This window comes from Streptosporangium sandarakinum, from assembly GCF_050942225.1.
Classification (GTDB): Bacteria; Actinomycetota; Actinomycetes; order Streptosporangiales; family Streptosporangiaceae; genus Streptosporangium; species Streptosporangium nondiastaticum.
Genome location: NZ_CP192034.1, coordinates 3,793,060 through 3,848,807 on the forward strand (window position 1 = coordinate 3,793,060; position 55,748 = coordinate 3,848,807).

Sequence of the window (55,748 nt, forward strand, 5' to 3'; positions counted from 1 at the left end):
CGCCGCCGGCGGCCGGGCCGAGGACCACCGAGATCTGCGGCACCTTCCCCGAGGCGCGCACCATCGCGGCGAAGACCCGGCCGACGGCGTCCAGCGCCGCCACGCCCTCGGCCAGGCGGGCGCCGCCGGAGTGCCAGACGCCGATCACGGGGACCTGGCCGCGCACCGCGGCGTCGATGGCGTCGACGATCTGCCGGCAGCCGTCCTCGCCCATGGCGCCGCCCATGACCCGGGCGTCGGTGGCGTACACGACGACCGGGCGGCCCTCGACGGCGCCGCGGCCCCACAGCGCGCCCGAGCCGGCGTCCGCCGGGACGACGCGCAGCGAGCCGGGGTCGACCACGGCGCCGAGCCGTACGAGGGGGTCACGGCGGTCGGTGGCGGGAACGGCCGAGGCGGCGGGGACGGTCAAGGTGGCGGGGACGGAGGCGGGGGCCGGGATGGGCGGCGTGAGCAGCGCCGTACCGGGATCAGCGGTGATGGTCACGGGGTTCACCTGCTTTTGGCGGGGGCGGAGCCGTCCACCGCAGGCGGCGGGCGGCGTCGGTGGGTCGGACCGGGTACGGCGGGCCGCGCGGCGGGCCGGACGGAGTGAGCGGCGGGACCGGACGGGGTGAGCGGCGGGGCGGGGTGAGCGACGGACCGGATGGGACGGGCGGCCCGCCGTACCCGGTCCGCCGCGCGGGCGGACCCGGCGGGTCAGGCCAGCAAGGTCCTGCGCAGGTTGTGGACGGTGGCGGCGTCGACGCCCAGGCCGCGGGCGAGGTAGCCGGCCAGCGAGCCGAAGGTGGTCCTGGCCTGGTCGATGCCGGCGTCCAGGTACTCCGGCCAGGCGTAGTTCACGCCGAAGGTCAGGTTGCTGAGCAGGAACTCGGTGTCGATCTGCGCGCGGTCGACGCCCAGGAGGCTCATCAGCAGCGCGACGGTCCAGCCGGTGCGGTAGGTGCCGGAGTTGCAGTGGATGTAGACCGGCCTGCCGCCGTTCCCGGCGATCTTGCGGATGGCCGCGCCGAAGGACGCCTGGGACTGCGGGCTGGTGACGTACTCGCGGAACTCCTGCAGCACGTAGGCGTCCGGCCTGGTGGTGTCGATCGTCGGCGGCATGGGGTTGGCGGAGTCGTCGCCGACGGGGGCGCTGAACAGCTGGACGCCCTCGGGCAGCCGGTCGGGCCGGCCGGCGGCCAGCTCACGGTTGCTGAGCATGTTGATGTCCCAGGTGAGGCCGAGGGTGGCCAGCTGGGTCAGGCCCAGGTCGGTCACCCGGCCCAGCCCGGCGCCGCGCCAGACCACGCCGCGCTTGACGCGACGGCCCAGCCGGTTGGAGTACCAGCCGATGTCGCGGATGTTGAAGGAGCCCTCCACGTCGAAGAAGTGGGTGCGCGGGTCCTCGGTGCCGGTGGCGGCGGCGCGGGCGGGGGCGGACGGCAGCAGCAGCGCGCCGGCGAGGCCGGTCCCGGCGACGGTCAGGAACCGGCGGCGGCCGAGCCGTGAGCCGGGCGGGGTGATGAGGTCGGCAGCGGTCATCGGGGGGTGCCTTTCAGGTGGTGCGAGAAGGGGGGTGCGCGGTGTCGCGGGGAAGGGGACGCGCAGCGGGCGGCCGGCCGCGTGGGGCGCGGGGCGACGAGGTGCCGCGTGCCCGCGTCAGATCGGTTTGCGGCCGATCACGAGGGTGTCGGTGCCGCCCAGCGGCCGGACCTCGGTGTCGGTGCACCCGGCGGCGACCAGCCAGCCCAGGCACTCCTGGGCGGTGTACTCCGAGCCGCCCTCGGTGACCAGCAGCATGTTGAGGCTGATCAGGATCCGGGCGAGGTCGGCGGGCTCCTGCGGGAGCATCGCGTCGTAGATCAGCAGGGCGCCGCCGGGGGTCACCGCGCGGTAGGCCTTGTCGATCAGGTAGGCGCGCTGCTCGGGCGACCAGTTGTGCAGCACGTGGCCGAGGATGACGACCTCGCTGGAGGGCAGCTCGTCGGCGAAGAAGTCACCGGCGCGGAACCAGGCCCGGTCGGCCACGCCGAGCCGCTCGGCGTGCTCGGCGTGCGGGCCGGCCAGCGGCGGCAGGTCGAACACCCCGGCCGTCAGGTGCGGGTGGGCCAGCATGAGCCGGGCGCCCAGGTTGCCCCGGCAGCCGCCCACGTCCAGCACCCGGCGGTGGGCCGGCCAGTCGAACCGCTCGATCAGGTACGGCGCGACCAGGCTGTTGGCCGAGTCCATCATCCGCAGGTACTGCTCGCGCTGGGCGGGGTCGGACAGCATGCGCAGGAACGCCCCGTCGTCGGCGGCCCCGGCGGTCTGCGGCCGGCCGGTGGTCAGGGCCTCGGTCAGCCGGCCCCAGGCCGGGTAGAGCATGTGGTTGGCGCGGTAGAGGAAACCGCCGATGTAGTCGGGGCGGCCGGGCACCAGCGTGGCCGAGGCGGTGGCGCTGTTGCGGTAGCGGTCGCCGTCCAGCTCCAGCAGGCCGAGCAGGACCAGGCCGTGCAGGAAGTCGCGGGCGGCCCGCGGGTGCAGCCCGACGCGGGCGCCGAGCTCGTCGCGGGTGGAGGGGCCGTGCTCCTCCAGGTCGGCGAACACCCCGAGCTCGCCGGCGGTCAGCAGCAGTTTGGCATGGCAGAACGCGTTGCTGAGCCGCTTGACGTCGATCGCCGAGGGCCCCAGGACGGCGCCGGAGGACTGACTCATGAGGAGCTCCTTTTCGGTTGGGCCCGGGCACTAGCCGGCCAGGACGACGGCACAGACGTTGGCGAGGCTGGCCAGGACGGCCATGGCGGTGCGCGTCAGGTGCCAGGCGCGCCAGCGCGGCCGCGGGTCCCGCCAGCCGGCGGGCATCGCCGCCGGCGACAGCCGCTTGACCGCCCGGTTGATCGGCACGTTGCCGAACTGCGAGACCGCCGAGACCCCCAGCTGCAGCGCCGCCGCCGTCGCGAACAGCGGCCGGTACGGCGAGGCCGGCGCGGCGGCGAACAGCACCAGGTCGGCGGCGGTGCAGGCGAGCACCAGCGGCGGCATCACCTTGTCGAAGTGACGGCCCACCAGCTGGTGGACGCGAACGTACTCCGCCGGGGCCATCGCCAGGAACGCCGGGACCACGCTGAGGGCCACCGCGAACAGCACACCCGCCAGCAGGCCGCCGCCGACGACGACGAACACACTCAGGACAACGGTCATGGCAGGCACGATCCGGCCCCGGGCTGAAGCGGCGCTCGACGCGGGCTGGCGCGGCCCGGCCCGGCCTTCGACGCGCGCTGGAGCGCGGCTCTAGCGGGCGGCGGGAACATCGGCGCTGTGACCCGCCCCCGCCGACGCGCCCGTCGGCCGCGGCCTGAGAATCGGAGGACCCATGACGTCGAGCCTCGTGGTCGACCAGCAGCCGGCCGGACCCACCTTCGGGTCCGGCGGCCCGCAGCACCACCTGCTGACGGTGCTGGCCGGAAAGATGATCTCCTCGACGGTCTGCGTCCTGGCCCAGGTCGGCGTGGCCGACCACATGGCCGACGGGCCGCGGACGGTCGAGCACCTCGCCGGGGCGACCGGGACCGACCCGGGCATGCTGTACCGGTTCCTGCGCGCCGCCGCCTCGGTCGGCATCTTCGCCGAGCTGCCCGACGGCCGTTTCGAGCTGACCGGGACCGGTGAGTACCTGCGCAGCGACGTGCCCGGCTCGCTGCGCTACCTGGCCTGGCTGTACGGCGAGGAGAGCATCTGGAACTGCTTCGGGTACGCGGTGGAGACGCTGCGCACCGGCGAGTCCACCGGGCCGAAGGTGCGCGGCGGCAAAGGCTGGTTCGAGTACATGGAGGAGCACCCGGAGTACGCCGAGGTGTTCCACAGGGCCATGACCGGCACCAGCAACATGGCCGCCCAGGTCGCCGACTCCTACGACTTCAGCCGGTTCGGCCACATCGCCGACGTCGGCGGCGGCCAGGGCCGTCTGCTGGCGGCAATCCTCAGCAAGAACCCCGACGCCAGGGGCCTGCTGTTCGACCAGGCATCGGCGATCACCGGCGCCGCGGAGGTGCTGGAGCAGTACGGCGTGGCCGACCGCACCGAGTGCGTGGTCGGCGACTTCTTCGAGTCGGTCACCTCCGGCCCGGACGCCTACCTGCTCAAGGCGATCCTGCACGACTGGAACGACGACGACAGCGTCGCCATCCTGCGCAACATCCGCGCCGCGCTGGGCGACAAGAAGGACGGGCGGGTGTTCATCGTCGAGGCCGTCGTCCCCGACGGCAACGACTGGCACTTCAGCAAGGCCATGGACATCGCGATGGCGGTCAGCCTCGGCAGCAAGGAGCGCAACCTGCGCGACTGGCGCGGCCTCCTTTCGGCGTCCGGCTTCGAGCTGGTCGGCACCACCAAGACCATGCCGCCGCACTGGATCATCGAGGCGCGTCCGGTCTGACCGGCCCGCCGCTCCCCCGCTCCCGGCCCCTGCTCTCCGGGCGCCCGTGACCGCGCCCGGCCGCCCCGCGGACGCCTGCCGCCCGACCATCGCCGCCCCCGAGGAAGGCCCCATGACGACGCCGTCGCACTCCTACCCCTTCGGCTGGCCGTCTCCCGTCGACCAGCCCAAGGAGCTGGCGGACCTGCACGCCGAGCCGATCGTGCCGGTCACGCTGCCCAGCGGCGACACCGCGCTGCTGATCACCCGCTACGACGACATCCGCCAGGTGCTCGCCGACCCCCGGGTGAGCAAGAACCGCAACCGGCCCGACGTGGCCCGGATGACCGCCAAGAAGGTCAAGGTCTTCCAGCGGCAGGTCGACATGGACCCGCCCGGCCACACCCGGATGCGCCGCCTGATCGGCAAGGCGTTCACCGCCCACCGCGTCGAACGGCTGCGCCCGCGCATCACCGAGATCGTCGAGGAGCTGCTGGACGAGCTGGAGCGCGCCGGCGGCCCGGTGGACCTCAACCGCGCCTTCTCCTACCCGCTGACGATCCGGATCATCTGCGAGCTGCTCGGCGTCCCCGAGGAGGAGCGCGCGAACTTCGGCGACACCAGCTCCCCGCCGTGGGGGTACATGCGCGACCTGATCGCCCGCAAGCGCGAGAACCCCGACGACGAGCTGATCAGCGCGCTGATCAAGGTCAGCGACGAGGACGACGGCCGGCTCAGCGAGGAGGAGCTGCACTGGTGGTCGACGCTGCTGCTGCTGGCCGGGTACGAGACCACGGCCAGCCAGCTGTCGGGCTGCGTGGTGCTGCTGCTCGCCCACCCCGGCCAGCTCGCACTGGTGCGCGAGGACCCCGACCGCGTCCCGGCCGCGGTGGAGGAGCTGCTGCGCTGCCAGGTCGTCGGCTCCTCGCTGTCGATGCTGCGCTACGTCACCGAGGACATCGAGGTGGCCGGGACCGTCATCCCCAAGGGGACGAGCATCATCCCCGCGCTGGAGTCGGCCAACCACGACCCGGCCGCCTTCGGCTGCCCGGCGCGGTTCGATGTCACCCGGCGGGACCGTACCCAGCTGACCTTCAGCACCGGCCAGCACTACTGCGTCGGCGCGCCGCTGGCGCGGGCGGTGCTGCAGATCGGCCTGGCCGGGCTGCTGCGCCGCTTCCCCGGGCTGCGGCTCGCCGTACCGGCCGCGGAGCTGAACCGGCAGCACGACGTGTTCTTCCAGGGCTTCACGGAGGTGCCCGTTGCCTGGTGAGACGCTCCCCGCGAGCGAGACCCCGCGTTCCTGCCCGTTCTCCGGTGGGCCCGGCGAGCCCCGCCGTTACCCGTTCCCCCGCCCGTCCGCCCTGGAGGTGCCGCGCGAGCTGACCGGCCTGCGTGAGCGCCCCGTCGTGCCGGTCACGCTGCCCAGCGGCGACCACGCGCTGCTGGTGACCCGGCACGCCGACGTGCGCCGGCTGCTCACCGACGAGCGGCTCAGCCGCAACCTGAACCGGCCCGGCGCCGCGCGGATCGCCAGGAACAACCGGATGTTCCAGGACCCGAAGATCGACCCCGACCCGCCGGAGCACACCCGGGTGCGCCGCCTGGTGATGCGCGCCTTCACCCCCACCCGGGTGGAGTCGCTGCGGCCCCACATCCACGAGGTCGTCGACGAGCTGCTGACCGCCATGGAGAAGCGCGGCGGCCCGGCCGACCTGAACGAGACCCTGGCCTTCCCGCTGCCGATCCGGGTGATCTGCCGCCTGCTCGGCGTGCCCGAGGGCGACACCGCGCTGTTCCGCTCCTGGACCGACCACTTCCTGTCGGTCAGCCGGTTCCCGCCCGAGCGGATCAGGGCCGCGATGGCCGACATGAACCGCTACATCGCCGAACTGATCGCCGCCAAACGCCGCTCCCCCGGCGACGACCTGGTCAGCGACATGATCAGGGTCCGCGACCGGGAGGACGGCCGGCTGGCCGAGTACGAGCTGCAGTGGTGGTGCCGGCTGCTGCTTCTGGTCGGCTACGAGACCACCGCCACCCAGCTCGGCGGCGGCGTCGCGCTGCTGCTGGCCCACCCCGGCCAGCTCGCGCTGCTGCGCGAGGACTACGGCCGCATCCCGGACGCGGTCGAGGAGACCCTGCGCTGGAAACTGGCCGGCTCGTCGGTGTCGATGCTGCGCTACGCCGTCGACGACATCGAGATGGACGGCTACACCATCCCCAAGGGGGCCAGCGTGATCCCGGCCGCCGACTCCGCCAACCAGGACGAGACGGTCTTCGACCGGCCGGAGGTCTTCGACATCACCCGCGACGCGGGCCGGCACCTGACCTTCAGCGTCGGCCCGCACTTCTGCGTCGGCGCCGCGCTGGCCCGCGCCGAGCTGCAGATCGCCACCGAGGCCCTGCTGCGCCGCTTCCCCGGGCTGCGGCTGGCCGTACCGCCCGAGCGGCTGCGCCGCCACGAGGGGTCGCTGCTGGAGGCGTTCACCGAGATCCCGGTCACCTGGTGAGGAGGGTACGGCCATGCGCGTGCTGGTGACCTGCTGGGCCTGGTCCTCGCACTACCTTCCGCTGGTCCCGCTGGTGCAGGCGCTGCGCGCCGCGGGCCACGAGGTGTGCGTCGCCAGCCAGGACTCCATGGCCGGCGTCGTCACCGGCTCCGGCGCCGCGTTCGTCGCCGCCGGCCCGGACGTCGACCACGCCGAGCTTCGCGCCCGGCACATGCGCGGCCTGAGCCACGACCGCGTCCCGGCCGCGCCGCCGCCGGGCGCGGAGGCCGCCGGGCACTGGCGGTCCGGCCAGAGGGAGAAGGTCGCGCGGGTGTTCGGCGCGTTCGCCGCCCGCGCCGACCTCATGGTGGACGACACGCTGCGCTTCGCCCGGCACTGGCGTCCCGACCTGGTGGTGTTCGAGCCCACCAGCTACGCGGGTCCCCTGGTCGCCGCGCTGCTGGGCGTTCCCGCCGTCCGCCACATCCACGGCGTGGACATGACCTACCAGGCCCGCGACATCGTGCCGGAGGTGCTGGCCCCCACGGCCGCGCGGCTCGGCCTGGACGGCTGCGCGGTGCTGGGCGACCTGACCGTCGACCCGTGCCCGCCCAGCATGCAGATCCCCGCCGAGGTCGAGCGCGCCACGGTCGGCTACGTCCCCTACAACGGCCGGGCGGTGCTGCCGCGGTGGCTGTGGGAGCCGCCGGACCGGCCGCGGATCGCGCTGACCTGGGGGGCGACCACCACCAGCGTCGGCGGCGCGAAGAGCTTCCTGCCGCCGAGGGTGGTGGCCGCGCTGGCCGGCGCGGACGCCGAGATCGTGGTGGCGGTCGGCCGGGACGACCTGGAGCGGCTCGGCCCGGTGCCGGACGGCGTCCGCGCCGTCACCGGTGTCGCGCTGCACCAGCTGCTGCCCACCTGCTCGGCGCTGATCCACCAGGGCGGGTTCGGCAGCACGCTGACCGGCGTCCACCACGGGGTGCCGCAGCTCGTCCTGCCGCAGCTTCCCGACCAGGTCTTCGGCGCCGCCCGGCTGGCCGCCACCGGGGCGGGGACGGTCCTGGCCCCCGAGGAGGCCGACGCCGGGGCGCTGCGCGCGGCGGTCGCGGACCTGCTGGGCTCCGCTGAACGGCGGCGGGCGGTCGCCCGGCTGCGCGCGGAGATGAACGCCCAGCCCCGCCCCGCCGACCTGGTGCCGGTGCTGAGCCGCCTGGCCGAACGTTCCCCCCAGCCCGCCTGAGGTACGGCGCCGCCCGTCCTCACATGTCCGCAAACTCCCAAGGAGCCGCCATGTCCCCGGTCCCCGCGCCCGCCGTTTCCCGAACCGGCCCGCCCGCCGGGCCGCCGCCCCGCCCGGCCGCCCGGCGCCGGGCCGACATCGAGGAGATGTTCACCGGTGAGCGGCACCTGTGGCTGGCCACCGCCGGGCCCGACGGCCCGCACATGATCCCGCTGGCCTTCGCCTGGGACGGTACCGACCTGGTCATGATGACCAAGCGCGGCAGCCGTACGGTGGCCAACCTGCGGCGGACCGCCCGCGCCCGCGCGGCCCTGGGCACCGCCCGCGACGTGGTGCTCGTCGACGGGCCGGTGAGCCTGCGCGAGCCCGCCGAGCTGCCCGGCCGGGTCCGCGCGCTGTTCGACCGGCTGCCGCTCAACCCCGACCGGGTCCCCGGCGTGATCGCGCTGTGCCTGCGCCCCGAGCGGATCTCCGCCTGGCGCGGCCTGCCGGAGATCCCCGGCAGGACCGTCATGTCCGGCGGCGACTGGCTCGGCTGACGGCGTCGGCCAGGTGCGTGCCGCGCTGAAATCGACCGTCGCGGCGTGCGCTGTCGTCGGCATCAGTGGCCGGTGAAGGGCGGGCGGCCCGGCGACGGCAGAGACTGGTACTCTGGGCGGCGCAGCGACGACCGGTTCCGCTGCGGAGATCGAAGGAGGTGAGTTGATGACCGTCGTGGAGACCGCTGCCGTGCGCAGCGCCCGGATCATCCTCACTTCCCGGGCCTCGTCCTGACCCGCACCTGCCTTCCTCTTCCCTAGCGGGAGTTCTCGGTCGCACGTGCCGTCCGGAGAGGTCCTCTCCCAAAGGAATTCGGTCATGGATCTTCCCCGCATCTTCACCATCCGCGAGAGCAGCCACCGCATCCACAACCCGCTGACCGCCGACAAGCTCGCCGTCCTGGGCCAGGCACTTCACCTGGCCCCCGGGACACGAGTGCTCGACCTGGCCAGCGGCTCGGGCGAGATGCTGTGCACCTGGGCGCGTGACCTGGGCTTCACGGGTACGGGCGTGGACATCAGCACGGTCTTCACCGAGCAGGCCCAGGCACGTGCCATCGAGCTCGGCGTCGCCGACCGGGTCGAGTTCGTCCACGGCGACGCCTCCGGCCATGTCGCGGACGAGCCGGTCGATCTCGCCGCCTGCGTCGGCGCCACCTGGATCGGGAACGGCGTCGCCGGAACGGCCGAACTGCTCGGCCGCAGCCTCCGCCCCGGAGGTCTGATGCTGATCGGCGAGCCCTACTGGCGTCGGACTCCGCCGGACCAGGAGACCGCGGAGGCCTGTCACGCCACCGGCCCGGCCGACTTCCTGCCGCTGCCCGAGCTGATCGAGCAGTTCGGGGACCTCGGGTACGACGTCGTGGAAATGATGCTGGCCGACCAGGACAGCTGGGACCGGTACTGCGCGGCACAGTGGCTCAACCTCCGCCGCTGGCTCGACCGGAACCCGGACGACGAACTGGCGCCCGAGGTACGGGTCGAGCTCAGCACCGAGCCCGCACGCTACGCGCGCTACATGCGTGAGCATCTCGGCTGGGGAGTCTTCGCCCTGATGAAGCGCTGATCGTCAGATCCGCGCGGGGCCGGGCGTGGCTTGTATCCCGATAGTTCGCACCGCGCCCGGACCGGCTCCTCCAGCGGTGTCTTTCCGCCGTGTTCCGGCCTCCCCCCTCAAGACCCTCAGACGTGTGGGATGTCGCGTCCGCCATGATGGGGCGGTGGATTTTGAGCCGTATCGGGCTGAGTTGGTGGCGTACTGCTATCGGATGGTGGGTTCGTTCCACGAGGCTGAGGACCATGTGCAGGAGACGATGCTGCGGGCGTGGAAGGCCCGGGAACGGTACGACGCCACCCGCGCGTCGCTGCGGACCTGGCTGTATCGGATCGCGACCAACGTCTGCCTGACCGCGCTGGAGGGCCGCGCGCGGCGGCCGTTGCCGTCCGGGCTGGGCGCGCCCAGCGATGATCCCGAGGCGCCGCTCGCACCGGCCTTCGACATTCCCTGGCTTCAGCCGTTTCCCGACGCCCGGTTCGAGGTGGAGGTGCGGGCCGACATGCGGCTCGCGCTGGTGGCGGCGATGCAGACGCTGCCGCCGCGGCAGCGGGCCGTGCTCATGCTGCGCGAGGTACTGGAGTTCAGCGCCGCCGAGGTGGCCGTCCAGCTCGGCACCACGGTCCCGGCCGTCAACAGCGCCCTGCAGCGGGCCCGCGCCGCCCTCGCCGAGGCGGGCGAGGCCACGGACGTCAGCGAGGTCAGCGAGCCGGACGACCCGAAGGTACGCGAGGTGATCGAACATTACATGCGGGGGTTCGAGACGGCCGACGTTCCCGCACTCGTGCGGCTCCTCACCGACGACGCCGTCCTGGAGATGCCGCCCGTGCCGCTGTGGTACCGGGGCGGCCACGACTACGGCCTGTTCATGCGTCGAGTGTTCGGCATGCGCGGGACCGGCTGGGCCCTCAGGCGCCTCACCGCCAACGGCCAGCCCGCGCTGGCCGCGTACGCCCCCGAGCCCGGTGGCGGGCATCGCCTGCACACGCTCCAGGTCCTCACGGTGACCGGCGGCCGGATCGCGCGCAATGTCGTGTTCGCCGATCCCGCCGTGTTCGAGGCGTTCGGCCTGTCCCAGGAGATCGTCTTCGACACGTTCGACGGGTTGCGATGAGTCCGGCCGATGCCGCCGGTACGTACGGGTGAGCATCCAACGAAAGGGACACCCATCGTGAGCGTCATCGTCATCGAGTTCATCACCCTGGACGGAATCGTGTCCGACCCGGACGGCTCCGCCGGCACGCCGGCCGGGGGCTGGGCGTTCCGGCACGGGCCCGAAACGGTCGCCGGGGACAAGTTCCGGCTCGGCAGCGTCCTCGATGACGGCGTCATGCTGCTGGGACGCCGCACCTGGCAACTGTTCTCGCGGCTCTGGCCGGGACGCGACGACCCGTTCTCCGCGCGGATGAACGCCGTGCCGAAACTGGTCGCCTCCCGCACGCTGATCGACACCGCGACCTGGTCCAACTCCCAGGTCATCGACGGTGACCTCATCGACGCCGTCAAGCGCGAACAGCGGGATGTGATCATCACCGGAAGCCTGAGCGTCGTCCATGCCCTGATGGCCGAGGACCTGATCGACGAATACCGGCTGCTGACCTTCCCCACCATCCTCGGCACCGGCGATCGGCTTTTCCCCGCCGGTGGGCCACCCGCCTACCTGGAATGCCTGTCGGCCGCACCGGCCGGCGCCGCCGTCCTGACCCGGTACGGACGGGAGGCACGATGACCGCTCGCTTCCCGGCCCTGTACGAGACACCAGCCGGCCCCGTTCGGCCCGGCACTGCCTGAGCGGCTCCTCGCGGACCAGGCCGGGCTGTCGTTCGGCGTCACAGAAGGTCAGGCTGGGGATCTTCGAGGTTCGGCGGCCGGTGGCACGTTGGTCAACGGCACCCCGAGCAGGGCCGGCGGCGGGGTTCGCGGCCTTGGAAGTCAGGCGGGCGGGCGGCCTTCGAGAGGGTTGGCGGCGATCCGCCCCGCGACGTCGCTCCTGACCGACGCGGCGGCGGCGCTGTCCGGCTTGCGCCTCGCCTGGTCCTCGAAGCACGCCAGGAACTCCGCGCCGAATCCCAGCCGGGGATAGCGGGCGAGCACCTCCGCTCTGGCGTCCGGCGGGAACTCCTCCGGCCGCCGTCCGGCCACCTCCCAGCTTGTGGCGACCTGCAGCAGGTGGGCCTCGGGGTCGACGGCCGGGGACACATCGTCGCGCATGTGCAGGACGATGATCTCGGTGGCCCTGGCGGCCCGTTCCGCCGGCCAGCCGGCCGCCACGCCGAAGACCCAGGCCAGCTGCCCTCCCGCCTCCTCGAACGGCAGCCTGTGGCTGTCGAAGGCCTCCGTCAGCCCGATGTCGTGGAGCAGCGCCGAAACGTGGTAGAGCTCGTCGTCGAAGGCGATCCCGTGCGCTGCGCCGTACATCGCTCCCCACAGGTAGGAGCGGACGCAGTGGTTGAACAGCGCGGGTGGGCAGAAACGGGTGACCACCGACAGCGCCGCCGCGGCGGCGGGAGTCTCCGGAAACACGGGGCCAGCTTCTCATCTGCTCGTCGGTTCCCGATGTCCGACCTCGGTCGCATGCCGGGGGCGGTACCCGATGCGGGGGCCACGCTGGTCGGACTCGCGCCGCCGCGCCCGGCCGATGGCCCTACCTTGGCGGATCGTCGACCTTGAGCCTGTCCCCTGTGTCGGAGATGAAGACGACCAGCAGCTTCGCCGGTCGCGTCCGGCTGGTGTTCTCCGTGAGCAGATGGTGGGCGCCCGGCTGCTCGACCCAGTTCTGGCCCGGGCGATACGTGCGCACCGGTTCGCCACCGAGCCGGCTGCGCACGATGCCCTCGAGTACGTAGGCGTAGACGAAAGCCCTGCCGTGGCGATGCGGCGCCGCGCGCGCGGCGGGCGGGAAGTTCACGATCGCCGCGGTGAACGTCTTGCCCTTGACATCGGGAAGCGCCTGTTCCAGGAGAGGCGACAGCGTCTCGGACGGTGGCTGCGAAACCATGGCGGTCACCGGCGCCTGGCCGGTCGCGCGCTCTGCCGTGGGCGCGCACGCCACGGACGCGACCACCATGCCGGCGACCAGAAGGCCACCGGCGAACCGTACTCGGATCATGACCTCTCCCATCCTGCTCAGACCTTTCAGACGCGCCGGGTGGTCGCGAGACGTCCCGGATTCCGTCCCCACGCGGCCGCCGTGCTCGGGTTCCCGGTCAGGAGGAGTGATGATTACGCTGTCCAGGCATCCCGGAGGCTAACCATGAGCGAGTCCAAGCCTTGGTGATGGTCTGCTCAAACGCGGCCGAGCCGATACGACGCCGCCGGCACCTGAGCCGGGCCTGCCGGCTATTCGTCTTCCGTGACCCGGATGATCGTCCTGCCGGGGGTGCGCCGGGCGGGCGCGAACGCGGAGGGCGCCTCGGCGAGCGTCCGTACGGCCCCGACGATCGGGCGGAGCCGTCCGTCCCGGACCCGTCGTGCCAGGTCCGCGAGCCGGACACGATCGGACTCGACGACGAAGAACACCGCCCGCCCGTCCCGGGGCCGGACCGTGGGTGGCGAGGCGATGGTGACGAGCGTGCCGCCGGTGCGCACCAGCGCGGCCGAGCGGTCCAGGATGTCACCGCCGATCACGTCGAACACCACGTCGACCTGACCGGCGTCTTCAAGGGGATCGGACTGCAGGTCCAGGAAGGCGTCCACACCGAGGGCGAGTGCCGTGTCCCTGTCGCCGGCCCTGCCGGTACCGATCACCCGGGCTCCCGCCTCGCGTGCGAACTGCGCCGCGATGGAACCGACACCGCCCGCGACGCCGTGGATCAGGACGGTCTGGCCGGCGGCCAGGCGGCCGTGGTCGAACAGTCCCTGCCACGCGGTCAGTCCTGAGATCGGCAGAGCGGCGGCCACGGTGTGGCCGACATCGGCCGGCAGCGGCGCGAGGTCGCGGGCCTCCACCGCCACGTACTCGGCCAGCGAGCCGTTGCGGGTCCAGTCGGTCAGCCCGAACACCCGCTGGCCGACGGTCAGGCCGGTCGTTCCGTATCCCAGTTCGGCGACGACACCCGACACCTCGTGTCCGGGCACGCTGGGCGTCCGGTCGCGGCCGGCGCGGTCGGACCACGTTCCCGGCCAGTCGAGCTCTCCGGGGGTGAACCCCGCGGCATGCACCCGGACGATGACGTCGTTCTCGGCGGCGTGCGGGTACGGCTCTTCCGTCAGGGAAAGCCCGGCCAGACCGGCGGCGCGCTCTCGAACGGTGATGGCTCGCATGACGGGTCCTCGCTCGTGACGGAGACATCGAACAGGACGAACGTAAAGGCGTTCTCCTCCCGAACGTGTCCCGACACGGTGCAACTTGCCGATCCGTTCCCAAAAGGGCTGACCAGCACCGCCCCTCGCGCTATGGCAGCCGTGAGGAGCCTCCGCGGGAGGCCGGGCCGCGGCTGCTCGGGTTGGGGCGGCCCGCGCTGGCCGTGGACGGGACGCTGCCGTACGGGCCCGTCAGGAGCCGTGGTCACGCGGCCGGAAAAGGACTGGACGGGATGATGTGCCGGCTTGTAGCTTGCGGTTGACCGCGACACCGCCCGAGGAGGTGAGACCCATGAACGCTGTATCGCCGTGGGTGCTCCCCCTTCCCGTCACGGTCGGGCGATCGACGTAGGTGTCGCCGGGAGCGCCTCACCACAAGGCACTCCCGAAAGGCAACACCTATGCATTCTCAGTTCGCCGCCGAGCCGTCGTCGAACGATACGGCCGAGCGCGACCTCACCGTGGACGACGTCCCCGGACTCCGGTCGCCGGCCTCCGGCGCCGATCGCGCGCCCCTCGTGTTCGACGTGATCATTGCCGGGTGCGGGCCGACCGGCGCGATGCTGGCCGCCGAGCTGCGGCTGCACGACGTGCGGGTACTCGTTCTGGAGAAGGAAACCGAGCCCAAGTCGTTCGTCCGCATAGTCGGTCTGCATATTCGCAGTCTCGAGCTGATGGCGATGCGCGGACTGCTGGAGCGCATGCTCGAACACGGAAGACGGCGTCCGGCCGGCGGTTTCTTCGCCGCCATCCCCAAACCCGCGCCCAAGGGCCTGGATTCCGCGCACGCCTATCTGCTGGGCATCCCGCAGCCGGTCATCGAACGTCTGCTGGAAGAACATGCGATCGAACTGGGCGCGCAGGTCCGGCGCGGTTGCGTGGTCGCCGGTTTCGAGCAGGACGACGAGGGTGTGACCGTCGAACTGGCCGACGGGGAACGGCTGCGTTCGCGCTATCTCGTCGGCTGTGACGGCGGGCGCAGTACGGTGCGCAAACTGCTCGGTGTCGGCTTCCCCGGCGAGCCCTCACGGACCGAGACGCTGATGGGCGAGATGGAGGTGGGCGTGCCGCAGGAGGAGGTCGCGGCCAGTATGGCCGAGATCCGCGAGACTCATCAGCGATTCTGGCTCCGGCCCTTCGGCGGAGGGGTCTACAGCGTCGTGGTCCCCGCCGCGGGAGTCAGCGACCGCGCGGAACCGCCCACCCTCGAGGATTTCAAACAACGGCTGCGCGCCATCGCCGGAACCGATTTCGGCGTGCACTCCCCGCGCTGGTTGTCCCGCTTCGGGGACGCCACCCGGCTGGCCGAACGTTATCGGGTCGGGCGGGTGCTGCTGGCCGGCGATGCGGCACACATCCATCCACCAACCGGCGGGCAGGGCCTCAACCTGGGCGTTCAGGACGCGTTCAACCTCGGCTGGAAACTGGCCGCGCAGATCCGCGGCTGGGCGCCGGAAGCACTGCTGGACACCTACCAGGCCGAACGTCATCCGGTCGCCGAGGAGGTGCTGGACAACACCCGCGCCCAGACGGAACTGCTGTCCACCGAACCGGGCCCGAGGGCCGTGCGCAGGCTGCTCACCGAACTGATGGACCTCGACGAGGTGAACCGCCATCTGATCGAGAAGATCACCGCGATCGGCATCCGCTACGACTTCGGCGAAGGCCCCGATCTGCTCGGCCGCCGCCTGCGCGACATCGACGTGGAACAGGGCCACCTCTACGGTCTGCTGCATCGCGGCCGCGGCCTGCTGCTGGACCGCACCGAACGCCTGACCGTCGGCGGCTGGTCAGACCGGGTCGACTACCTCGCGGATCCCGCTGCGGTACTGGATGTTCCGTGCGTCCTGCTACGTCCCGACGGCCACGTCGCCTGGGTCGGCGACGATCAGCAGGACCTGGACGGCCATCTCTCCCGCTGGTTCGGCGAGCCCGCCTGTTGATCCCACCTGATTTCGCCTGAGCGACCGAAAACGAACACGAACGCGTCTGTCTCGGGTCGAGATCACGGCGTGGACCGGTTCGTGCGGTCATCCCGCATGTATCGGGGGTGAGGAGTCGTCGTTCAGTCGAACCCGAGGGTGGCCGCCCTGATTCCGGGGATGGACCCGTGGGTTCTCGTCCGCGACCGGGAGCGCCCCGCCCAGGTGCTCGAAGAGGGAGTCCACCACCGGGTGGGACGGGTACGTCACCGTGACGGAGCGGCGTTCGCGTACGGCGGGCAGGGGGATGGCCCGGACGATCGGGGCGTCGGTGGCCAGCGTCCTGCGCAGGTCGTCGCCGCCGGCGCCGGACATCACGTTGATCACGATCTTGTCGTCGGCCACCGTCAGGCCGGCGAGTGCTTCGTGCCTGTCCTGACGGCGTACGGCGATGATCACGATCTCGGAGTGGTCCACCACCGCCTGGTTGCCGGGACACACCCGCACGCCCTCGTAGCGCTCGGACAGCTCCGCGGCCCTGCGGGCTCCGCGAGGGGAGAGGAACACCTCGGGCGCGTCGTCTCCCCGGCCGCACAGGCCGTCCACGATGGCCCGGCCGATCTCGCCTACCCCGATGACGCCGATGCGCTTCACCGTTTCTTCCTCCATGGTGCGTGGTGGTCGTGATCCGTGTCGGAGACGCCGTTCGCCACGGGGTTCATCGGTCGATCATGCCGATGCCGTGATCGCCGTATCGGGCTCCCCGGGCGCCGGTGGCGGGGCCCGCCCGGGGGCTCCCCCTCGGACGGGAGGCGGTTGACGGTGCGGGTCATGGCTTCTCCCTTCTTAAACCTACGGCGTAGGTTTCGCCGACACAGTAGATTCTACGGTGTAGATTTGGCAAGGAGGAGGGGCAGACGTGACCAGACGCACACGGGGCACCTCGGCGGGGCTCGACCGCGCACGCATCGCGGCCGCCGCCGTCGCACTGGTCGACCGCGACGGCCTGGACCGCTTCGGGGTACGGCGGCTCGCCGACGAGCTCGGAGTCGACCCGATGTCGATCTACCATCACCTCAAGGGCAAGGCGGCGCTGCTGGACGCGATCTCCGAGGCCGTGATCGCCGAGATGGAGGCCGGCGCGGAGGAGGCGCCCCACGGCTGGGAACAGGTCGCCCGTCAGACGGCGCACAACTACCGACAGGTGGCCTACCGGCACCCTCGGGTGTTCCCACTGCTGGCCACCCGCCCGCAGAACTCGCCGGTGGCCCTGGCGGCCCTGGAACATCTGGTCGCCGCGATGCGCCAGGCCGGCCTGCCCGACCGGGTGGTCGCGGACGCGCCGATGGCGCTGTTCGGCTTTCTCAACGGCTATCTGCTGGCGGTCCTCAGCGGTGGCCCCGACGGGCCCGCGATCGACGCCACCGCATACCCGACGATGGCCGCCCTCGCGCCTCTCCAAGCCGACTTCGGGTCCGCAGCGGAGTTCGACCGATTGCTCGATGTCGTGCTGAGCGGGATCCGGGACCAGGCCGCACGGCAGGCGACCCGCTGAGACGCGCCCTGCCGCGAGTCTTCCCGGTGCACGCGACGACGCGCTCATCGGTCACGCGGGCCACCGGGTCATCGGCGCGGGAGCCGGGGACGGCCGCATGTGACCGTCTTTTTCGAACCGGTCACCGTCCCGTGTTCGACCGACGGGACGGGGCGGCCTCGGCGCGGTCGCCTCGGGCGGTCATCGGGCTGAGGTTCGCGTGTCCGGGGCGGGCCGTGCGAGCCGGGCCGCGAGTTCGCCGGCCTGTTCGGGACGTGGGTTGGCGCCGGTCAGCACCGTCGCCGGCCGATCGCCGGGGACCGCGCCCTCGGCGATCGCCGCCAGGCCCGCCGCCCCCGCCGGTTCCAGGACGATTCCGAGCGTGCGCGCCGCCAGTTCCATGGCGGCGGCGATGGCCTCGTCCGTCACCAGGACGATCTCGTCCACCAGCGCGCGGGCCCGTCGCACCGAGGTCTCCAGCGGGGTGCGCACCGCGATGCCGTCGGCGAAGGTGCGAGCGTGTTCGATGGAGACCGCGTGGCCAGCGCGCAGGCTTTCCAGCATCGAGGGGGCGCCTTCGGCGTTGACTCCCACGATCCGGGTGCCGGGTGCGTGCTCCTTCATCCAGCGCGCAACGCCGTTGATCAGCGCGCCGTCGCCGACCGGGAGCACGACGACGTCGAAGCCCGGACCGCCCGCGCCGCCTGGCGCGCCGCGGGTCAGCTCGACCCCGATCGTCCCGGCGCCCTCGGCGATCGCCGCCTGGAGACCGTCCTGCAGGTGGACGCGGTCAGGATGGCGCTCGGCGTGGGCGGCCGCGGCCTTCCGCGCCGACGCGCCGTCCGTCCCGGCCATGATGACCCGGGCGCCGAAGGTCTCCATCCTCTCCCGCTTGGCGGGGTTGACCGTCTCGGGCACGAACACCTCGACCGGCATCCCGCGGGCCCGTCCCGCGTAGGCGACGGCCTGCCCGAAGTTGCCCGAGCTGGCGCACACCACCGGCGTGCCGGGGGCGAGCGTGCTCAGCATCAGATCGGCGCCCCGGCCCTTGAAGCTGCGCACCGGGTTGGCCGTCTCCAGCTTCACCGTCACCGTGCGGCCGCCCAGCGCCCGGCACAGCTGCTCGTCGATGTACTGCGGAGTGTTGAGGAACACCGGATCGATCACCTGCATGGCCTTCTCGATCCGCACCACGTCCAGATCCATGCGCGTCGCCTTTCCTGGGGGCTTTCCGGACCCGGCCGACGCTAATCGAGCACCCGATCGAGGCGATTGAGGGTTTTCGCGCCGGCGCGCAATAATCTTGCGTGCCTGAACCGCCGCCGCCCCGCCTGGACGAGATCGACGTGCAGCTCCTGGACCTCCTCCAGCGCGACGCCGGACGCACCCTGCACGACCTCGGCGAATGGGTCGGGCTCTCACCGAGCGCCGTCCAGCGGCGGATCGCCCGCTACCGCAAGGACGGTCTCATCACCAGGCAGGTCGCCGTCCTCGACCCACACCGCTTCGGCCCCACCGTCCTGGCCACGGTCCTGGTGACCCTCGACCGGGAATCGTTCGAGCACCACCGCGCCTTCGCCGAACGGATGCGCTCCACCCCGCAGGTCCAGCAGTGCTACCAGGTCGCGGGACCGTGGGACTATGTGGTCGTCCTGGCCGCGCGGAGCATGCGCGAATGCAGCCGCCTCGGCAACCGCCTGTTCAAGGCGGACGACAACATCAGGCGCTACGAGACGCTGCTCGTGTTCGACACCGTCAAAACCGGCCTGGCCCTCCCGCTTCCCGCGCCACAGCCTCCTCGATCACAGGACGGGCGGTCATAGGCCGGGAGAGGGCCGGTCGTGCTCCTGCTCGCCCGCTGCGTGCTCGCCGAACGCGTCCACCGCGGCCGGTTCGTCGGCCTGGGCGCCGCGGCCGCCGCCGTCAGCCTCCTCGCCCTGGTCTGAGCGGGACCATGCGCCACGTCGAACCCGGCCCCGAGACGATCGCCGGCCCGCGGCGACAGCCGGGCGATGCCGAGGCGGCGTGACCACGTCCGGCCTTGGCCGGAGGGTGACTTGTCCCACTCGGAAGGGACTTGATCCGAAAGTATTGTAGGTTAGGCTTGCCTAAATGGTTCAAGGCTCAGGTTATGGCCTGTGCGGCACCGCAACCTGACGGTGGTGGTACGCCTGCGCGGTCTCCCAAGTGTGACGACGTACAAGGAACATCCATGCCGTTCAGGTTCACCCGCCGCCGCGCCTTCTCGGCCGTCGCCGCCACCGCCCTGCTGGTCATCACCGGCTGCGGCACGTCCGACCCCAAGCCCGCCGAGCCCGCGACGTCGGCGGACGCCTCCGCGGCGAGCGGCGGCGCGGCCGGCGCGTTCCCGGTGACGATCGACAGCGCCCTCGGCAAGGCGACGATCACCAAGCAGCCGGAGCGGATCGTCACGCTGGGCCAGGGCTCCGCGGAGACCGCGATCGCACTCGGCCACACGCCCGTCGGAATCGAGAGCTACGCGTGGGGCAGCGACAAGACCGGCTACCTGCCGTGGATCCACGAGGCGGTCACCAAGGCCGGCGGCACGCTGCCCAAGCAGTTCACCGGCGGCGAGGACATCGACATCGAGGCCATCGTCGAGCTCGAACCCGACGTGATCCTGGCCCCGTGGTCGGGCATCACCGCCGACCAGTTCAAGATCCTCTCCGACATCGCGCCCACCGTCGCCTATCCGGACCTGGCGTGGAGCACGAACTGGGACCAGCAGATCGAGATCATCTCCAAGGCGCTGGGCAAGCCCGAGCAGGCCGCGACGCTGATCGCCGAGGTCAAGAGGCAGCTCGCCGACGCCGCCGCGACCCGGCCGCAGTACAAGGACGTGACCTTCTCCTACATCTACACCACCGGCCCCGGCACCCTCGGCGTGTTCAAGCCTGAGGAGCAGCGGGTCAAGATGGTCTCCTCGCTCGGCCTGACCGTGGACCCGGTCGTCGACACGTTCAAGGAGACCGAGGGCACCGACTCCGCCGTGATCGGCCTGGAGAACGGGCAGAAACTGGCCAAGAGCGACCTGATCTTCACGTTCTACACCGACGCGAAGACCCGCAAGGAGATCGAGGCCCAGAAGCTGTACGCGAGCATCCCCGCGATCAAGCGCGGCTCGGTGGTGGCGAGCGACGACCAGCCGTTCGTCACCGCGTCCTCGATCATCAACCCGCTGACCGTGCCGTGGGTGATCGAGCGCTATCTGCCGCTCATCGACGAGGCGGTCGCGAAGCTCGACCGCTGACCGTGACCGTCACCGTCGTACGCACCGCGCCGGGAGACGCGGGCGCCCCCCGCGCCCGAGCCTCCCGGCTCGTGTGGTTCCTGATCGTCGCGCTGGCCGTGCTGGCACTGGTGATGCTGGCCAGCATCACCTTCGGCAGCCTGCCGACCTCCGTGGGCGACGCGGTGGACGTGCTGCGCGGCACCGCCGACGAGAGCACCACCGCGGTGGTGCAGAGCCGCTATCCGCGTACCGCGCTCGGCCTGCTGGCCGGGCTGGGCCTGGCCGTCGCGGGCACCATCATGCAGGGCGTCACCCGCAACCCGCTGGCCGACCCCGGCCTGCTCGGCATCACCGCCGGCGCCTCGGCCGGAGTCGTCAGCGCCACGGCCTTCCTGGGCGTGTCCGGCCAGTGGAACACCGTGTGGTGGGCGCTGCCCGGCGCGCTGCTGGCCGGCGTCCTCGTGCACGTCATCGGCTCGGCCGGCTCCGGCGCCGGGCTGGCCAGGCTCGTGCTGGCGGGCGCGGTCGTGACCGCGGTGCTGAGCGCGTACGTGCAGGCCGTGACCCTCGGCATGCCGAAGGTCTTCGACAGCTACCGCTACTGGGTGGTCGGCGCGCTCGGCGGACGGGACTTCGACGTGCTGCTGTCGGTGCTGCCGGCGGCAGGACTCGGCCTGCTCATGGCGCTGCTGCTGGCGCCCGCGCTCAACACGCTCGCGCTCGGCGACGAGACCGCCTCCGCGCTCGGCGCGAGCCCCGGCCTCACGCGGGCGTTCGGGCTGGTCGCGGCCACGCTGCTCAGCGCGGCGGCGACCGCGGCCGTCGGGCCCATCGCCTTCGTCGGCCTGGCCGTGCCGCACATCGTCAAGGCCGTCGTGGGCGCGGACGTCCGGGCCCAGATCGTCTTCTCGGCCATCCTGGGGCCGGCGTTGCTGCTGCTGGCCGACGTGGCGGGCCGGGTGGTGCTGCGCCCGCAGGAGCTGATGGTCGGGATCGTGACGGCGTTCATCGGCGCGCCCGCGCTGCTGGTCGCCGTGCGGAGAATGAGGAGCGGGACGTGAGCAGGCCCAAGGGGTTCCTCGTGCTGGGGCGGGCGATGGCCGTGCCCCTCTCGCGCGTCTCCGCCGTCACCGGTCTCGCCCTCCTCACGCTCGTGCTCGCCGCCTGCGCGGCCACGCTCTCGCTCGGCCGCCTCGGCATCCCGCTCGCCGACCTCCCCGGCGCCCTGACAGGCGGCGCGGGCGGCAAGGCCGCGTTCGTGCTGGAACGCCTGCGCGGCCCCCGCCTGGTCGTCGGCGTCGGCACCGGCGCGGCGCTCGGCCTGTCGGGAGCGCTGTTCCAGACCGTCACCCGCAACCCGCTGGGGAGCCCCGACGTGATCGGCCTGGCCGCCGGGGCGGGCGCGGGCGCGGCGGCCGTCGCGCTGCTGCTGCCCGGCGCGGTGCCGGTCCCGCTCGGCGCGCTGGCCGGCGCGGTGCTGGCCATCGCGCTGGTCTACCTCTCCACGGGCACCGGGTTCCGCAACCCCGGCCGTCTCATCGTGGCGGGCATCGGCGTCTCAGCGATGGCGGTGGCCTTCATCCAGTACGTCGTGTACGCCGTCGAGCGCGACAAGGCCACCGTGCTGACCGCGTACGTCAACGGCAGCCTGTCGGCCCGCTCCTGGGAGCACGCCGCCACCATCTGGATCGTCCTGCTGGTGACGGCCCCGTTCGCGGCGGCGATCGCCGGCCGACTGGGCCTGGCCGAGATGGGCGACGAGACGGCCGCCATGCTCGGCGCCGAGCCCGGCCGCACCAGGACGGCGGCCGTGGCGCTGTCGATCCTCCTGTCGGCGGGAGCCGTCGCGGTCGCCGGGCCGATCTCGTTCATCGCCCTGACCGCGCCGCAGATCGCCCGCCGGCTGACCCGCGGCACCGGCCCGCACCTGATGCTCTCGGCGCTGACGGGGGCGCTGCTGCTGGTGCTGGCCGACCTGGCCGCGCAGCAGCTCCCGCTGCCCGTCAGCCTGCCCGTCGGCATCTACACGCTGGGCCTCGGCGGCCTCTACCTCGGCTACCTGCTGATCCGCGAATGGAAGAAGGGCACGCTATGAGCACGACCGGCCTGGGAGTACGGGACGTGACTGTTTCCTACGGTGGCGACCCGGTCGTGCGCGACGTCAGCCTGGACATCCCGCAGGGCGAGCTGACCATGATCATCGGGCCGAACGGGTGCGGCAAGTCCACACTGATCAAGACGCTGGCCCGGATCATGAAGCCGGAACGGGGGCAGGTGCTGCTGCACGGCCGCGACATCTGGTCCTACCGGGGCAGGCAGGCCGCCCGGCACGTCGCCCTGCTGCCGCAGAACCCGGTCGCGCCGGACGGCATCACCGTGCGCGGCCTGGTACGGCGCGGCCGCTTCCCACACCACACACTGCTGCGCCAGTGGTCGCCGGACGACGACGCCGCGATCGGCTTCGCCCTGGAGCGAACCGGCCTGCACGACCTGGCCGAGGCGCAGGCCGGTGAGCTGTCCGGCGGCCAGCGCCAGCGCGCCTGGATCGCGATGGTTCTCGCCCAGCAGACCGACCTGCTGCTGCTGGACGAGCCCACGACCTTCCTCGACATCGCCCACCAGTACGACCTGCTGGAGCTCTGCCGCGAGCTGCACCGCGAGGGCAAGACGATCGTGGCCGTGCTGCACGACCTCAACCAGGCCGCCCGCTTCGCCTCGCACCTGATCGTGATGAAGGACGGCCGGGTGGTCACCCAGGGGCCGCCGTCGCAGGTGCTGACGCCCGACCTGGTCGCCGAGGCGTTCGGCCTGGCCTGCGACATCGTGGCCGACCCGCGTACGGCCACGCCCATGGTCATCCCGCACGCATCGCTCGCGCACGACGTCCACTGATCGGCGTCTCCCCGGGGCGTCGTCCGCCGGGTCATCCCCGCTGCAGCCGCAGCGCCTCCTCGGCCACCCGCAGGGTCTCCAGGTGGCCGTCCAGGGAGGTGGCCAGTGAGGTCAGCCCGAGCGTGGTCACCCCGGCCGCCGCGTACTCGGCCATCCGCGCCGAGATCCGCTTGGCGTCGCCGACCAGCGAGGTCCGGTCGATCAGCTCGAACGGCACCGCCCGAGCCGCCCCGGCCCGGTCCCCGGCGTGGCAGCGGTCGTGGATCTCCTCGGCCGCCGCGCCGAACCCCATCGAGGTCGCCAGCGCGAAGTAGGCGCTCCGCTCCCTGCTGCCCATGCCGATGAAGTTGGCGAAGTACGGCCGCAGCGGCTCGGCCGCCCTCTCCGGGTCGTCGCCCACGCCGATCGGGATCGACGGCATCACCTCGAAACCCTCAAGTCCCTCGCCGGCCCGCGCCCGCCCGGCGCGCACGTGCCCCAGCGACTCCGCCAGCCGCTCCGGCGGGCAGAACACCCCGATCCAGCCGTCGGCGATCTCCCCGGCCAGCTCCAGGCTGCGCCGTCCCACCCCGGCGAGGTAGATCGGGATGTCGGCGCGGACCGGGGCGGCCCGCAGGTGCGCGGCCTCCCGGGTGCCCGGCGGCGGGAGCCGGAAGTGCTCGCCGCTGTAGCGCACCGGGCCGCCGGTCAGCGCCAGCCGTACCACCTCGACGTACTCGCGGGCGCGGGCCAGCGGCGCGTCGAAGTCGACGCCGTACCAGCCGCGCGAGACGTCCGGGTTGGACACCCCGAGGCCCAGGCAGAACCGGCCGCCGGACAGCCCGTCCAGCGTCGCCGCGGCCAGCGCCGTCATCACCGGGGTGCGGGCCGGGATCTGCATCACCCCCGGCGCGAGGCGGATCCGCTCGGTGGACGCGGCGACCGCGCCCAGCACGCTGACCGCGTCGGACCGGAACCCCTCCGGCGCCAGCGCGTAGGCGAAGCCGAGCCGCTCGGCCTCCCGGGCCACCGGCACCGCGCCGTCGTAGTTGAGGAAAATCCCCAGTTCCATGAACCGCTCCCTTTTCTCGCGGATGTCCTGCGGACGTTCCGCGGACGCTCTCCGGGCGTTCTCGCCGGCCCGGACGTGGCCCGCCGGGGTCCGTCCCGACCTGTCCGCGCGGACACCGTCGCCGGGACGACGGCGGCGTCCGCGCGTTGCTCGCGCCACTGTGCGCCATGCCGCTCGAGGATCGCCCGAGCGATCGAGCGGCGCTTGAGGACGCCGCGAGTCCGGCCGCCCACGATGGCCCGGTCGCCACCCCGGGACGGGCCGCGGCGACCGGTCACCGATCCGCCGTCACACCGATACGGAGGCAGGCGTGCGAGTTCTCGCCGCGACCTGGGACATGCCCGGGCACTTCAATCCGCTGGTTCCGCTGTGCTGGGCGCTGCGCGCCGCCGGCCACGAGGTGGTCGTGGTCAGCAACCCCGGCCTCGTCCCGGCCATCGTCCAGGCGGGGCTGCCCGCCCTGCCGGCCGGCGACCCCGGTTTCGACTCCTACGCCGTGCTGCGCGAGCAGCTCGCCGCCCGGTCCTGGCGGCCGGTCCCGCCCGCCGACACCGCGGCCACCGGCACGGCGAACGCCCCCGCGAACCCCGCGGGTACGGCGGGCGGCCCGGCGGGCGCGGGCGGGACGGACGGCTCCGCGGCGGCGCGGCCGTCCGCCGGCGGAAGCACCGGCGGGGACGCCGGTGGAAGCGCCGACCACACCCGCCGCCGCCTGCACGGGTTCCGCGTCGCCACCCGCTCCGCGCTGGCCCAGGCCGACGACGTCGCCGCGTTCGCCCGCCACTGGCGCCCCGACCTGGTGCTGTTCGAGCCGGTGGCGTTCGTCGGCCCGCTCGTCGGCAAGCTGTGCGGTGTCCCGGCGGTGCGGGTGCTGTGGAGCGTCGACTTCACCGGGCCGATGGCCCGGTTCGAGGCCGACGTGGTCGGCGACCTGCTGGACCGCTTCGGCCTGGAGCGGCTCGACGTCAACGGCGACCTGACCCTCGACCCCTGCCCGCCGGAGCTGCAGTACGACCTGGACCTGCCGCGCAGGCGCTTCCGCTTCGTTCCCTACAACGGCGCCTCGGTACTGCCGTCCGACCTGGAGCCGCCCACCGGCCTGCCGCGGGTCTGCGTCACCTGGGGCACCTCGCAGGAACGGCTCGGCTTCGACCGGATGATGATCGCCCCCCGGGCCGTCGAGGCCCTGGCCGGTCTGAAGGCGGAGGTCGTGGTCGCGGTGACCGACGGGCAGCGGGCGGCTTTCGACCCGCTGCCGGACAACGTCCTGCGGATCGGCCGGATGCCGCTGGACACGCTGCTGCGCGACTGCGACCTGCTCGTCCAGCAGGGCGGCGCGGGCGGCACGATGACCGCGCTGGTCAACGGCGTGCCGCAGCTCGTCGTGCCGCACATGCCGGACGAGATCTTCCACGGCCGTCAGGTCGAGCGCGGCGGGGTGGGCCGCTGCCTGCCCGGCGCCGAGGCCACCGTCGAGGCCCTGCGCGAGCAGATCACCGCCGTGCTGGACGATCCCTCCTACCGCGACACGGCCCGCCGGCTGCGCGAGGACATGCTCGCCCTGCCCACCCCGGCGCAGCTGGTGCCCGAGCTGGAGGAACTGGCCCGCGCCGGCGTCCGGTCCGGCGCCTGACCCCAGGCCCGACGCCCCGGCCCCGGCCCCGGCCCCGAGCGTGGGGCCGGGACCGAGGCTCGGCACGGGGATCGAGCCGGGCTCCACCGCGGCTCGCGCCGGCCTCTAGCGGCCCTTCCTAGCCTCACAGGCGTGAGTGGCATCGACATCTCCGCATACCTCGCCCGGCTCGGCCTCCCCGCGGCACCGCCGTCGGCCGACGCGCTGGCCGCGCTGCACGCCGCGCACGTCGAACGGGTGCCGTTCGAGACGCTGGACCGGCCGCCGGGCATCGACCCGCGGCGGTCGCTGACCCGCATCGTCGGCCAGGGCCGCGGCGGGGTCTGCTACCACCTCAACGGGGCCTTCCACCTGCTGCTGCGCGAGCTGGGCTACCGGGTCGGCATGCACGCCGCCGGCGTGCAGAGCGGCTACAACCCCAACCCGGTCGGCGCCAACGGGACCCACAACGTGCTGACCGTCTCCGGCCTGCCCACGCCCGGCAACCCCGGCGGCCGGTGGATCCTGGACGTCGGCTCCGGCGAGGGCTTCCACCGGCCGCTGCCGCTGGCACCCGGCACCTACACCCAGGGCCCCTTCACCTATCGGGTCCGCCCCTCCGAGGCCACCCCCGGCGGCTGGCGCGTCGACTACGACCGGCTGGAGTCGTGCAGCGGCGTCGACTTCACCCTGGAGGAGGCCACCACCGAGCAGTTCGCCGCCACCTTCGACCGGCTCGCCGACCAGGAGATGTCGATCTTCTTCGTCTACGGCTGGGTCAAGCGGCACCACGCCACCGGGTTCGACGAGCTGATCGGCTGCCAGCTCAGCGCCGTGGGACCCGCGGGCCGTACCACCCGCACGCTCACCACCGCCGAGGACTACCTCGCCGCGCTGTCGCAGATCTTCGGGCTGACCCTGCCGCACCTGACCGACGAGGAGCGCCACGGCATCTGGGAGAGGTTCCACCGCATCTGGACCACCCGGGACTTCAGGAAGGACATGTTCCCGGCCGGGAACCGACGGCATCGACCGCAAGGAGACAGAAACCGTGAACTCTCGCCTCAATGACCTCGAACCGCTGCTGCTCGGTCTCGACGGCGTGCTCGACGGTGTCGTCCTGCGACGGACCTCGCCGGACCGGCCCGCCGAAGACGGCCCCGGCCGTCCTCTCGACGGAGGCGGCTCCGGCCCCACGACCGCCGGGACCGCCCCGGCGCTCACGGTGGCCTACCCGGTCGCCGCGCACGACGCCGATCTCGGGGAGCTGCGCGAAAGGATCGCCGAGGCCCTGGCCGGGCACGCGGCCGGTGCCGTGGCGACCGTACCGGTCCGGCGCGTCCCGCGTACCGGCGACGGCGAGCCGGACCTCGCGGCGCTGACCCGGATCCCGGTGCCGGCCGCCGAGGCGCTGGACGCCTTCGCCGCGCGGTGGGGCGTGCGCGCCGAACCGGTACCGGTCGGCGAGGAGGCGCCGCGGGTCGTCCTGGCCGACGACGACGCCCCCACCCGCTCCACCGGCACGGACGCGGCACCGGACACCCCGGACGGCGCGGACGGCGCGGCCCGGCCCTCCCTGGCCGAGGGGCCGCCGCTGGGGCGGCTCGCCGGCGACCCCGAGACCGTCACCCAGGCCATCGTCTCGGCCGCCGAACGCTTCCCCCACCTGGGCGTGCGGGCCGTCACCCGCGACGGCGACATCTTCGTCGGCTACCCCGAGCTGCTGCGGCGCGGCAGGAGGATCCTCGGCGGCATGCGCGAGCACGGCATGCGGCCCGGCTCCCCGGCCATCCTGCTGGTGCCGGGCCTCACCGACTACTTCCCGGCCGTGTGGGCGTGCGTGCTGGGCGGCGTCACCTGCGTGACCGTCACCGCGCCGCCCTCCTTCGACGACCGCCACCCGGTGCTCGACAAGCTGATGCACGCCTGGCGCGCCCTCGGCCGCCCGCCGATCATCACCGACGACGCCTCCGCCGACGGCGTGGCCGGCTTGGCCGCCCTCTACGGCGAACCCGAGCTGAACTGGCTGTCGGTCGCCGAGCTGGAGATCTCCCCCGAGAACGACGACGTCCACCCCGCCCGGCCGTCCGACGTGGCGATCATGGCCCTGTCGTCCGGTAGCACCGGCGCCTCCAAGGTCATCCCGGTGACGCACCGCGCCATCGTGGAGAACGCCCTGTCGGCCCGCCAGGTGGACCTGGTACGGCCCGGCGAGACCAGCTTCAACTGGCTGCCGTTCGACCACGTCGCGCCGCTGGTGATGTACCTGCTGCGCGACGTGGTCCTGGGCTGCGACGGCGTCCACGCCCCCACCGGCCACATCGCCGAGCAGCCGCTGCGCTGGCTGGACGTGCTGAGCCGGTACGGCGTGCACCACACCTGGTCGGCCAACTTCGCCTACCGGCTGGTCGCCGACGCCCTGCGCGACCTGCGCCGGGACGGCGGCGACCCGACCGGCAGGTGGGACCTGTCGTCGGTGCGCACCATGCTCAACGCCGGAGAGCAGTGCCTGCCCGCGGTGATGCGCGACTTCCTCGCCCAGGTCGCGCCGCTCGGCATCGACGAGCGCGCCGTCGTCCACATGTGGGGCATGGCCGAGACCGCCACCGGCGCCACCTGCAAGTTCTTCGCCGAACCGGCCAGTGTGCTGCGCGTCGCCAAGTCTTCGCTCAACGGCACGCTGCGCCTGGCCGGCCCCGGCGACGCCGCGGCCGACTGCCTGGAGTTCATGAGCATGGGCCCGGCCGCCCCCGGGGCGGACCTGCGCGTGGCCGACGACGAGGGCCGCGTGCTGCCCGAGGGGGTGATCGGCCGCTTCCAGGTCAGATCCGCCCGCGTCACCCCCGGCTACCTGGACGACCCGGCCGCCAACGCCGAGGCGTTCACCGCCGACGGCTGGTTCGACACCGGCGACCTGGCCTTCATGCTCGACGGCGAGGTCGTCATCAGCGGACGCGCCAAGGAGCTCATCGTCATCAACGGCGAGAAGTACTACTGCCACGAGATCGAGGACCTCGTCGGTGGCCTGGACGGGGTGGCCTCCGGGCTGGTGGCCGCCTGCGGCGTGCCCGACCCGGCCACCGGCAGCGAGGTGCTGGCCGTCTTCTTCGTCCCCCGCCCCGCCCCCGGCGAGGAGGCCGCGGGCCCCGGCGGCCGGCCGTCGGCCGCCGTCGTGGAGACCGTCGAACGGGTCCACCGGGCCGTCGCCGAGCGGATCCGGCTGACCGCCGCCCACGCGCTGCCCATCACCGAGGCGGAGTTCCCCCGCACCACCAGCGGGAAGATCCAGCGCGCCGCCCTGGTGCGGCGCATGGAGTCCGGCGACTTCGACGAGCCGATCCGCGCGATCGCCGCGGCCCGCGGCACCGCGGCCACCGTGCCGGACTGCCTGTCGCGGCCCGTCTGGCGCGCCGCCGAGCCCCGCCCGGTCGCCGCGCCGGTCACGGACGGCGTCACCGTGGTGTTCGCCGACGACCTCGGGCTGGCCGCCGCGCTGGAGCCGCCCGGCCCGGTCGTCGTCGTCCGCCCCGGCCCGCACTTCAGCACCCTGGACGACGGCGGCTACACCATCGACCCCGCCTCCGCCGTCGACTGGTACGCCCTGCGCGACGCCCTGCGGCTGCGCCGGACGCCGCCCGCGACCCTGCTGTACCTGTGGAGTTACCTGCCCGCGCCCGACCCGGCCGGTCCCCGCGAACGGGTCGAGGAGGCGCTGCGCCGCTGCGGCCGCGACCTGCTGACGGCCTGCCGGACCTTCCTGTCCGGCAGGCCGGGCGACCCGCGGCTGGTCACCGTCAGCCGCGGGCTGCGGCCGGTCACCGGCGAGGAGGACCTGTGCTACCCCGCCGCCCAGGCCGCGCTCCTCGGCGCGGTCGCCGGGCGGGAGAATCCCGCGAGCCGCGCCTGCCACGTCGACCTGGCCGGTGCCTCACCCGCCGAGGACGCCCGCGACCTGCTGGCGGCCCTGTCCGACCACGCCGCCGGGCAGGGCGAGGTGGCCTGGCGGCGTGGCCGGCCGTACACCGTGCAGCTGGAGCCGCTGACCGGCGCCGGCAACGGTGAAGGCGCCGGAGCCACCGGGACGGGCCGGGCCGCCGGGGGCGGGACGCGTTGCGCCGCGGCGGCCGCTACCTGGTCACCGGCGGCGCGGGCGGCGTCGGCGCCCCGCTGGTCGCCTCCCTCGCCGACCGCTACGGCGCCCGCTTCCTCCTCGTCGGACGGCGTGACCCGGAACGGGACGCCGCGCTGCGGACCGTCCTCTCCGGCCTGGCCGTCCCCGGCCGCGACGTGCGCTACCGCAGCGTGGACGTCCGCGACGCCGAGGCCCTGGAACGGGCCGCCGCCGAGGCCGAGGCCGCCTGGGGCGGACCGCTGGACGGCGTGCTGCACCTGGCCGGCGACTACCGCTTCCGGCCGATCGCCGAGGAGGACCCCGCCGACTGGGAGCCCATCCGGCAGCCCAAGGTCATCGGCCTGCTGAACCTCGCCGACCTGGTACGGCGCCGCCCCGGCGCCCGCCTGGTCACCTTCTCCTCGCTGCTGGGCCACCTCGCCTCGGCCGGCTGCGCCGCATACGGCGCGGGCAACGCCTTCGCCGACGCGTTCACCGAGCACCTCGTCGCCCGTGCCGGCGTCACCGCGCACAGCCTGGCCTGGGGCCTGTGGCGGGGACTCGGCGTCAACGAGGACAACCCCTACGAGGCGGCCGCCGTCCAGCGCGGCGTGCTGTCCCTGCCGGCCGACCAGGGCCACCTGCTCACCCGGGTCCTGCTGCGCCGGCCGCCCGGCGTCCTCTACGCCGGGCTCAACCCCCGCGCCGCGGAGATCCGCACCCGGATGAGCGGCACCGGCCCGCTGGAGCGCCTGTCGTGCCACTCCCCCGGTCTTCCGGGGGAACCGCTGGTCTACACCGACCCGTTCGGTGTCACGGCCGAGGTGGTCCGCGAGGAGAACGCGTCCCCGGCGGACGGGGACGGGTCCCTCACCCCGGTCGAGAGCGCCACCTGGGAGACCCTGCGGCAGACGATGACCGACTTCACGGGCCAGCCGGTGCAGCCCGGCGACCGGCTCTACGAGCTGGGCGTCAGCTCCATCCAGCTGTTGCAGCTGCGCGCCCGGCTGGAGGCGGCGCTGGGGGTGGACGTGCCCAACGCCGCCCTGTTCGAGCAGCCCACGCTGCTCGACCTGGCCTGCTCCCTCACCCGCTGACAGCCCGCGCCGGCTCCGTGCCGTACCGAACCGCCCGTCCCGGCCTCGCCGTACACCGGCCCCGTGCCCTGTCGAACCGGACCGCCTGCTCCGGCGCCGCGCCGTACACCGGTCCGTGCCAAACCGAACCGTATCGAACCGAATCGAACCGCCCGTCCCGGCTCCGCGCCGTACAGATCGGAGGGAAACCCGTGGGCCCCCTCACCCGCGAGATCCTGACCAGCTGGCTCTACACGTTCTGGGGCGCGCCCACCTGGCCCCTCGACGACCCCGGCGGCCCCGGCGACCTTGACAAGGTCCCCGCCGCCACCGTCACTCCCGCCCTGCCCGCCGTATCCGCCGGTCCCGCCCGTGGACGCCCCGCCTCCGGCCCGGTCCGCCTCGCGGCCGCCGACGGCGGCGACGTCCCGCTGTACCGATCCCCGAGCGGTCCTTCAGCGGCCGCGGGGATCCTTCCGGAAGACACGCGTCCATGACCGCTCCCGCTCCCGCGCCCGTCATCGAGTCCGTGATCGCGCCCGTGAATGCTCTCAGCCGCAACGAGGGGAAGTCCCATGTCTAGCCGACAGTTCGACGTCATCGTGATCGGCGGAGGCCCGGCCGGCAGCTCCGCCGCCGGCCTGCTCGCGAAGAAGGGCGTCAACGTCCTGCTGCTGGAACGCGAGAAGTTCCCCCGCTACCACATCGGCGAGTCCCTGATCACCGGATGCATCGAGGTGCTGGAGGAGCTCGGCGTCCGCGACCGCGTCGAGGCGCTCGGCTTCGTCAAAAAGTACGGCGGCAGCCTCGTCTGGGGCAAGGACGGGCGGTGGAACTTCTCGTTCGACCACGGCCAGCCCGAGTACCCCCACGCCTACAACGTCCGCCGCGCCGACTTCGACGCGCTGCTGCTGACCCGGGCCAGGGAGCTGGGCGCCGAGGTGGTCGAGGAGGCCGTCGTCAAGGAGCCCGTCATCGAGGACGGCCGCGTCACCGGCGTCCGCTACGCCGTGCGCGGCGGCGGCGAGCAGGAGGTCCGCGCCTCCTTCGTGCTGGACGCCTCCGGTCAGGGGCGTGCCCTGGGCCGCCATGTGTCCGAGGTCCAGTGGCACGACGACCTGCGCAATGTCGCGGTGTGGACCTACTACCAGAACGGCGAGAGCCTCACCGGCGACGAGGCCGGCAACATCTTCATCGAGCACGTCCCCGGCGGCTGGTTCTGGTACATCCCGCTCAACGACGGCACCCACAGCGTCGGCTTCGTCACCCCCGTGGACGAGGCCAAGGCGAGCGGGCTGGACCTGCCCGCGCTGTTCGCCGCCAAGATCGCCGAGTCGGTCCACGTCAAGCACCTGCTGGCCGAGGGCAGGCAGGTCAGCGCCTTCCGCAACGCCCGCGACTGGTCCTACACCTGCGAGCGGTTCACCGGTCCGGGCTGGATGCTCGTCGGCGACGCGGCGGGGTTCGTCGACCCGCTGTTCTCCACCGGTGTGACCCTGGCCATGATGGCCGCGCGGGCCGCCGCCGACGCCGTGCCGCACATCCTCGCCGACCCGGCCAGGGAGGAGGCCGTCCGTGAGCGGTACGAGAGCTCCTACCGGGAGTTCCTGGGGAACATCATCTCCTTCGTCCGCTTCTTCTACGACGCCGGGCTGGACCGGAAGGCCTACTACGAGTACGCCCAGGCGCTGGTGGATCCGAAGAAGCTGTTCTTCCCGCGCGAGGACTTCGTGACGCTGATCTCCGGCCTCAACCGGCTGCGCCCCATCTTCGACCTGTCCGGCGACCCGGCCCCGGCCGGCCCCTCCGGCACCGCCGGCTCCGGCTCCGAGGCCGGTCCGTCCGACGTCGTCCCGGACACCGTCCCCGACGAGCCGGTGCCCGCCCCCGCCTGACCTGCCCCGGTCGGGCCCGTCGTGGGCGTGCTGCGCGCACCCGCGACGGGCCCGATCTCTTTCCCGGCCGTTCCTCCGGTCCGCCAGGAGGTGCGTCCCGGCGCCCGCCATCGTCGCCCCGAGCCGAAAGGAACCCCGGACCGACAAGAACCCCAGACCGACAAGGACCCCGAGCTGAAAAGAACCCCTGACCGAGAAGGACCCCGGGGCGACGAGACGCCCCGGGGTCCTTCCGTTCTCCTTCCCGCTCAGCGTCGCGTGCCGTCGAGCAGGTCCTTCCAGAAGTCGTCGAGCGCGTCCCGCAGCGTCCGCCGGGCCGTCCAGCCCAGCACCCGCCGCGCCGTCGCCGGATCGACCTGGAGCCATTCGGCTATCGCCCCGGGCGAAACCTGCGCCGTCGAGGCGGGCTCACGCTCGACGATCTCGGCGCGGACCCCGCTGACCTCGATCAGGTCGCCCACCAGCCGCCTGATCGGCACGGCCCGGCCGGTCCCGATGTTGACGACCCGGCCGCTCGCGTCGGCGCCGGCCGCGGCCACGACGGCCTCGGCCAGGTCGCGCACGTCCAGGTAGTCGCGCACCGCCCGCAGCGGCGCCAGCTCCAGCGTCGCGGGCCGGCCCCGCCGTACGGCGTCCAGCAGCGCGTGGCCCACCTTGCCTAGCAGGCTGGAGGGGTGGGCCCCGGGGCCGACGGAGTTGGTCACCCGCAGCACCACCGCGTCGGCGTCCGAGTCGAGGACCGCGCGGGTGGCGGCGTACTTGGTGCGGCCGTAACCGCCGACCGGGTCGATCGGGGCGTCCTCGGTCAGCGGCGCGCCCTCGGGCAGCGGGCCGTACTCCAGGACGGTGCCGAGCTGCACCAGCCGTGGCCGCCGTACGGCGAGGCCCGCGGCGGCCAGCACCCGCTCGGTCACGGTGACGAAGGAGTGGCGCATCCGCTCCTCGCTCAGGCCCCAGTAGTCGCCGGCCGCGTTGACCACCGCGGTGGCGCGGTGCCGGTCGAGGGCCGCGGACAGGGCGCGCGGCGGGACGGCGGTGAGGTCGAGCGCGACGTCGGCCGCGGCGGTGCGGCCGACGGTGAGCGCCTCCCAACCGGCGGCGGTGAAGGCGGCGTGGACGTGCCGGCCCACGAAGCCGGTTCCCCCCAGGACGACGACTCGTTTCTCCGGGTCGTGGTGAGCGCGCACCGTGCCTCCTTTGCGGTCGGATGTCGGTCGAGTGCCGGTCAGGTGCGGTCGGATGTGGTCGAGTGCCGGTTAAGTGCCGGTCAGGCGGGGACCCGCCGGGCCGTCTCGCGGATGCGGTCGACCAGCCGCGCCTGGGCCAGCGACGCGGCGGCGTCGCCGTGGCGCTCCCCGGTGCGCACCGCCCGGGCGAAGCTCCGCAGCAGCGCGGCGAACTGGTCGTCGGCCCGCAGCGGCAGGTCACCGGTCCGGCCGTCGAGCCCGGTACGGCGGGCCACCGGCGTCAGGTCCGCGGGCGGGGTGAAGGCGCGGTCCAGCAGCAGCCCGCCCCGGCTGCCACGGATCTCGTAGGAGCAGCGGTAGGGCCGGTCGAAGCCGAACTCCACCTGCGCGGTCACCCCGCGCGGGGAGACCAGCAGGGCGGCGCCGCCCACGTCGACCTCGTCGCCGCAGCGCAGCACCGCCCCCAGCACCTCCAGGTCGCCGCCGAGCAGGTGCTGGGCGGCGCGCAGCGGGTAGACGCCGGTGTCCAGCAGCGCGCCGCCGCCGAGGCCGGCCCGGTAGCGGATGTCGCCGGGGTCGCGGGGCGGCACGGTGAAGGCGGCGGTGAACGCCAGCGGGGTGCCGAGGGCGCCGCCGTCCAGCAGCCGGCGCACCTCCTCGTGCTGGGCGTGGTGGACGAACATCATCGCCTCCATCAGCACCAGGCCCCGCTCGTCGGCCAGCCGCTGCAGGCGGGCGGTGTCGGCGGCGCAGGTGGTGAGCGGCTTCTCCGCCAGCACGTGCCGACCGGCCCGCAGCGCCCGCTCGGCCCAGGGGGCGTGCAGGGCGTTGGGCAGCGGCAGGTAGACGGCCTCGACGTCGTCGCGGAGCAGCGCGGTCTCGTAGTCGCCGGCGGCCTCCACACCGAACTCGGCGGCGAGCCGTCCGGTCTCGGCCGGGCGGCGGCCGGCCACCACGACCGGTTCCACCCCGGCGACCCGGGTCATGGCGGGCAGCATGCGGCGCCGGGCGATGTCGGCGGCGCCGAGCACCGCCATCCGCACGGGCCGGGACGCCATGTTCACGCCGCCCGCGGCGCTCAGACCCTCCACGGCGTTCACGCCGCCCGTGACGCTCATGCCGCCCGCGGTGCTCAGGCTCCCCGCGGCGTTCACGTCGGTCACGGCGTTCACGTCGCCCGCGGCGCTCATGCCGTCCATGGTTCTCACGCCAGCGACAGCAGACCGGCGAAGAGGCTGCGCGCCTGGATGCTGACGTAGTAGCTGTGCCGCAGCAGCGCGCTCATCTGCCGCGGGGTCATCCAGCAGAACTCCGGCGGCGTCTCCAGCGGGAAGCCCTCCCCGACATCGATGATCATGCTGCGGTTCTCGGCGTGGTAGAATCGGCCGCCCTCCTCCGACTGCACGGTGTCGTAGCGCAGCCGGGCGGGGTCGGGCCGCAGCGCCTCCTCGCGGTAGCGGGGGACGCGCTCGGGCGGCAGCCCGGCGTAGTTGCCCGGCTGGAGCTGGACGGTGGGGGCCAGCTCCACCACGTCGCGCGACCCGGCCTCGGCCCGGGCGTGGACCAGCAGGTGCGTCACGCCGCCGATCGGCCGGGTGAGGAACGCGCTGACGCCCCGCTCGACCGGCTGGACCAGCGGCTGGGTCCAGGCGGGCACCTCCCGGTTGCCGGCGTGCACCTCGGTGGCGATCACCCTGAAGTACCGGCCGCTCTCGTGGGCGATCTGGTGGTCGTCCCGGTGCCAGCCCTTGACGGTGTCGAGTCCGTCCTGCCGCTGGACCATCTCGTGGCGGGACTTGAGGTCGGTGAGCCAGTGCAGGATGTGGGCGTCGGTGTGCAGCGCCCACACCGACGGCGACAGCGACGCGCGCAGCGCCGCCCGATAGCGGTCAGGGTCGTCCCCTGTCCCGTCGCCGTCGCCGTCCGGAAGCCGCGGAATGCACGACAGGACCGTCCGCGCGTCCATGTTGATCACATTGTCCCGCTGGAGCAGCCGATGGATCTGCCCCAGCGTCAGCCAGCGGAAGTCGGGGTGCTCGGGCACCTCGCCGGTCGTCTCCACCACCATGTTGCGGTTGCGCTTGCGCAGGAACCACGACCCCTGCTCGGACTGCAGCACGTCGACGAGCACGGCGGCGCGGGAGCGGTCGGTGAAGAACTCCAGGTAGTCGATCGGCCGGCCGCCGTGCACGCCGGTGTAGTTGCTGCGGGTGGCCTGCACCGTGGGCGACAGCTGGATGGTGTTGACGTTGCCCGGCTCCATCTTGGCCTGCATGAGGAAGTGCGGGACGCCGTCGAACTCCTTGACCAGGAGACCGAGGATGCCGATCTCCGGCTGGTTGATGATCGGCTGGGACCAGTCGCCGCCGCCTTCGAAGTCGGTGCGCACGTGCAGGCCCTCGATGCTGAAGAACCGGCCGCTGTCGTGCGTCAGGTTGCCGGTGCCGGGCCGGAAACGCCAGCCGCGCAGCCCGGAGAACGGGATCGGGGTCACCGAGAAGCGGTTGGCCCGGTGCTGCTCGGCCAGCCACGTGTCGAGGTGGTCGTTGGAGGCGACCCAGCTGTCGGTCACGCGCGCCGACCGGGCGAACCGGCGGGCGAGGTCGGGGCCGCCGACCGCGGCGGGCTGGGCGGGGTGCCGGGTCAAGGTGGCGTTGCTCATGGACGTTCCCATCCTGACGGTGGCGAACAGGGCGACGCCCCAAGCGTCGGCGCACCCGGTCGAGAACCGCTCGCGGATCCATCTGAGCCGCGGTGCGGGGGCCGGTGCCGTCCGGGGCCGGCGGGTGCCGTCCGGAGACCGCCGTGGACCCGGCCGGGCCGCCGCCGCCCGGCTCAGCCCGGCTCAGCCCGGCTCAGCCCGGCTCCGACCGGTACTCGAACCGGCTTCGAGCACGCCCTCCTAGCCTGCCGCCATGGCTGTTCGCGACGTTCACACCCGCAGCATGCATGTCCGGCAGATGGCCGTACCGGGGGCGTTCCTGGTCACGGCCGAGAGGTTCGACGACGAGCGCGGCACGTTCTACGAGGCGTACCGGGAGGACGTCCTGGCCGAGGCGCTGGGCCACCCGCCGAAGGTCGTGCAGACCAACTTCTCGGTGTCGCACCGCGGGGTGCTGCGCGGCATCCACGGCGCGGTGGTCCCGCCGGGGCTGGCGAAGCTCGTGACGTGCGTGCGCGGCGCGGTGCTCGACGCGGTGGTCGACCTGCGGGCCGGCTCCCCCACCTTCGGCCGGTACGAGGTGACCGTGCTCGACCACCGCAGCCGGGCCTGCGTCTACCTCGCCGAGGGGCTGGGCCACGCGTTCCTGGCACTGGAGGACGACACCTGCGTGCAGTACCAGTGCTCGGAGACCTACCGCCCGCGGGACGTGATCACGGTGAACCCGCTCGACCCGGAGATCGGGCTGCCGTTCCGGACGCCGGAGCCGCCGATCCTGTCACCCGGCGACGCGGCGGCGCCGACCCTGCGGGAGGCGCTGGAACGCGGCCTGCTGCCCTCCTACCAGGACTGTCTGGACCACCGCCGGACGCCCGCCGCGGGGCGGTGATCCGCAGCGGCCCTCCGCACCCGTCGCACCCGGCGCCGGCTCGGCCGGTGGCGGGTGCGGATCCGATGCGGCCCGGTCACGCGCGATCGTAGGCGAGCAGCGCGCCCGCGGCGAGCGCGCACGCGCCGGCGACTGCGGCCATCACGGCGCCGTAGCCGACGGCCTGGGCCAGGGCGATCGCGCCCAGCGGGGCGGCGGCCCTGTTCGCGACCGAGAACAGCGCGACGCGGCCCGACAGGCCGGCGTAGGCGGCGGTACCGTAACGTTCGGCCAGCAGGTGCGGCAGGGTGATGGTGCCCACCCCGAACCCGGCCCCGAAGGCCAGCACGCAGCCGATCGCCCCGGCCGGGGTGCGCCCGGCCAGCGGCAGCAGCGCCGCCCCCGCGCCCTGCAGCACGAACACCGACGCCGCCACCGGCGCGGCCGGCCAGCGGCGGCGCAGCGTCGTGGTGACCAGGCGCCCCGTCACCGACAGCACCCCCAGCAGGCCGGCGACGGTGGCGGCGAAGGCGGGGGAATGCCCGAGGCGGATCAGGTAGGTGACAAGCAGCACGGCGATGGTGGCCATCGCGCCGCTGTGCGCGGTGAACGCCAGGACCAGCAGCCGGAACGGCCGTGTCCGCACCACGGCCCGCACCGGTTCGCCTCGCCGGGCGGGCTTGACCGCGGCGGTGGGCCGGCGTCGCAGCACCAGGGCGTGCAGCGGTACGGCGCCGGAACCGTAGATGACGGCGAGGACGACCAGGGCCGTGCGCCAGCCGTAACGCTGGACCAGCATCCCGCTCAGGGGCAGGAAGATCGAGGAGGCGAATCCGGCCACGATGGTCACCGTCAGCAGCGCGTTCGCCCGCCGACCGGCCTCGGGCCCGTTGAACCAGGTGACGATGACGGCGAAGGCCGGCTCGTAGAGCACAAGCGCCGAGGCGACGCCGATCGCGGCGAGCACCCCGTACAGCTGGGGCAGGCTGTTCACCTGGGACCAGGCCAGGAGGGCGAGTGTGGCCAGCACCGACCCGACGCTCATCGGCACCCGGCCGCCGTGGGCGTCCAGCAACCGGCCGACCAGCGGCGCGCACGCCGCGGTGGTCAGCACCGCCAGCGTGAACGCGGCGGCCACCTGCGGGCCGGTGGCGTGCAGGTCGGCGGTCATCGGGACGAGGAAGACCGAGAAGGCGTAGTACAGCGCGCCGTAGCCGATGGTCTGGGTGACGGCCAGCGCCGCCACGATGCGCCGGCCGTGGGAGAGGCGGGACCGGCCGCCGTCCCCGGCCGGGACGGCGGCGCCGGCGAGCCCGCTCATGTCGTGCCCGGAGGACATGCGCCGTGCTCCTTCTCGCTGTCCCTCTCGCGGTCCTTCCTGTGATCCCGAAGGTGAGCCGGTCGCGCCGGCCGCCGCCGTACCGCCTCGCTCACGGCGTCGGAGCAGTGCCGCGACACCTGCCGCAGCGCCTCCAGCAACGCGGCCGGCCCGTCCACGGTGAACGGCAGGCCGAGCGCGGCGAGATAGACGGCCAGCGTCAGCGGAGTGGCGGCGCCGATGTGCAGGAGGCACCGCTCGTCGTCGAGATGTTCGACCCTGGCCACCGGCGGCACCCGCTCGCTGACGGCCGAGGCCGGCGCCGACACCGTCGCGACCGTGCGGCAGGGGCCCAGCGTCGAGGCCACTCCCCTGCTCACGACGTCGATCGCGTCTTCCGGCGGCAGCCACCGGCCGGGAAAGACCGGCCCCAGGGGCGTGCGCGGCGTGAGCCGGTCGATGCGGAACGTCCGCCAGTCGTCGCGATCGACGTCCCACGCCACCAGGTACCAACGCCGCCCGGTCGGCACGAGCCGGTACGGCTCGGCGTCCCGCACGGTGGCGTTCCCGTCATGGTCCCGGTAGTCGAACCGCACCCGCCGCCGGTCCCGGCAGGCCGCGGCCAGCGTGGCCAGCACGCCGACGTCCACCGCCGGATGGTTTCCGGGCATCGGTACCGTGGAGGCCGCCAGCGCGGCCACGCGGGGACGCAGCCGGGCCGGCAGCACCAGTTCGAGCTTGGCCAGCGCGCGCAGTGACGTCTCCTCGATGCCGTCCACCGCCTGAGCCGCCGCCGTACGCAGGCCGATCGCCACCGCGACGGCCTCCTCATCGTCAAGCAGCAGGGGCGGCAGCCGGGCGCCGGGCCCCAGCCGGTAGCCGCCCGCCGTACCGGAGACGGCCGACACCGGGTAACCGAGGTCGCGGAGGCGTTCGATGTCGGAGCGGATGGTCCTGGTGCTGACACCGAGCCGGTCCGCCAGCTCCGGTCCCGGCCAGTCGGTGCGGGACTGGAGCAGTGACAGCAGCCGTAGCAACCGCCCCGCGGGATCTCTCGTGGTCATGGCATCCAGCTTCTCCCACCTCGCGGAAGCTCTGCTTCCGCGACGCCTGCCATGGTGAGGCTCCTTCTGACGAAAGGGGCATACATGCATGCGGCGGTTGTGACGGGCGGGTCACGCGGGATCGGACGGGCCGTGGTCGAACGGCTCACGGACGACGGCGCCACGGTGGTGTTCAGCTACGTCGCCGACGAACGGGCGGCCCGGCAGGTGGAGGAGGCGTGCGGTGGGCGGGCCGTCGCCGTGCGCGCGGACGCGGCCGACCCGGACCAGGTGGAGCGGTTGTTCGCCGCGGCGGACGAGGTGTTCGCCGCCAGGTCCGCGGGTCCGCTGTGGGCGCTGGTGAACAACGCGGGCGTCATCGACCACACGCCGATCGACGAGCTCACTCCGGAGGTGTTCGAGCGGGTGATGGCGGTCAACGGGCGCGGCGCGTTCTTCTCGGTACGGGCGGCGGCGCGCAGGATGGCCGACGGCGGCCGGATCGTGACCGTCTCCTCCGTCGGCACCGCCTGGCCCAGCCCGGGAGAGTCGGTCTACGCCGCGAGCAAGGCGGCGGTCGAGCAGCTCACCCGGGTCGCCTCCCGGGAACTGGGGCGGCGCGGGATCACGGTCAACACGGTGTCGCCCGGCCCGACGGACACCGACATGCTGCGCGCGGGATCCCCGCCGGAGGCGGTGGCCGGGGTGGCGCACATGACGGCCCTGGGCCGGGTGGGCAGGCCCGCCGACATCGCCGCCGTCGTCGCGCTGCTGCTCAGCCCGGACGCGGCGTGGCTGACCGGCCAGAACCTCACGGCCGACGGCGGCCTGGTGTGACGCCATACCGGTTCATTACCGCCTGGTGACCGGTCGGGCTCGGCGGGGCGGGTCGGGTTCCTCAGCGGACAGGGTCACGGCTGTCCAGCCACCGGGTGAGGGTGTCACGCAGTTCGGTGATCTGGTCGCGGTCGAGCACGACGACGGCGCTCGCCTCGTCGTCGTGCTCGGTGACCCAGAGGCGGGCGTAGTCCACGGACGGGCCGTCGTCGGCACCGGTGCCGCGCACCGAGGGATGACAGTGGCCGGGGACGGCGCAGAACGTCACGGACCCGCCGCGGCGATCGTCCGGGGCCGGGTTGATGTGGGAGCCCTGGTAGATGAGGGGCGGCCGGGTGTCGTCGTCGAAGGCGAGCCAGGTGGCGTAGATCGACATCAGGGGTGGGTCTCCGGGTAGGCGAACAGGCGGGCCCGCGGCTCGGCGCAGCGGTGCGGCGGCAGGGACGCCAGGGTGCGCGACCGGGCCCGGGTGTCGCGGTCCGCGCACGGCACGGCGGTGACGGCGAAGTCGGCCTCGGCGCCGTAGTCGTCGGGAACCATCGATGATCTCGCCTTTCAGTCGGAGATGTCCCTTCCGGTGACGCACCGGACGGAGCGGGGGTCAGCGGCCGGCCTGACGTCGCCGATCGACCCTCACCGGCCACCGCCATCCTCGCGCACACCGCCGGGTGACGCGGGCTCTCTAGCGGCGACGAGGCGGCCATGGCCGGTCAGGGGGCCGGTTGCGGAGCGGGCGCGCCCGGTCTCGCGGCGGATGCCCGTCTCGCCGGTGACCCGCCGGGAGGCGGCGGGTCCTCGGACCGGTGGGCGGGGCCGTGCGGGTCCGCGCAGTGGAACGCGCCGGAGTCGCCGGTGGGCGGCTCGGCCGGGGCGTGGTCGACCTGCAGGGTGGTGTGCCTGATGCCGTAGCCGTCGTGCAGGAGGTGCTCGACGGCCTGCCGTACGGCGTGGCAGTCGGCTCCCGGGATGACCAGGACGTGCGCCGACATCGCCGGGTAGCCGGAGGTGACCTCCCACACGTGCAGGTCGTGGACCTCGACGACGTGGGGCAGGGCGGCGGCCCTGTGGCCGATCTCGGCGGGGCTGACGCCCACGGGGGCGGCCTCCATGAAGACGCGGCCCGCGTCGCGCACCAGGCCCCAGCCGGCCTTGAGCATCAGAGCGGCCACCACCAGGGCGGCGACGGCGTCGGCCCGCGCCCAGCCCGTCGCCATGATGACCGCACCGGCCGCGGTGGTGGCGATGAAGGCGTACAGGTCGTTGAGGATGTGCTGGAAGGCGCCTTCGACGTTGAGGCTGGACCGGTCGGCCCTGCGCAGCAGCCAGGTCGCGGCGAGGTTGACGGCGATGCCGGCCAGCCCGGTGGCCAGCATGTAGCCGCCGGCGACCTGCGGAGGGGCGATGAGCCGGTGGACGCCCTCGTAGACGAAGTAGGCGGCCAGCAGCAGCAGGGTGATGCCGTTGAGCTGGGCGGAGACGATCTCGGCGCGTTTGAGGCCGTAGGTGAATCCGCCCCGCGGCGGGCGGGCGGCGATCCGCATCGCCACCAGGGCGAAGACGATGGCGAAGGCGTCGGTCAGCATGTGCCCGGCGTCGGAGATCAGCGCGAGGGAGCGGGCGATGACGCCGACGACCACCTCGGCCGCCATGAAGACGACGATCAGGGCGAGCGCACCCGTCAGGTAGCGGCGGTCGGCCTGTGCGCTGACGGCGTGCCCGTGCCCGTGCCCGTGTCCGTGGCCGCGGGGGGCGGGAGGGCCGGGCTCACCGGCGCCGTGCAGGCCGGAGGTGTGCAGGTCAGTCATCGCGTTCTCCTTGTTCGTGCCTGATGTGGGCGAGGGCCACGTCGAGCAGCATCCGCACGTGGGAGTCGGCGAGCCGGTAGTAGGCCATCCGGCCGCTGCGGCGCACCTTCACCACCCGCTTGGCGCGCAGCAGCCGCAGCGCGTGCGAGGCGGCCGACATGCTGTGGCCGGTGATCGCGGTCAGGTCGCACACGCACATCTCACCGCCTTCGAGCAGGGCGGCGATCAGCCGCAGCCGCCGGGGGTCGGCCAGCAGCCCGAAGATCTGGGCCAGTTCCTCGATGGACCCGTCCGCCGGCAGCGCCTCGCGGACGCCGGCCACCCGTTCGGCGTCGACCACCGTGACCGAGCAGTCGCGGTCCGGCCGCAGAGGAACAACTGAATGACTGTTCACCTGTGCAATTGTGAGGACTCTCCTGTCGCCCGTCAATGCACTCGGTGATTGCCCGGCTACGCAGACCTTCGACCCTGAAGGGGAGCGAAACCTCACTTGCATGGTTGCTCATATGTGTGATGCTTCAGTAGTCGGGTAACCACGAAGAGTGAACATCGCAGGTCGATCCCCATTAGACCCGTCCGGCCCCCGGCGCTCAACCGGTTACGGCGATGCTCACCGGAAGGAAAAGTCCCATGCGAAACACCCAGCGGATCCTCCCCGCGCTGGCCGCATGCGCCGCGGCCGGCCTGCTCGCGATCGGCGTTCCATCCGCGCAGGCCGACTCCGGCAGCCCCGGGCCCACCGGCATCGCCACCCCCACCGTCGCCGCTCCCCGGCCCACCGGCGTCAACCCTCCCGCCGCCGGCGCCACCACCTCCTCGGCGCGCACCTGCGGCTACCGGGTCGTCCACGTACGGCGCGGCAGCTTCCTGCGCGTCCGCTCCGGACCGGGGCTGAACCGCCGGCCCATCGGACGGCTACGGGTGGCCGACGGCCGCGTCTACGGCTCCTGCACCGCCCGCCACGGCTGGATCGCCGTCAAGACCCCCACCGGCACGTCCGGCTGGTCCTTCGGCTACTACCTGCGCCGGGTGAGCTGGAGGTGAACCGCCCGGTGGCGCCGGCCGGCCGCCGAACCGCGCTCCTCGCCGCGAAGGCGGCGTCGCGCCCGGCATCGCGTTCCGCGCCGTGGTCTTCCGCGGCGACCCCATCGAGCCCATCGATCCAAGTGTGATCTCAGCGAACAGAACACACCGGAGGCGTTTCCATGACAGACGAACCCGGCACCCCGGCCCAGGACCCGCGGTGCGCCGACACCGGCTGTGACATTCCGGCCGATCAGCGCGTCGCCCATCCGCAGTGGGGCGACCGGCACCCCCATCACCACGGCGGTGACGGCCACGGGGACGACGGCCACGGGGACGACGACTGCCCCTGCGGCCACGACTGATCACCGGTACCGCCCGCCATCGGGTTCTCACCGCCCCCGGCGAGGAGAGCCCGATGGCGAGCCCCCGGCGGAAACAGCGAACCCGCGGCCGGTGGAACACATGCCCGACCCCTTCTGTCCCTTTCCAGCTCATCTCGGAACCTCGGAACCTCGAAACGGCGAAAGAACGGTGAAGACGTCCATGGGCGAAGAACACGGACACGGACACGGATCTGCCGAGCACGCCGGACAGGACGGCCCGCCGGCCGCGCCGGCGCTCCCCGATCCGCCCGCGGCCGCAGGACTGCTGACCCCCGCCGCGGTACGCAACCAGGTGTTCACCGTCGTCCGGCTGCGCGAGGGCTACGACCTGACCGAGGTCGACCAGTTCCTCGGACAGGTCGAGACCACCCTGATCCGGGTGCTGCGCGACAACGCGGAGCTACGGGCCCGCGCCGCGGTGAACGGGAACGGCGAGCGGCCGGCCGGCGGTGAGGGCGCCCACGTCTCCGACATCGTCCGGCAGGCGGCCGACCGCGCCCTCGCCCTGGCCCATCAGGAGGCCCGGGCGATCCTGGAGCAGGCCCGCCGTACGGCCGAGCAACTGGAACGCGCCGCCTGGCGCGACGCCTCGACACGGCATCCCCGGGACCCCGCCGTCTCCCCCGAGGTCCTGAACGAGCGGATCCAGAGCCTGCGCGCCGTCGTCACTGCATCCGGCGGTGACCTCAAGGACGCGCTCGACGGTCAGATCAGCAGGCTGCACGCCCTGCTCGACGAACTGCGGGACCTCACCGGCCCCGCACAGGCCCCGCCGTCCGCCCGGCACGCCGCCCCCGAACGGCCCACCGGCTGACGGCCACCGGCCGTCCCGCCCTCTTTCCGGAGGGCGGGCGGCGCCGATCCGGATCTCACCGGCGACGGCCGCGCCGCGCCGTACCCCCTGCCTCCCGTGCGCTTTCCACCGTGTTCACCCACCCCTTCAGATCATCAGGAGGTGCTCACCAATGCCACCATCGGCCTTGGCCTGGGCAATGGGGCCGGTCCCGCAGGCACAGCCTCCCCACCAGGCGGCCTGGGGCGCGGTGCTCCTGGTCTGCGTCTCCACCCTCGTCGGCGCCTACCTCGCCCGGCGCGACTCCGAGCGCATGACGCTGTGGCTGGCTATCGCGTCGGCGATGATGCTGGTCACCGCGCTGGTCGACCTGCTGCCCGACGCCTGGAGCGAAGCGGCCGAGACCGGAGTCCCGCTGTGGGGCCTGGCCCTGGCCGCCGCGTTCGGCTTCCTGGTCATCACCTACTTCACCCGCCACGGCTGCGCCTGCCCCGAGGACGCGGCCGCCCGCACCGCCCTGCACGGCCCCGGGCTGCACCGCCGCGTCAAACAGGGCATGGACGCCGCGGTGTTCGGCGGCATGGGCACCGCCGCCGCGCTGACGCTGCACCGCGCCATCGAGGGCGCCGCCCTGGCGCTGACCGCCTCTATCGTCGTCATCATCGCGCTCGTCGTGCACTCGGCCAGCGAGGGTCTCGCCCTGGCCGCTCTGCTGGACATCGCCAAGCAGCGCCTGACCCCCTGGCTGATCGTCTCCTGTATCAGCCCGGCCGTGGGGGTCGTGATCGCCACCATCAGCCCCCTGCCCGCCGCCCTGGTGCCGATCCTGCTCAGCATGGTCATGGGTGTGCTGTGCCGTACCGCGATCGTCGGGATGAAGCTCGCCGCCAGTAAGCGGAGAAGCGGCCGGCTGTCCCGGCGGCAGATCACCGCAGCGGCCGTCGCGGCGGTCTGCGCGGGCGTCCTGCTGATCACCGCGAACATCCTGGGCGGCGACGACGACCCCGTGAAGGCGTCCCGTCCCGCCCCGGCGGCCACGCCCTCCGCCGGACTCCCCCGCACCGGACCGGACGCCACTCCGCCCGTGCCCACACAGGCTCCGCCGCCGCACCGCCCGGCGCCGGCCGCCACCCTCAGCAGGGCGCAGTTGCGCAGGGCGCTGACCGCCGGGCAGCTCAGCCTGGCCGAGGTCTTCCAGCGCGACGACGAGATCACCCGCCGCACCCCGATCCGCCGGATCCTGCTCGCGCTGCCCGGCGCCACCCCCGTCACCGTCCACGCCCTGCTGCTGAGCACCGGACTCGACGGCAGGCAGTGGGTCGCCGACCTCACCGAACGGCAACGGCGCGCCCTGCTGACCGCCCTCGCCTGAAGACGCGATCCCCCGCCGGTCCCGGCCGCCGCTCCATCAGTCGTACACCCCGATGGTTTATGTTGTACACCGTGAACGCGACAAAGGAGCGGGTCGCCGAGGCCGCGCGGGCGATCCTCGTCGGTGAGGGGGCCGACGCGGTGACCATGCGGAGAGTGGCGGAGATGGCCGGCGTCACCGCCATGGCGATCTACAAGCACTACCCCGGGCGCGAGGCCCTCCTCGCCGCCGTGGCGGACCGCACCTTCGACGAACTGGGCGAGGGCTGGGGAACGAAGGTCCCGGGCGGCGACTGGGAGACCCGCTTGATGTGCCTGCTGGACGACTTCCTGGACTTCGCCCTCGGCCGCCCGCATCTGTACACGTTCCTGATGACCGACCGGCGCGACCGGGCCAGACGCTTCCCCGACGACTTCCGGCGGAACGGGTCACCGGCGTTCACCCGCGTCGTCGAGCTGACCGAGGAAGGCATGCGCCTGGGCCTGCTGCGCCCCGACGACCCGCTGGAGACCGCCCTGGCCCTGACCTCGCCCGTCCAGGGACTCGTCCAGCTGTACCTCGGCGGACGCGTCGGCCTGGAAGAGGGCGACTTCAGGGCCCTCTGCGCACGTACGGTGAGGAGGAACCTCCGCGGCCTCCGGGCCTAGGACCACCATCGCCGCCGGCGCGCCGCTCGTCCTGGCCGCGGTGACGGCGTCCGCCGCCTCACCCCCGCCACCGGGAAGGCCCACCGAAGCGGATAGGGCCCGTGCGATGGGCCGACTCACCATCGACCGGTGGACGGGCTGCCTCCATATCCTGTGGCGATCCTTCTCGGCCCCTTTTCTCGACGGCATCCCGTCCAAAGGTCACGAGGCCGTGTTATTTTCCTGCTGCCTGCGGCGACCGACAGATGTGGGGCGATGATGTTCCGGTATGAATTCGGCGTTGTCGAGTGGTTATGGGATCTGGAGGCCATCCGGGTGAACATGCCCGGGAGCGGCGAGCGTAAGTTCTCCGGCAGCTACGACGAGGTGGTCGCGGTGCTTTCCGAACTCGGCGGTCAGGGTTGGGACGTGGCCACGTGCGCGGCCAATGGCAACTGGTTGTTCTGGACTCTGCGGCGCCAGCACTGAGAGGTCTCGGTGGTATCGGCGAACTGACGGCCAGGGAACACATCCGGCGGGCATATCGGGTGTGAGGCTCCGCCTGAATCGATACGCTCCGATATCCGAACCACGCGGAGGGTGAGAGCATGGCGAAGTGCAACGCTTGCGGCAATGAGGTGTCGGAGGGAAGACTCTGCGCACTCTGCGCCGCGAAAATGGTCAATTACCACAACGGGGACTATGACGACGAAAACGACCCCGCCGTGAAGCTCTACCACGAGACCGCCGCCAAAATGAATTCGCCGAAACCTCCCTCGGGCGGGTGCGCTCTCGTCGTGCTCGCCATCACATCCCTTTCCGCCGTCCTCGCGGCCGCGGGGATCGGTATGGAGAACCTCGTCGGCTGATGCGGCACCGTTCAGCCCCGGTTCGGGGACCTCGATCTGGGCGCTGATCGAACAGATCTCATGTTCCGTCGGGTTCGGCCACCATGTTTCCGCGTGTGGCTGCCTCTACCGCTGATCTCTTTACCGATCCTCCTCGAAGGCCGGTCGGGAGGCACTGGCGCGGCCCGAACCTCGTGATGGGGGGTCGCGCTTTCGTGGGTCGAAGGAGATCCGAGCTTCGTACAGGCTCTGGTACTGCCATGCCGCCGACTGGGTGTTCTGTCCCGTTCGTGATGACGTCATGGGTCTTCGATGACCAGGTCTCTGGGTTGGAGATCAACGGTGCGGCAGTGTCGGTGACACAAGCCGAACGATCACTAAAGGGAAATCCTGATGCGAAGCCTCGCGAGACTGTCCGCCGTCGGAGCGTCCACCGCCATCCTTGCCACGGCCCTCATGACCCCCGCCCAGGCGGCGGCCACCTCGTGGGCCTCCTGCCCCGCGGGCTCCGGCGTGGATCCGCGCCAGGAATGCGCCACCCTGCGGGTCCCCATGGACTACCGGAAGCCCGGCGGGCCGACGATCTCGCTGGCCGTGTCGCGGATCAAGACCGCCAAGCCCGCGTTGCGCCGTGGCGTGCTGCTGCTCATCCCCGGCGGACCGGGCAGCCCCGGCCTGAACCGCCCCAGCGTCCAGGTCAAGAAACTGCCGCAGGACGTGCTCGACCGCTACGACATCATCGGGTTCGACCCGCGCGGCGTGGGCCAGAGCTCGCCTGTCTCGTGCGACCTCGCAACCGGCGACCTGTCGGTCACCAAGCTCAAGCCGTATCCCGACGCCGACGGCGGCATCGCGGACAACCTCGCCTGGTCACGCAGGATCGCCGAGGCCTGCGCCCGCAACGGCGGACCGCTCATCCGGCACATCAGTACCCGCAACGAGGCCCGCGACATCGACGGCATCCGCCAGGCGCTGGGCGAGAAGAAGATCTCCTACTGGGGCGTCTCCTACGGCACCTACGCGGGCGCCGTCTACGCCACCATGTTCCCGCAGCGCACCGACCGGGTCATCCTGGACAGCAACGACGATCCCGATCCGCGCCGCGTGGCGCGCCAGTGGCTGGCCAACTACACCGTCGGCGTGGAAGACCGCTTCCCCGACTTCGCCGCCTGGGCCGCGACCCGCGACGGCGAGTACGGCCTCGGCACCGACCCGGCGCAGGTCCGCCGAACCTTCCTCGACCTCGCCGCCGAGCTGGACCGCGAGCCCTTGCCCTGGCCGGGCGCCGATCCAGAAGAACTGAACGGCAACCTCCTGCGCGAGACCATGCTCAACGCCCTGTACTCCGACGCGAACTTCCCCATGCTCGCCACCCTCATGCACGCCGCCCTGACCACCGGCGAACTGCCTCCGCCGAACACGCCCCCGGCCGCCGCCATGCAGAACACCGCCGCCACCGCCGGCGCCACCATGTGCAACGACGTCGAATGGCAGGACTCGACCAGCGGATACGAGCGCCAGGTGGCGAGCAGCCGGTCCGCCCACCCGCTGACCGCGGGCATGCCCGTCAACGCGGGGCCGTGCCAGTTCTGGCCCTTCAAGCCCGCCGAACCCCCCGTGCGCGTCACCTCGCGTGGGCCCGCCAACGTCCTGCTCATCCAGAACCTGCGTGACCCCTCCACGCCCTACAGCGGAGCGCTGAAGATGCGCCGGGCGTTCGGGCAGCGGGCTCGCATGGTGGCCGTCGACTCCGGCGGTCACGGTGTCTACCTCGCCAACGGCAACACCTGCGGCGACCAGACCGTCACCTCCTTCCTGACCACCGGAAACCTGCCCACCCGCGACAAGAGTTGCTGATCGCATCGCCGGGCACGCCGGAAGAGGAGACGTCACACACCCGGGCCGTGGCGCGACCACGGGCACCGCGTGACCGGTCAGCCGAGGGCGGCCCGGGAGCGGGCGATCTGGTCGCGGGTGCGGGCGGACCAGACGTGTTCGTTGAGCGGGTCGAGCCGGTGGAGGCAGGCGGTGAAGTGGGCCAGCGCGGCGCGCTCGTCGCCCCGCCACCGGCTGATCTCGCCCAGCGTGTAGGCGATCAGCGCCTCTCCCTGGGTGTCTCCGGCGTTGACGTACATCTCCGCGCACCGGTCGAGAATGCCGATGGCGGTGTCATGACGGCCCAGCGCGGCCTCGGCCTGGGCCAGCCGGCGCAGCGCCAGCCGTTCCCCGGTGGCCCACCGCAGGTCCCGGCAGAGGTCCAGACAGGCCCGGTAGTGGCCGATCGCCTCCTCGACGTGGCCCGTCTCGTAGCGGGCGACGCCGAGCGTGCGCAGGAAGCGGGCCCGGTGGACGGCGCTGTGTCCCTCGGCGTGGGCGAGGGCCCGGCGGCAGGTCGCCGCGGCGTCGTCGTAGCGGCCCAGGTAGAACTGGACCGCGGCGATCTCGGTCCACGCGCTCAGCAGGCCGTGCGGGTCGCCCAGCGCGTCGAACCGCCTGGCGGCCAGGGTGGCGGTGGCGAGCGCGGACCCCAGGTCCGTCTCCAGGGTGGCGGCGACCCCGAGCAACGCGTACGCGGCGGCGTGCCGATCCCCGTCCTGTGAGCAGCGGCCGAGCAGACGGCGGAACTCGCCGGCGACCCTGCGGGCGCGTATGCGGTCCACCTCGACATCGGCGCGCACCAGCCGCAGGTGCGTCTCAGCGGTGACGTCCCCCGCCGCCGCGGCGGCGTCGGCGGCCGTCCCCAGCACGCGGACGGCGTCGTCGTGGAAACCGCGCACGATCAGGAACGGCGCCAGCGCGTAGGCGAGTTCGGCCGCCTCGCGCACCAGCCCGGCGCGGGCGGCGGTCTCGGCCACGGCGACGAGCACGCCGCGCTCCGCCGTCAGCCAGGCGCCGCCCTCCGGACAGGGCGGTGTCCGGGCCGGGACACCGGGCGGCGGCGGGGCGAAGGCGAGGGGCAGTTCGCGAGCGGCGGCGGCGGCGTGGTCCCGGGCCGTGGCGGCGACCCGGCGCAGCGCCGCCGTCCGGCTCCGCCCGTTCTCCTCGGCGGCGAACAACTCGGCGGCGAAGCCGCGCAGCAGGTCGTGCATGCGGTAGCGGGGTTCGGCCGCGGCGTCGGCGTCACCGGCGGTGACCAGCCCGGCGGCGGCCAGCTCCTCCAGGGGGCCGTCCACGTCGTGCGTGCTCGTGCCCGCCAGCGCGGCCACCGTCCAGGCGGCCACGCCGTCGGCGGCCACCGACCCGAGCAGCCGGAACGCGTGCCGCGCGGGCGCCGACAGCGCCGCGTAGCTCGCCTCGAACGTGGCACGGACGTCCAGGTGGCCCGCACGCAGTTCGTTCAGCGCCGAGGCGTCGGCGAGCCGCCGCGCCAGCTCGGCCAGCGGCCAGGCCGGCCGGGTCACCAGCCGCGCCCCGGCGATGCGCAGCGCGAGGGGCAACCGCCCGCAGGCGCCTATGATCGCCTCCGCCGATTCGGGGTCGCTCGCCACCCGGCTCGCCCCGGCCACGCCGGCGAGCAGATCGCGGGCATCGGCGGGCGGCGGCACGTCCAGCGCGTACGCGATCGCGCCGGGCAGCGCGGGCAGCGGCCCACGGGAGGTGACGAGGACCGCCGATCCGGGGGTCCCGGGGATCATCGGTTCCACCTGGGCCTCGCCGGCCGCGTCGTCCAGCAGCACGAGAACCGCCCGGTCGGCGATCTTGGCCCGGTACATCGCCGCCCGCTCCCCGACGGAGGAGGGCATGCCGGCGGAGTCCACGCCGAGCGTCCGCAGCAGCTCCGCGAGCGCGTCGGACGGGTCGCGGGGCGACGCCGAGGCGTCGCACAGCCGGACGAACAGCTGCCCGTCGGGATACCGCTTCCGCACCAGATGCGCGACATGGACCGCCAGCGTGCTCTTCCCGACCCCGGGCGGCCCCGACACCGTCACGATCACCGGTGCCGTCCCGGTGCCGTCCAGCGCGGCGACCAGGTCGCGGGTCTCGCCCTCGCGGCCGGAGAAGTCGGCGATGTCGGCCGGGAGCAGGCAGATCCCCGTCCAGGCGGGTTCCCGGACCGTCTCCAGCGCGGGAGCCGGGACGGGGGCGTCGTCGAGGATCGCCGCCTGCAGGCCGCGTAGTTCCTGGGAGGGTTCCACGCCCAGCTCGGCGACGAGCGTCGAGCGGGCCCGCCGGTACGCCTCCAGCGCCTCGGCGCGGCGGCCCGCCCGGTGCAGCGCCAGCATGAGCCGGTGCCACAGGCGTTCGTTGAGCGGCGCGGCCTCCACCAGCGGCGTCAGCTCACCGACGAGCTCGTCGTGCAGTCCGAGCCGCAGGCGCACGTCGATCCAGCCGAGCCGGGCGTTCTCCCGGCGCTCCTCCAGTTCGGCGACGCGCGCCTGCATCGCCGCGGCCAGCGGCACGTCCTCTGCCGGCCGGCCGCGCCACAGCGCCAGCGCCTCGGTGAACAGCCGGTTCGCCGTGGCGGCGTCGCCGCGCGCCGCCTCCAGCCGGGCCTGCCGCACGGCCTCGTCGAAGGCGAGCAGATCGAGCCGGTCGGGGCCCAGGCACAGGCGGTAGCCGTACGGCACGGTCTCGACCTCGATCGCGGCGCGGCGCAGCGCGGTCAGGTACGTCTGGAGGTTCGGCAGGGCGGACCGGGGCGGGTCGTCCCACACCGAGGCGATCAGCCGGTCCCTGGACAGGACGGTGTTCGGGTGGAGCAGGAAGACGCCGAGCACCGTACGAGCCTTGGAAGCCAGCCGGATCGGCCGCCCGGCGTCGGCGGCCCGGACCGGTCCGAGGACCGCGAAATCCACTTCGTCTCCCCGAACGATCAGCGGTTCTGTCCCTTCTATGGCGACCATATGCGGTTTCTGTGGGCGAAGGGAGGACCTTGATCAAGGACATCGGAAAGAAGGAGGTGGACAAGGTGAAGATCGAGGTTCGCAAGGTCGAGGCCGTCAAGGCGACCCAGTTCATGACCTGAGGCACCGCCTCTCAATAGGCCGGGAGGCGGCTCTGGCCGCCTCCCGGTCCTCTTCCTCCCGACGAGCGATGCGGATGAGCGATGCAGGTGATGTTGAAAGAGTGCGCCTGGGAGTCTCTCGGTGACGAGCTGGTGGTGGTCCACGACCCGCGCGAGGCGTACACGCTGGCCGATCCGGACGGCCGGATCGCGGCGCTCCTCGACGAGCTGGCCCGCGGGCCGGCCACGGCGGAGGAACTGAGCGCGGCGCTGAGCGCGCGAGGCGTGGCCGTCACGGAAGACGACGTCCGCGACGGTCTCGCCGGGCTCGACTCCCTCGGCCTGGTCGAGGACGCCGCCGAACGCCTGCTGGGCGACCCGGACGCCGACGAGCGGCACTTCTCCAACCTGACGTTCTTCGGGGTCTTCGCCCGTCTCGGCAGGTCGCGGGCGGAGTTCGTCCGGCGGCTGCGAGACTCCCACGTCCTCGTGCTCGGCGCGGGCGGCGGCGGCTCGTCCCTCGTGCAGTGCCTGGCCGGGCTCGGCGTCGGCGCGCTGACACTGGTGGACCGCGACGACATCGCTCCGCGCAACTTCGCCCGCCAGTTCCTCTACCGGCACGCCGACGTCGGCCGGTCGAAGGTGGACCGCGCCGCCGAATGGGTGCGCGAGTACGACCCGGGCATCGAGGTCCGCGCCGTGGACCGGTGGATCTCCGGCCCGGACGACCTCAAAGACCTCACCGGGGACGTCCACCTGATCGCCGGCGGCCTCGACGGCGATCCGGACGCGAACCTGTGGGTCAACGAGGCGGCGCTGCGCGCGGGCGTCCCCTGGGTCGCCGGCGGGATGACCCGCACCCAGCTCATCTACTTCTCCGTCGACCCGGGCGTGAGCGCCTGCCTGCGCTGCGACGAGTCCGACCTCCCCGATCCGCGGGAGCGCACGACCGCGGCGGTCGCCCAGCGGCTCACCCGCGGGCTGCGGCTCGCCAACGGTCTCACCGGGCCGATGGCGATGCAGGTCGGGTCGCTGGTCGCCTACGAGGCCATGCGCTACCTGACCGGCGTCGAGCAGCCGCGCGCGGCCGGGTCCCGGGTCGTCATCGACCTGCTCGACGGGCTCGCCCCGGTGTGGCAACCGTTCCCCCGCGACCCCGATTGCCCGGCGTGCGCGCTGGCCCGGCGGTGAGCCGATGAGCGGCACGGTCCAACTGCGCCCGCTCAGCGTGGTCGAGGAGGGCGACGAGGTCCTGGTCGGCGATCCCGCCACCGGCACCTTCGTGTCCATGCCCGCCGTGGGCGGAGTGGTGATCTCGGCGCTGCTGCGCGGCGCGACCGAGGAGGAGGCCGCGGCCGAGGCCGAGGCGTTCGCCGGTGAGCCCGTGGACATGCCGTCGTTCGTGGCGACCCTCGCCGAGCTGGGATTCGTCGACGACCGGCCCGACGTGGAACGCCGGGCCGTGCGCACCGCGCCCATCCAGATGCGGCGCTGGATGGCGGGGGTGAGCCGGCGCGTGGCCCGCCCCTTCTTCGGACCGGTGGCCTGGGCCTGCTACGCCGTCCTCGCACTGCTCTGCCTGGCCGTCTTCGTCGTCTCGCCGTCCCTTTTCCCGGACCCGGCCCGGGACGCGTTCCTGCTCGACGACATCGGGCTGAGCGCGCTGCTGCTCATGCCGTTCGTCCTGGTCTCGACATTTCTGCACGAGTGCGGGCACTGGCTCGCCGCCCGGGCGATCGGCGTCGAGTCCCGGTTCGGGGTGGACCGGCGGATGATGCTGCTCGTCCTGGAGACCGATCTCTCCCAGATCTGGACGGTGCCGCGCCGTCGCCGCTACGGGCCGCTGCTCGGCGGGATGGCGGTGGACGTGGTCCTGCTCAGCCTGCTGCTGGGCGCCCGTCTGCTGATCCGGCAGGGAGCGTGGTCGCCGGACCCCGTGGTGGACGCGACGCTCTCGACCTGGGTGTTCGTGAAGCTGGCGGGCCTGCTGTGGCAGTGCATGGTCTTCCTGCGCACCGACCTGTACGGGGTGCTGGTCAACGCGCTCGGCTGCCGCGACCTGTGGCGGGTCAAGACGCTGCTGCTGCGGCGTGCGTTCGGCGGGCTCACCCCGGCGCAGGCCGCGGAGCTGGACTCGGCCGCGCCCGCCGACGTGCGGGCCGGGCGGTGGTTCCGGTGGGTGTGGCTGGCCGGGTTCGCCGTGGTGCTGGCCTGGTTCGTCTTCTTCGTGGCCCCCGTCGCGGTGGCCGTGCTGGCGTGGGCGGCCGAGGGGCTGCTGCTCGGACCGCTCAGCTCGCGGTTCTGGTACGCGCTGCTGTGCGCGGCTCTGCTGCTCGGCCCGTATCTCCTGGCCGCCACCCTGGCCATCCGGGAGTACGTCCGGCGGTAGCCTCCTCGTCGCGCGCCCGGACGGACGGCTCACCCGCCACCGGCCGGACGGCTCACCCGCCACCGGCCGGACGTCCTCACCGTCGGCCGGCGCCGGTGACGTGGAGCGGGGAGACCGATCGCTCGTCTCAGGTCCACGGTCGCCGTCTTCCGGGGGAACAGCGGGCCGATGTGGAAGAATCTTGTTCCATGGCACCGCCTCCATCCGCCGCCCCGAGCGCGTTCCGGCCCTGATGGCGGGCAAGCGCGCCGCGCGGGCCGCCCGGTCGATCGACGTCACCCGCCTTCCCGAGGAT

The 55,748-nt window shown here is 73.1% G+C and carries 53 protein-coding genes and 1 pseudogene (2 of these 54 only partly in view); 34 read left to right on the forward strand and 20 right to left on the reverse strand.

Translation table 11 applies throughout. The features are described 5' to 3' along the window. The 4 genes from ACQP10_RS17505 to ACQP10_RS17520 all read right to left on the reverse strand — a co-directional run. Window positions 1–412 carry the start of an acyl-CoA carboxylase subunit beta gene (locus ACQP10_RS17505; protein ID WP_346021757.1) on the reverse strand. It extends 1,001 nt beyond the left edge of the window, so the window shows 412 of its 1,413 coding nt (coding positions 1–412); its start codon is at window positions 410–412; its stop codon lies beyond the left edge, outside the window. A 287-nt stretch (window positions 413–699) separates the two neighbouring features. After that, a complete protein-coding gene (locus ACQP10_RS17510; protein WP_433541730.1) occupies window positions 700–1,524 on the reverse strand; it encodes a tyrosine-protein phosphatase in 825 nt (274 codons plus the stop codon). A 117-nt stretch (window positions 1,525–1,641) separates the two neighbouring features. Beyond that, window positions 1,642–2,676 (reverse strand): methyltransferase, encoded by a 1,035-nt coding sequence (locus tag ACQP10_RS17515; protein WP_346021665.1) that lies wholly within the window; start codon window positions 2,674–2,676, stop codon window positions 1,642–1,644. Between the two features lie 30 nt (window positions 2,677–2,706). After that, the gene (locus ACQP10_RS17520) at window positions 2,707–3,162 is read right to left on the reverse strand and encodes a DUF1772 domain-containing protein (RefSeq protein WP_346021664.1); all 456 of its coding nucleotides are present in this window, start codon (window positions 3,160–3,162) and stop codon (window positions 2,707–2,709) included. 172 nt (window positions 3,163–3,334) lie between these two features. On the opposite strand from ACQP10_RS17520, the gene ACQP10_RS17525 reads away from it, so the two are divergent. From ACQP10_RS17525 to ACQP10_RS17560, 8 genes are all read left to right on the forward strand, one after another. Then, complete coding sequence (locus ACQP10_RS17525) at window positions 3,335–4,396, forward strand: methyltransferase (protein WP_433541731.1); 1,062 nt, start codon at window positions 3,335–3,337, stop codon at window positions 4,394–4,396. A 112-nt stretch (window positions 4,397–4,508) separates the two neighbouring features. Then, complete coding sequence (locus tag ACQP10_RS17530; RefSeq protein ID WP_346021662.1) at window positions 4,509–5,648, forward strand: cytochrome P450; 1,140 nt, start codon at window positions 4,509–4,511, stop codon at window positions 5,646–5,648. Next, window positions 5,638–6,888, forward strand: a complete 1,251-nt coding sequence (locus ACQP10_RS17535) for a cytochrome P450 (protein WP_399500680.1) — start codon at window positions 5,638–5,640, stop codon at window positions 6,886–6,888. Before ACQP10_RS17530 ends, ACQP10_RS17535 begins: the two co-directional genes overlap by 11 nt. 13 nt (window positions 6,889–6,901) lie before the next feature. Further along, complete coding sequence (locus ACQP10_RS17540; RefSeq protein WP_390001746.1) at window positions 6,902–8,110, forward strand: nucleotide disphospho-sugar-binding domain-containing protein; 1,209 nt, start codon at window positions 6,902–6,904, stop codon at window positions 8,108–8,110. A gap of 50 nt (window positions 8,111–8,160) precedes the next feature. Then, complete coding sequence (locus ACQP10_RS17545) at window positions 8,161–8,649, forward strand: pyridoxamine 5'-phosphate oxidase family protein (protein WP_346021659.1); 489 nt, start codon at window positions 8,161–8,163, stop codon at window positions 8,647–8,649. 319 nt (window positions 8,650–8,968) lie between these two features. Beyond that, on the forward strand, window positions 8,969–9,715 hold the full coding sequence (locus tag ACQP10_RS17550) for an SAM-dependent methyltransferase (protein WP_346021658.1): 747 nt from the start codon (window positions 8,969–8,971) through the stop codon (window positions 9,713–9,715). Window positions 9,716–9,869: 154 nt separating this feature from the next. Continuing rightward, window positions 9,870–10,817, forward strand: coding sequence for a sigma-70 family RNA polymerase sigma factor (locus tag ACQP10_RS17555; RefSeq protein ID WP_386148794.1), 948 nt, complete (start codon window positions 9,870–9,872; stop codon window positions 10,815–10,817). Window positions 10,818–10,874: 57 nt separating this feature from the next. Further along, a complete protein-coding gene (locus tag ACQP10_RS17560) occupies window positions 10,875–11,432 on the forward strand; it encodes a dihydrofolate reductase family protein (RefSeq protein ID WP_346021656.1) in 558 nt (185 codons plus the stop codon). Window positions 11,433–11,635: 203 nt separating this feature from the next. Here ACQP10_RS17560 and ACQP10_RS17565 read toward each other — a convergent pair whose 3' ends face one another. The 3 genes from ACQP10_RS17565 to ACQP10_RS17575 all read right to left on the reverse strand — a co-directional run bounded on the left by ACQP10_RS17565 (window position 11,636) and on the right by ACQP10_RS17575 (window position 13,966). Further along, window positions 11,636–12,226, reverse strand: coding sequence for a cyanamide hydratase (locus ACQP10_RS17565; protein ID WP_346021655.1), 591 nt, complete (start codon window positions 12,224–12,226; stop codon window positions 11,636–11,638). Between the two features lie 121 nt (window positions 12,227–12,347). Then, window positions 12,348–12,812 (reverse strand): cupin domain-containing protein, encoded by a 465-nt coding sequence (locus tag ACQP10_RS17570; protein WP_346021654.1) that lies wholly within the window; start codon window positions 12,810–12,812, stop codon window positions 12,348–12,350. A 230-nt stretch (window positions 12,813–13,042) separates the two neighbouring features. Further along, window positions 13,043–13,966 (reverse strand): NADP-dependent oxidoreductase, encoded by a 924-nt coding sequence (locus tag ACQP10_RS17575; RefSeq protein WP_346021653.1) that lies wholly within the window; start codon window positions 13,964–13,966, stop codon window positions 13,043–13,045. Between the two features lie 557 nt (window positions 13,967–14,523). Between ACQP10_RS17575 and rox the strand changes: the two genes are divergently transcribed. Beyond that, window positions 14,524–15,948 (forward strand): rifampin monooxygenase, encoded by a 1,425-nt coding sequence (rox, locus tag ACQP10_RS17580; RefSeq protein WP_433541912.1) that lies wholly within the window; start codon window positions 14,524–14,526, stop codon window positions 15,946–15,948. An 87-nt stretch (window positions 15,949–16,035) separates the two neighbouring features. On the opposite strand, the gene ACQP10_RS17585 is transcribed toward rox, so the two are convergent. Then, window positions 16,036–16,581 carry an NAD(P)-binding domain-containing protein gene (locus ACQP10_RS17585; protein WP_346021652.1) on the reverse strand — a complete coding sequence of 182 codons (546 nt, stop codon included), beginning with the start codon at window positions 16,579–16,581 and terminating at the stop codon, window positions 16,036–16,038. 265 nt (window positions 16,582–16,846) lie between these two features. Here ACQP10_RS17585 and ACQP10_RS17590 point away from each other — a divergent pair, with 265 nt between their 5' ends. Then, window positions 16,847–17,482, forward strand: coding sequence for a TetR/AcrR family transcriptional regulator (locus tag ACQP10_RS17590; protein ID WP_433541732.1), 636 nt, complete (start codon window positions 16,847–16,849; stop codon window positions 17,480–17,482). A 180-nt stretch (window positions 17,483–17,662) separates the two neighbouring features. On the opposite strand, the gene ACQP10_RS17595 is transcribed toward ACQP10_RS17590, so the two are convergent. After that, window positions 17,663–18,667 (reverse strand): threonine ammonia-lyase, encoded by a 1,005-nt coding sequence (locus tag ACQP10_RS17595; protein WP_346021650.1) that lies wholly within the window; start codon window positions 18,665–18,667, stop codon window positions 17,663–17,665. 101 nt (window positions 18,668–18,768) lie between these two features. Here ACQP10_RS17595 and ACQP10_RS17600 point away from each other — a divergent pair, with 101 nt between their 5' ends. The 5 genes from ACQP10_RS17600 to ACQP10_RS17620 all read left to right on the forward strand — a co-directional run bounded on the left by ACQP10_RS17600 (window position 18,769) and on the right by ACQP10_RS17620 (window position 23,606). After that, window positions 18,769–19,284 carry an Lrp/AsnC family transcriptional regulator gene (locus ACQP10_RS17600; protein WP_346021649.1) on the forward strand — a complete coding sequence of 172 codons (516 nt, stop codon included), beginning with the start codon at window positions 18,769–18,771 and terminating at the stop codon, window positions 19,282–19,284. Window positions 19,285–19,673: 389 nt separating this feature from the next. Then, window positions 19,674–20,732 carry an iron-siderophore ABC transporter substrate-binding protein gene (locus ACQP10_RS17605; RefSeq protein WP_346021648.1) on the forward strand — a complete coding sequence of 353 codons (1,059 nt, stop codon included), beginning with the start codon at window positions 19,674–19,676 and terminating at the stop codon, window positions 20,730–20,732. A 2-nt stretch (window positions 20,733–20,734) separates the two neighbouring features. Next, on the forward strand, window positions 20,735–21,775 hold the full coding sequence (locus ACQP10_RS17610; RefSeq protein ID WP_433541733.1) for a FecCD family ABC transporter permease: 1,041 nt from the start codon (window positions 20,735–20,737) through the stop codon (window positions 21,773–21,775). 35 nt (window positions 21,776–21,810) lie between these two features. After that, window positions 21,811–22,809 (forward strand): FecCD family ABC transporter permease, encoded by a 999-nt coding sequence (locus tag ACQP10_RS17615; RefSeq protein WP_390001811.1) that lies wholly within the window; start codon window positions 21,811–21,813, stop codon window positions 22,807–22,809. After that, complete coding sequence (locus ACQP10_RS17620; protein ID WP_390001760.1) at window positions 22,806–23,606, forward strand: ABC transporter ATP-binding protein; 801 nt, start codon at window positions 22,806–22,808, stop codon at window positions 23,604–23,606. Before ACQP10_RS17615 ends, ACQP10_RS17620 begins: the two co-directional genes overlap by 4 nt. A 31-nt stretch (window positions 23,607–23,637) precedes the next feature. On the opposite strand, the gene ACQP10_RS17625 is transcribed toward ACQP10_RS17620, so the two are convergent. Continuing rightward, window positions 23,638–24,657, reverse strand: coding sequence for an LLM class flavin-dependent oxidoreductase (locus ACQP10_RS17625; RefSeq protein ID WP_390001762.1), 1,020 nt, complete (start codon window positions 24,655–24,657; stop codon window positions 23,638–23,640). Window positions 24,658–24,967: 310 nt separating this feature from the next. Between ACQP10_RS17625 and ACQP10_RS17630 the strand changes: the two genes are divergently transcribed. The 6 genes and pseudogenes from ACQP10_RS17630 to ACQP10_RS17655 all read left to right on the forward strand — a co-directional run bounded on the left by ACQP10_RS17630 (window position 24,968) and on the right by ACQP10_RS17655 (window position 33,351). Beyond that, complete coding sequence (locus ACQP10_RS17630; RefSeq protein ID WP_433541734.1) at window positions 24,968–26,290, forward strand: nucleotide disphospho-sugar-binding domain-containing protein; 1,323 nt, start codon at window positions 24,968–24,970, stop codon at window positions 26,288–26,290. Between the two features lie 132 nt (window positions 26,291–26,422). Then, window positions 26,423–27,340 (forward strand): arylamine N-acetyltransferase family protein, encoded by a 918-nt coding sequence (locus ACQP10_RS17635; protein WP_390001766.1) that lies wholly within the window; start codon window positions 26,423–26,425, stop codon window positions 27,338–27,340. 601 nt (window positions 27,341–27,941) lie between these two features. After that, window positions 27,942–29,870, forward strand: a pseudogene (locus ACQP10_RS17640) (AMP-binding protein); the annotation flags it as partial. A gap of 509 nt (window positions 29,871–30,379) precedes the next feature. Beyond that, a complete protein-coding gene (locus ACQP10_RS17645; protein ID WP_433541735.1) occupies window positions 30,380–31,477 on the forward strand; it encodes an SDR family NAD(P)-dependent oxidoreductase in 1,098 nt (365 codons plus the stop codon). A 191-nt stretch (window positions 31,478–31,668) separates the two neighbouring features. Next, window positions 31,669–31,953: a hypothetical protein gene (locus tag ACQP10_RS17650; RefSeq protein WP_346021641.1), complete on the forward strand. Its 285-nt coding sequence runs from the start codon at window positions 31,669–31,671 to the stop codon at window positions 31,951–31,953. Window positions 31,954–32,031: 78 nt separating this feature from the next. After that, window positions 32,032–33,351 (forward strand): NAD(P)/FAD-dependent oxidoreductase, encoded by a 1,320-nt coding sequence (locus ACQP10_RS17655; RefSeq protein ID WP_433541736.1) that lies wholly within the window; start codon window positions 32,032–32,034, stop codon window positions 33,349–33,351. 248 nt (window positions 33,352–33,599) lie between these two features. On the opposite strand, the gene ACQP10_RS17660 is transcribed toward ACQP10_RS17655, so the two are convergent. The 3 genes from ACQP10_RS17660 to ACQP10_RS17670 all read right to left on the reverse strand — a co-directional run bounded on the left by ACQP10_RS17660 (window position 33,600) and on the right by ACQP10_RS17670 (window position 37,200). Then, window positions 33,600–34,538 (reverse strand): NAD-dependent epimerase/dehydratase family protein, encoded by a 939-nt coding sequence (locus ACQP10_RS17660; protein WP_433541737.1) that lies wholly within the window; start codon window positions 34,536–34,538, stop codon window positions 33,600–33,602. Between the two features lie 80 nt (window positions 34,539–34,618). Then, window positions 34,619–35,737, reverse strand: coding sequence for a Gfo/Idh/MocA family protein (locus ACQP10_RS17665; protein WP_433541913.1), 1,119 nt, complete (start codon window positions 35,735–35,737; stop codon window positions 34,619–34,621). 5 nt (window positions 35,738–35,742) lie between these two features. Continuing rightward, the gene (locus tag ACQP10_RS17670) at window positions 35,743–37,200 is read right to left on the reverse strand and encodes an NDP-hexose 2,3-dehydratase family protein (protein ID WP_433541738.1); all 1,458 of its coding nucleotides are present in this window, start codon (window positions 37,198–37,200) and stop codon (window positions 35,743–35,745) included. A 253-nt stretch (window positions 37,201–37,453) separates the two neighbouring features. Here ACQP10_RS17670 and ACQP10_RS17675 point away from each other — a divergent pair, with 253 nt between their 5' ends. Then, the gene (locus tag ACQP10_RS17675; protein WP_433541739.1) at window positions 37,454–38,089 is read left to right on the forward strand and encodes a dTDP-4-dehydrorhamnose 3,5-epimerase family protein; all 636 of its coding nucleotides are present in this window, start codon (window positions 37,454–37,456) and stop codon (window positions 38,087–38,089) included. A gap of 76 nt (window positions 38,090–38,165) precedes the next feature. Here the strand turns inward: ACQP10_RS17675 and ACQP10_RS17680 are convergent, their stop codons facing one another. Next, the gene (locus ACQP10_RS17680; protein WP_433541740.1) at window positions 38,166–39,407 is read right to left on the reverse strand and encodes an MFS transporter; all 1,242 of its coding nucleotides are present in this window, start codon (window positions 39,405–39,407) and stop codon (window positions 38,166–38,168) included. After that, window positions 39,386–40,450 (reverse strand): helix-turn-helix transcriptional regulator, encoded by a 1,065-nt coding sequence (locus ACQP10_RS17685; RefSeq protein ID WP_346021635.1) that lies wholly within the window; start codon window positions 40,448–40,450, stop codon window positions 39,386–39,388. Before ACQP10_RS17685 ends, ACQP10_RS17680 begins: the two co-directional genes overlap by 22 nt. Before the next feature lie 84 nt (window positions 40,451–40,534). On the opposite strand from ACQP10_RS17685, the gene ACQP10_RS17690 reads away from it, so the two are divergent. Further along, complete coding sequence (locus ACQP10_RS17690) at window positions 40,535–41,266, forward strand: SDR family oxidoreductase (protein ID WP_346021634.1); 732 nt, start codon at window positions 40,535–40,537, stop codon at window positions 41,264–41,266. 61 nt (window positions 41,267–41,327) lie between these two features. Here the strand turns inward: ACQP10_RS17690 and ACQP10_RS17695 are convergent, their stop codons facing one another. The 4 genes from ACQP10_RS17695 to ACQP10_RS17710 all read right to left on the reverse strand — a co-directional run bounded on the left by ACQP10_RS17695 (window position 41,328) and on the right by ACQP10_RS17710 (window position 43,465). Further along, window positions 41,328–41,642 carry a hypothetical protein gene (locus ACQP10_RS17695; RefSeq protein ID WP_346021633.1) on the reverse strand — a complete coding sequence of 105 codons (315 nt, stop codon included), beginning with the start codon at window positions 41,640–41,642 and terminating at the stop codon, window positions 41,328–41,330. Continuing rightward, window positions 41,642–41,806 (reverse strand): hypothetical protein, encoded by a 165-nt coding sequence (locus tag ACQP10_RS17700; protein ID WP_346021632.1) that lies wholly within the window; start codon window positions 41,804–41,806, stop codon window positions 41,642–41,644. Before ACQP10_RS17700 ends, ACQP10_RS17695 begins: the two co-directional genes overlap by 1 nt. A gap of 170 nt (window positions 41,807–41,976) precedes the next feature. Further along, window positions 41,977–43,071, reverse strand: a complete 1,095-nt coding sequence (locus ACQP10_RS17705; RefSeq protein ID WP_346021631.1) for a cation diffusion facilitator family transporter — start codon at window positions 43,069–43,071, stop codon at window positions 41,977–41,979. Continuing rightward, window positions 43,064–43,465 (reverse strand): ArsR/SmtB family transcription factor, encoded by a 402-nt coding sequence (locus ACQP10_RS17710; RefSeq protein WP_312873420.1) that lies wholly within the window; start codon window positions 43,463–43,465, stop codon window positions 43,064–43,066. Before ACQP10_RS17710 ends, ACQP10_RS17705 begins: the two co-directional genes overlap by 8 nt. Before the next feature lie 236 nt (window positions 43,466–43,701). Between ACQP10_RS17710 and ACQP10_RS17715 the strand changes: the two genes are divergently transcribed. The 8 genes from ACQP10_RS17715 to ACQP10_RS17750 all read left to right on the forward strand — a co-directional run bounded on the left by ACQP10_RS17715 (window position 43,702) and on the right by ACQP10_RS17750 (window position 49,976). Continuing rightward, the gene (locus tag ACQP10_RS17715) at window positions 43,702–44,115 is read left to right on the forward strand and encodes a hypothetical protein (RefSeq protein WP_346021630.1); all 414 of its coding nucleotides are present in this window, start codon (window positions 43,702–43,704) and stop codon (window positions 44,113–44,115) included. Window positions 44,116–44,276: 161 nt separating this feature from the next. Next, window positions 44,277–44,459 (forward strand): hypothetical protein, encoded by a 183-nt coding sequence (locus tag ACQP10_RS17720; RefSeq protein WP_346021629.1) that lies wholly within the window; start codon window positions 44,277–44,279, stop codon window positions 44,457–44,459. A gap of 181 nt (window positions 44,460–44,640) precedes the next feature. Further along, the gene (locus ACQP10_RS17725) at window positions 44,641–45,294 is read left to right on the forward strand and encodes a DivIVA domain-containing protein (protein ID WP_433541741.1); all 654 of its coding nucleotides are present in this window, start codon (window positions 44,641–44,643) and stop codon (window positions 45,292–45,294) included. 166 nt (window positions 45,295–45,460) lie between these two features. Further along, a complete protein-coding gene (locus tag ACQP10_RS17730) occupies window positions 45,461–46,645 on the forward strand; it encodes a hypothetical protein (RefSeq protein WP_433541742.1) in 1,185 nt (394 codons plus the stop codon). A 71-nt stretch (window positions 46,646–46,716) separates the two neighbouring features. Continuing rightward, complete coding sequence (locus ACQP10_RS17735) at window positions 46,717–47,292, forward strand: TetR/AcrR family transcriptional regulator (protein ID WP_433541743.1); 576 nt, start codon at window positions 46,717–46,719, stop codon at window positions 47,290–47,292. A gap of 255 nt (window positions 47,293–47,547) precedes the next feature. Then, complete coding sequence (locus ACQP10_RS17740) at window positions 47,548–47,760, forward strand: hypothetical protein (RefSeq protein ID WP_346021625.1); 213 nt, start codon at window positions 47,548–47,550, stop codon at window positions 47,758–47,760. Between the two features lie 119 nt (window positions 47,761–47,879). Continuing rightward, on the forward strand, window positions 47,880–48,140 hold the full coding sequence (locus ACQP10_RS17745; RefSeq protein WP_346021624.1) for a hypothetical protein: 261 nt from the start codon (window positions 47,880–47,882) through the stop codon (window positions 48,138–48,140). 372 nt (window positions 48,141–48,512) lie between these two features. Next, window positions 48,513–49,976: an alpha/beta hydrolase gene (locus tag ACQP10_RS17750; protein WP_433541744.1), complete on the forward strand. Its 1,464-nt coding sequence runs from the start codon at window positions 48,513–48,515 to the stop codon at window positions 49,974–49,976. Between the two features lie 77 nt (window positions 49,977–50,053). On the opposite strand, the gene ACQP10_RS17755 is transcribed toward ACQP10_RS17750, so the two are convergent. Beyond that, window positions 50,054–52,915: a BTAD domain-containing putative transcriptional regulator gene (locus ACQP10_RS17755; protein ID WP_433541745.1), complete on the reverse strand. Its 2,862-nt coding sequence runs from the start codon at window positions 52,913–52,915 to the stop codon at window positions 50,054–50,056. 260 nt (window positions 52,916–53,175) lie between these two features. On the opposite strand from ACQP10_RS17755, the gene ACQP10_RS17760 reads away from it, so the two are divergent. The 3 genes from ACQP10_RS17760 to ACQP10_RS17770 all read left to right on the forward strand — a co-directional run. After that, a complete protein-coding gene (locus ACQP10_RS17760) occupies window positions 53,176–54,255 on the forward strand; it encodes a HesA/MoeB/ThiF family protein (protein WP_433541914.1) in 1,080 nt (359 codons plus the stop codon). Window positions 54,256–54,259: 4 nt separating this feature from the next. Further along, on the forward strand, window positions 54,260–55,453 hold the full coding sequence (locus ACQP10_RS17765; protein WP_433541746.1) for a hypothetical protein: 1,194 nt from the start codon (window positions 54,260–54,262) through the stop codon (window positions 55,451–55,453). Window positions 55,454–55,634: 181 nt separating this feature from the next. Then, on the forward strand, window positions 55,635–55,748 hold the 5' portion of the coding sequence (locus ACQP10_RS17770) for a hypothetical protein (RefSeq protein WP_433541747.1). The gene runs 636 nt beyond the window's last position; 114 of the gene's 750 nt are visible here — the first part of the coding sequence; its start codon is at window positions 55,635–55,637; its stop codon lies beyond the right edge, outside the window.

Excerpts from the sequence above, each read along its gene's own strand:
- ACQP10_RS17510 (WP_433541730.1), bottom strand. The coding sequence starts at position 1,524 with ATGACCGCTGCCGACCTCATCACCCCGCCCGGCTCACGGCTCGGCCGC.
- ACQP10_RS17515 (WP_346021665.1), bottom strand. The coding sequence starts at position 2,676 with ATGAGTCAGTCCTCCGGCGCCGTCCTGGGGCCCTCGGCGATCGACGTC.
- ACQP10_RS17520 (WP_346021664.1), bottom strand. The coding sequence starts at position 3,162 with ATGACCGTTGTCCTGAGTGTGTTCGTCGTCGTCGGCGGCGGCCTGCTG.
- ACQP10_RS17525 (WP_433541731.1), top strand. The coding sequence starts at position 3,335 with ATGACGTCGAGCCTCGTGGTCGACCAGCAGCCGGCCGGACCCACCTTC.
- ACQP10_RS17530 (WP_346021662.1), top strand. The coding sequence starts at position 4,509 with ATGACGACGCCGTCGCACTCCTACCCCTTCGGCTGGCCGTCTCCCGTC.
- ACQP10_RS17540 (WP_390001746.1), top strand. The coding sequence starts at position 6,902 with ATGCGCGTGCTGGTGACCTGCTGGGCCTGGTCCTCGCACTACCTTCCG.
- ACQP10_RS17545 (WP_346021659.1), top strand. The coding sequence starts at position 8,161 with ATGTCCCCGGTCCCCGCGCCCGCCGTTTCCCGAACCGGCCCGCCCGCC.
- ACQP10_RS17550 (WP_346021658.1), top strand. The coding sequence starts at position 8,969 with ATGGATCTTCCCCGCATCTTCACCATCCGCGAGAGCAGCCACCGCATC.
- ACQP10_RS17570 (WP_346021654.1), bottom strand. The coding sequence starts at position 12,812 with ATGATCCGAGTACGGTTCGCCGGTGGCCTTCTGGTCGCCGGCATGGTG.
- ACQP10_RS17575 (WP_346021653.1), bottom strand. The coding sequence starts at position 13,966 with ATGCGAGCCATCACCGTTCGAGAGCGCGCCGCCGGTCTGGCCGGGCTT.
- ACQP10_RS17595 (WP_346021650.1), bottom strand. The coding sequence starts at position 18,667 with ATGGATCTGGACGTGGTGCGGATCGAGAAGGCCATGCAGGTGATCGAT.
- ACQP10_RS17605 (WP_346021648.1), top strand. The coding sequence starts at position 19,674 with ATGCCGTTCAGGTTCACCCGCCGCCGCGCCTTCTCGGCCGTCGCCGCC.
- ACQP10_RS17615 (WP_390001811.1), top strand. The coding sequence starts at position 21,811 with ATGGCCGTGCCCCTCTCGCGCGTCTCCGCCGTCACCGGTCTCGCCCTC.
- ACQP10_RS17620 (WP_390001760.1), top strand. The coding sequence starts at position 22,806 with ATGAGCACGACCGGCCTGGGAGTACGGGACGTGACTGTTTCCTACGGT.
- ACQP10_RS17625 (WP_390001762.1), bottom strand. The coding sequence starts at position 24,657 with ATGGAACTGGGGATTTTCCTCAACTACGACGGCGCGGTGCCGGTGGCC.
- ACQP10_RS17655 (WP_433541736.1), top strand. The coding sequence starts at position 32,032 with ATGTCTAGCCGACAGTTCGACGTCATCGTGATCGGCGGAGGCCCGGCC.
- ACQP10_RS17665 (WP_433541913.1), bottom strand. The coding sequence starts at position 35,737 with ATGGACGGCATGAGCGCCGCGGGCGACGTGAACGCCGTGACCGACGTG.
- ACQP10_RS17670 (WP_433541738.1), bottom strand. The coding sequence starts at position 37,200 with ATGAGCAACGCCACCTTGACCCGGCACCCCGCCCAGCCCGCCGCGGTC.
- ACQP10_RS17675 (WP_433541739.1), top strand. The coding sequence starts at position 37,454 with ATGGCTGTTCGCGACGTTCACACCCGCAGCATGCATGTCCGGCAGATG.
- ACQP10_RS17680 (WP_433541740.1), bottom strand. The coding sequence starts at position 39,407 with ATGTCCTCCGGGCACGACATGAGCGGGCTCGCCGGCGCCGCCGTCCCG.
- ACQP10_RS17685 (WP_346021635.1), bottom strand. The coding sequence starts at position 40,450 with ATGACCACGAGAGATCCCGCGGGGCGGTTGCTACGGCTGCTGTCACTG.
- ACQP10_RS17690 (WP_346021634.1), top strand. The coding sequence starts at position 40,535 with ATGCATGCGGCGGTTGTGACGGGCGGGTCACGCGGGATCGGACGGGCC.
- ACQP10_RS17695 (WP_346021633.1), bottom strand. The coding sequence starts at position 41,642 with ATGTCGATCTACGCCACCTGGCTCGCCTTCGACGACGACACCCGGCCG.
- ACQP10_RS17700 (WP_346021632.1), bottom strand. The coding sequence starts at position 41,806 with ATGGTTCCCGACGACTACGGCGCCGAGGCCGACTTCGCCGTCACCGCC.
- ACQP10_RS17705 (WP_346021631.1), bottom strand. The coding sequence starts at position 43,071 with ATGACTGACCTGCACACCTCCGGCCTGCACGGCGCCGGTGAGCCCGGC.
- ACQP10_RS17715 (WP_346021630.1), top strand. The coding sequence starts at position 43,702 with ATGCGAAACACCCAGCGGATCCTCCCCGCGCTGGCCGCATGCGCCGCG.
- ACQP10_RS17720 (WP_346021629.1), top strand. The coding sequence starts at position 44,277 with ATGACAGACGAACCCGGCACCCCGGCCCAGGACCCGCGGTGCGCCGAC.
- ACQP10_RS17725 (WP_433541741.1), top strand. The coding sequence starts at position 44,641 with ATGGGCGAAGAACACGGACACGGACACGGATCTGCCGAGCACGCCGGA.
- ACQP10_RS17740 (WP_346021625.1), top strand. The coding sequence starts at position 47,548 with ATGATGTTCCGGTATGAATTCGGCGTTGTCGAGTGGTTATGGGATCTG.
- ACQP10_RS17745 (WP_346021624.1), top strand. The coding sequence starts at position 47,880 with ATGGCGAAGTGCAACGCTTGCGGCAATGAGGTGTCGGAGGGAAGACTC.
- ACQP10_RS17750 (WP_433541744.1), top strand. The coding sequence starts at position 48,513 with ATGCGAAGCCTCGCGAGACTGTCCGCCGTCGGAGCGTCCACCGCCATC.
- ACQP10_RS17760 (WP_433541914.1), top strand. The coding sequence starts at position 53,176 with ATGTTGAAAGAGTGCGCCTGGGAGTCTCTCGGTGACGAGCTGGTGGTG.
- ACQP10_RS17765 (WP_433541746.1), top strand. The coding sequence starts at position 54,260 with ATGAGCGGCACGGTCCAACTGCGCCCGCTCAGCGTGGTCGAGGAGGGC.